The sequence below is a fragment of the Pseudocitrobacter sp. 73 genome, assembly GCF_008369545.1.
Taxonomy (GTDB): domain Bacteria; phylum Pseudomonadota; class Gammaproteobacteria; order Enterobacterales; family Enterobacteriaceae; genus Pseudocitrobacter; species Pseudocitrobacter vendiensis.
Genome location: NZ_VTZO01000003.1, coordinates 57,672 through 115,342 on the forward strand (window position 1 = coordinate 57,672; position 57,671 = coordinate 115,342).

Here is a 57,671-nt window from a genome sequence, read left to right on the forward strand (position 1 = left end):
AAGTTTCAATTTCTTCGCTGAGGTAAGCACTGTTAAGGCGTGAGTCTTGATCGAGATACTTTCATCGAGTTGAGTTTTGCTACTAACCGTACCGCTCCAGCGGTCCGACTGGAAGGTTCCCGGTAGCGACCGTCCGTACAAAAAGCGTCGCTCACTCACACCTTCACGTTCAATCTCTAGTACCCATAACTGGCTGACGGTTAAGTTGTCGTTATCTCCGAATAGGTCATATAACCTGGGGTCCGTAAGTAACGTGTACAATGTGCTGTTCATAAACTCTCCTTGTCACTGCGCATAAGTAAAGTAGAGGTGGAGACAACGTATTTATGGGCAATGTTTCTTCCGATTGCAGAGGAGCATATCTTGCTTAAGCCTGGATAAATTGCCCTGAATATAGTGCGATCAAATCCGAGTGAAACACCACTTTGAAATGGTGTCTATTATCTGGCTCGCAATTCTGTTTCCTGGCTTCAGACTCAGCCCTCAGACTCAGCCCTCTCTGCCAAAGAGGTGGGATTCCCGGTATACTACTTTTTCGCCTTTATATTTATTTACAGATGGTAGATATGGGCGGTTCAATCAACAAATGTCTGGAAATACCCGCTAATGACTCATAAACAAATCAGTGAAGGCTCCGCGATATCAGGTTTTGAGGCTGTACCTGGCAAGCCTGTCCACAGCCAGACATTCTCCATCGCGCCGATGCTCGACTGGACCGACAGACACTGCCGCTACTTCCTGCGCCAGTTGTCGCGCCACACGCTGCTGTACACGGAAATGGTCACCACCGGAGCGATTATTCACGGTAAGGGCGACTACCTGGCCTACAGCGAAGAAGAGCACCCGGTCGCATTGCAGCTTGGCGGTAGCGATCCGGCGGCGCTGGCGCAGTGCGCGAAACTGGCAGAAGAGCGTGGCTATGACGAGATTAACCTCAACGTCGGCTGCCCGTCCGATCGCGTACAGAACGGGATGTTCGGCGCCTGTCTGATGGGCAATGCCCAACTGGTCGCCGACTGCGTGAAAGCGATGCGCGATGTGGTATCCATTCCTGTGACGGTGAAAACGCGTATTGGCATCGACGACCAGGACAGCTACGAATTTCTCTGCGACTTTATCAATACCGTTGCCGGACGCGGCGAGTGCGAGATGTTCATCATCCATGCGCGCAAAGCCTGGCTTTCTGGTCTCAGTCCAAAAGAGAACCGTGAGATCCCGCCGCTGGACTACCCACGCGTGTATCAACTGAAGCGCGACTTCCCACACCTGACAATGTCGATCAACGGCGGCATTAAATCGCTGGAAGAGGCGAAAACCCATCTGGAACATATGGATGGCGTCATGGTCGGGCGTGAGGCGTACCAGAACCCCGGCATTCTGGCGACGGTTGATCGCGAAATCTTTGGCATCGAAGGTGCGGATGCGGACCCGGTTGCGGTGGTGCGTGCAATGTATCCCTACATCGAGCGTGAACTGAGTAACGGTACTTATCTGGGCCACGTGACTCGCCATATGCTGGGCCTGTTCCAGGGCATTCCGGGCGCGCGCCAGTGGCGTCGCTACCTGAGCGAGAATGCCCACAAAGCCGGAGCGGATATCAACGTGCTGGAGCACGCACTGAAGCTGGTTGCCGATAAGCGTTAAAATTTCACTAAAAACTGGTCAAATTCACCACGCCCGGCACGTAGTTGTCGGGCGTTTTTATTGATATTCAATAAGTTAATTTTGGCATGATTTTTGTAATAGCACAGACAGAGAATGACGATATCTTTGGGAGAGAGTCATGTTTGAGCTACTGTTCGTGATTGGATTTTTTGTGATGCTGCTGGTAACGGGCGTTTCACTACTGGGCATTATTGCCGCGCTTTTCGTCGCCACGGCGCTGATGTTTGTAGGCGGCTTATTCGCGCTGATGTTTAAATTGCTGCCCTGGTTACTGCTGGCGATTGCCGTGGTATGGGTGATTCGGGCGATTAAAACACCAAAAATTCCCGAGTATCGGAGCAATAACCGTTGGCGTTACTAAGGTATTGAGGGGTTCGTCACACAATAGAAATTTTGCATAAAACTGCATAGGTTTCGCGTAATAAATCTGTCAATATTGCGCCGTTAACGAATTCATCGAGCTGTACCCTACATACAGCCGAACTAAAAAAAGTAAGGGCTTCCCATGTGGAAGCCCTAAGCTTTTCTAGGGGATTAACAGGCTCGAACCCTGTGTCACCCGGCTCTCAAGAACCTCGTGCGCATGCTTCGCATCCATCAGCGCAAATTTCTGTTTCTCTGCCACATCCACTTTAATCACACCGCTGGCAATCAATGAGAACAGCTCATTGCTCGCTTCCTGCAGCTCTTCGCGCGTTGTCACGTAGCCGTACAGGGAAGGGCGGGTCACGTATAACGAACCTTTCTGGTTGAGAATTCCCAGGTTCACACCCGTGACTGGCCCGGAGGAATTGCCGAAGCTCACCATCAACCCGCGGCGTTGCAGGCAATCCAGCGACGCTTCCCAGGTATCCTTCCCGACCGAGTCATACACCACGCGTACTTTCTTACCGCCGGTAATCTCTTTCACGCGTTCGACGATATTCTCATCGCGATAGTTAATCACCTGCCATGCACCGGCTTCCAGCGCACGTTTACCTTTTTCCGCACTGCCGACGGTACCGATTAGTTTCGCGCCCAGCGCTTTCGCCCACTGGCAGGCAATCAGCCCTACGCCGCCCGCTGCGGCATGGAACAGGAACGGCTCGTCCGGTTGAATTTCATAGGTTTTGCGCAGCAGATAAAACACCGTCAGCCCTTTAAGGAACGAGGCCGCCGCCTGCTCAAAAGTGATGGCATCTGGCAAAATCGCCACCTTGTCTTCCGCCACGTTATGCACTGCGCTATAGGCTCCCAGCGCAGACTGCGCGTAAACCACCCGATCGCCGACGTTAACGTGTTTCACGTCGTTACCGATTTTCGTCACCACGCCCGCCGCTTCGGTACCCAGGCTGCTTGGTAGCGACGGCGGTGGATATAACCCGCTACGGATGTAGGTATCGATATAGTTAATGCCAATAGCCTTGTTCTCGACCTGCACTTCGTGGCTCGCCGGATCGACGGGGGTGAAGTCTACGGCCTTGAGTACTTCGGGTCCGCCATGCTTGTCAAATTCGATGCGTGTTGCCATGCTTCCTCCTGAACAATGTGGTAATCTTTCGACCCAATCTTTATCTCGGTAACTCCATTCACTATGGCAGCAAATAAACCCTTCAACAAACAACAGACTGAAGCTCGTGAGCGTGATCCTCAGGTCGCCGGGCTGAAAGTGCCGCCGCACTCGATTGAAGCGGAACAGTCGGTGTTGGGCGGTTTAATGCTGGATAACGAACGCTGGGACGACGTTGCCGAGCGTGTTGTCTCTGATGATTTCTATACCCGTCCGCACCGCCATATCTTCACTGAAATGGGGCGCTTACAGGAAACGGGCAGCCCGATCGACCTGATTACGCTCGCGGAATCGCTGGAGCGTCAGGGTCAGCTTGATAGCGTTGGCGGTTTTGCTTACCTGGCAGAGTTGTCAAAAAATACACCAAGTGCGGCGAATATCAGTGCTTATGCCGATATCGTCCGCGAACGTGCCGTTGTCCGTGAGATGATTTCGGTGGCGAATGAAATCGCCGAAGCGGGGTTTGATCCTCAGGGCCGTACCAGCGAAGACTTGCTCGATCTCGCGGAATCCCGCGTCTTTAAAATCGCGGAGAGCCGCGCGAATAAAGACGAGGGCCCGAAAAATATCGCCGATGTGCTGGACGCCACCGTTGCCCGTATTGAGCAACTTTTCCAGCAGCCGCACGATGGTGTGACAGGTGTAAATACAGGCTATGACGACCTCAATAAAAAAACCGCGGGGCTGCAACCGTCGGATTTGATTATCGTCGCCGCGCGTCCGTCGATGGGTAAAACGACATTTGCGATGAACCTCGTCGAAAATGCGGCGATGTTGCAGGATAAACCGGTGTTGATTTTCTCGCTGGAGATGCCATCAGAACAGATTATGATGCGTTCTCTGGCGTCACTGTCGCGCGTAGATCAAACCAAAATCCGTACCGGCCAGTTGGACGATGAAGACTGGGCACGAATTTCCGGCACGATGGGTATTCTGCTTGAGAAGCGTAACATCTACATCGATGACTCCTCGGGCCTGACGCCGACGGAAGTGCGCTCGCGTGCACGCCGTATCGCCCGCGAACACGGCGGTATTGGTCTTATCATGATCGACTACCTTCAGTTGATGCGCGTGCCGTCACTCTCCGATAACCGTACACTGGAAATCGCGGAAATCTCCCGCTCGCTCAAAGCGTTAGCAAAAGAATTACATGTGCCGGTGGTGGCGCTGTCGCAGCTTAACCGTTCACTGGAACAACGTGCCGATAAACGCCCGGTCAACTCCGACCTGCGTGAATCCGGCTCAATCGAACAGGATGCCGACTTAATCATGTTTATCTACCGTGATGAGGTTTATCACGAAAACAGTGACTTAAAAGGTATCGCCGAGATTATTATCGGTAAGCAGCGTAACGGCCCGATCGGTACCGTGCGTCTTACCTTTAACGGGCAATGGTCGCGTTTCGATAACTACGCGGGCCCGCAGTACGACGACGAATAACAAGATTGATTCAGGTAACTCAAGCAAACACTTTTCAAGGAACACAAATGCAAGCGGCAACTGTAGTGATTAACCGCCGCGCTCTGCGACACAATCTGCAACGTCTGCGTGAACTGGCGCCTGCCAGCAAACTGGTTGCGGTGGTGAAAGCGAACGCCTACGGACACGGTCTTCTGGAGACCGCGCGAACGCTCCCCGATGCCGACGCCTTTGGCGTTGCACGTCTGGAAGAGGCCCTGCGGTTGCGCGAGGGCGGCATTACGCAACCCATCTTACTGCTGGAAGGTTTTTTCAACGCCACCGATCTGCCGCTTATCGCTGAACAGCAACTGCATACCGCTGTGCATAATATGGAACAGCTGGAAGCGCTGGAAACCGCGAAACTGAGCCGCCCGGTGACGGTGTGGATGAAACTGGATACGGGCATGCATCGGCTGGGGATCCGCCCGGAAGAAGCGGATGCGTTTTATCAACGTCTGAGCCAGTGCGAGAACGTCAGCCAGCCAGTGAATATCGTGAGCCACTTTGCGCGTGCTGATGAGCCTGAATGCGGCGCGACCGAGAAACAGCTCGATATCTTCAACACTTTCTGTGAAGGCAAGCCGGGGAAACGCTCTATCGCCGCGTCTGGCGGCATTTTGCTGTGGCCGCAGTCGCATTTCGACTGGGCGCGTCCGGGCATCATCCTCTACGGCGTATCGCCGCTGGAACAAAAGCCCTGGGGGCCGGATTTCGGCTTCCAGCCGGTGATGTCGCTGACCTCCAGCCTGATTGCCGTGCGTGAGCATAAAGCGGGTGAGCCGGTTGGTTACGGCGGTACCTGGATCAGCGAGCGCGATACGCGACTGGGCGTAGTGGCGATGGGCTATGGCGATGGTTACCCGCGCGCTGCGCCGTCCGGCACCCCGGTGCTGGTTAATGGCCGTGAAGTGCCCATTGCGGGCCGCGTGGCGATGGATATGATCTGCGTTGACCTGGGGCCGGCAGCGCAGGATAAAGCAGGCGATCCGGTGGTAATGTGGGGTGAAGGGCTGCCCGTTGAACGCATCGCGGAAATCACAAAAGTGAGTGCTTACGAACTTATCACGCGTCTGACGTCGCGCGTGGCGATGAAGTATATTGATTGATTGTGTGGTGCCGGGTGGCGGCTGCGCCTTACCCGGCCTACTATTTGATAACATCCGGCGACAACATCCTCTCGACCTTCTCCCACTTCCGGTTTATTGTGTTATTACCTGCCTTCTGTAAACCTGGAGAACCACCTCGTGTTTCAAAAAGTTGACGCCTACGCTGGCGACCCTATTCTTTCGCTGATGGAGCGTTTCAAAGAGGATCCGCGCAGCGACAAAGTGAACCTCAGTATCGGCCTGTACTATAACGAAGAGGGCATCATCCCCCAGCTTCAGGCCGTTGCAGAGGCTGAAAAGCGCCTTGCTGCCCAGCCGCATAGCGCCTCGCTTTACCTGCCAATGGAAGGGCTGAATAGCTACCGTCAGGCCATTGCGCCGCTACTGTTTGGGGCCGATCATCCGGTGCTGGCGGAGAAACGCGTCGCCACCATTCAGACCCTGGGCGGTTCCGGTGCGCTGAAAGTAGGTGCGGATTTTCTCAAACGCTACTTCCCGGATTCCGGCGTCTGGGTCAGCGATCCGACCTGGGAAAACCACGTCGCCATTTTTGAGGGCGCGGGCTTTACGGTCAAAACCTATCCTTGGTTCGACGGTGAGACCAACGGCGTGCGTTTTGACGCGCTGCTGGAAACCCTCAACACGCTGCCTGCGCAAAGCATCGTGCTGCTGCATCCGTGCTGCCACAACCCAACCGGTGCGGACCTGACGAACAGTCAGTGGGATGCCGTGACGGAGGTGCTGAAGGCGCGTAACCTGATCCCGTTCCTGGATATTGCCTACCAGGGCTTTGGCGGCGGCATGGAGCAGGATGCCTATGCCATCCGCACGATTGCGGCTGCGGGCTTGCCGGTGCTGGTGAGCAACTCATTTTCAAAAATTTTCTCGTTATACGGTGAGCGTATCGGCGGTTTATCTGTGGTCTGCGAAGATGCCGACGCCGCAGGACGCGTGCTGGGGCAGTTGAAAGCGACGGTTCGTCGTAACTACTCAAGCCCGCCGACAACCGGTGCACAGATTGTGTCTACCGTATTGAATGACAACGCGCTGAAAGCCTCGTGGCTGGCGGAAGTGGAAGCGATGCGCACGCGTATTCTGGACATGCGCCAGGCGCTGGTGAAGGTACTGAAAGAAGCCATGCCGGACGGGAATTTTGACTACCTCCTCAAGCAACGCGGTATGTTCAGCTATACCGGTCTGAGTGCTGCACAGGTCGATCGTCTGCGTGAGGAGTTTGGCGTCTACCTGATTGCCAGCGGCCGTATGTGCGTTGCCGGGCTGAATTCCCGTAACGTGCATCGCGTCGCGCAGGCATTTGCGGCGGTTATGTAAGCAAGTGCTTACTCTTCATGCGGCATCACTGCCGCGTGAAGAGTTTCTCAATGTGAAAATGTGATCTCTTATCCTTTTTCCAGGATAAATCCTGGAAAATCCTTCCCTTCACTCCCTGTAACCGTTAAGGTCTTTCTAATTTTTTGAAGTATTACTCACTTTAAAACAAAAACAAGACGACGATTTAGGGAAAACTATGCGCAAGATCACACAGGCGCTGAGCGCCGTTTGTTTGTTGTTCGCGTTAAATAACACGGTTACTGCTCACGCTTCATCACCTTCTCCGCTCTATCCGGGTACGGATGTCGCTAAACTGGCCGAACAGGCACCCATCCACTGGGTATCAGTGGCACAAATTGAAAACAGCCTGATGAATCATCCACCGATGGCAGTGGGATTTGATATCGATGACACGGTGCTGTTTTCCAGCCCCGGCTTCTGGCGCGGGCAGAAAACCTGGTCTCCGGGCAGCGAAGCGTATCTGAAGAACCCTGCATTCTGGGAAAAAATGAACAACGGCTGGGATGAGTTCAGCATTCCGAAAGAAGTGGCCCGTTCACTGATCGCGATGCACGTGAAGCGCGGTGACAGCATCTATTTCGTTACCGGGCGTAGCGAAACCAAAACCGAAACGGTCTCCAAAACGTTGCAGGATTATTTCCTGATCCCGGCGACCAGCATGAATCCGGTCATTTTTGCCGGTGACAAACCGGGCCAGAATACCAAAACGCAGTGGCTGAAAGAGAAGGGCGTAAAGGTCTTCTACGGCGATTCGGATAACGATATCTCGGCGGCGCGTGAAGCCGGTGCCCGTGGTATCCGCGTGCTGCGCGCCTCAAACTCCACGTATCGACCGCTGCCGCAGGCGGGCAAGTACAATGAAGAAGTGATTGTTAATTCTGAGTACTAAACGCCCCCTGTAAATAAATGATGCTTTTTTAGTCAAAAATCAGTCGCCGGAAGGTTTCACCTTTCGGCGACTTGTTGCACACTGAGGTGATGACGTTTGGCACTCCGTGGCTCGTGAGACTAAGAGGTATAAAATGACCAGTTCGGATCTTTTGGTGTACTGCATGGCGAAGCGTGGCGCGGAGCAAAGCGTCCACAGCGACTGGAAAGCGACGCAGATTAAGGTTGCGGATGTGCTTTTCGCGATGGTCAAAGAGGTGGAAGAACGCCCGGCGGTGTCGTTGAAAACCAGCCCTGAGCTGGCAGAACTGCTGCGCCAGCAGCACAGCGATGTGCGTCCCAGCCGTCATCTCAATAAAGCACACTGGAGCACGGTTTACCTTGACGGCACCTTGCCGGACTCGCAAATTTACTATCTGGTGGATGCCTCGTATCAGCAGGCAATCACGCTACTGCCGGAACAAACCCGGCAGCAGCTAGTGAAATGACTACTTCAGCATCGGTTTAAGGAAGCGCGCCGTATGTGAGGCTTCGCATTCGGCGACGGTTTCTGGCGTGCCGGAGACGAGAATCTCCCCGCCGCCGCTGCCGCCTTCCGGGCCAAGGTCAACAATCCAGTCGGCGGTTTTGATCACATCAAGGTTGTGCTCAATGACCACGATGGTGTTGCCCTGGTCGCGCAACTGGTGCAGCACTTCCAGCAGTTGCTGAATATCCGCAAAGTGCAGGCCGGTGGTCGGCTCATCGAGAATGTACAGCGTCTGTCCGGTACCGCGTTTGGAGAGTTCACGCGCCAGTTTGACGCGCTGGGCTTCACCACCCGATAGCGTCGTCGCCGCCTGGCCGAGACGAATGTAGGTCAGGCCGACATCCATCAGGGTTTGCAGCTTGCGCGCCAGCGCCGGAACGGCATCGAAGAACTCACGTGCTTCTTCAATGGTCATATCCAGCACTTCGTGGATGGTTTTGCCTTTGTACTTAATCTCCAGCGTTTCGCGGTTATAGCGTTTGCCTTTGCACTGGTCACACGGCACGTAGATATCCGGCAGGAAGTGCATTTCGACTTTGATCACGCCATCGCCCTGACATGCTTCGCAGCGCCCGCCACGGACGTTAAAGCTGAAACGCCCCGGCGTATAGCCGCGCGCGCGTGATTCCGGCACGCCCGCAAACAACTCACGCACAGGCGTAAAGACGCCGGTGTAGGTTGCCGGGTTAGAGCGCGGCGTACGGCCAATTGGGCTTTGGTCGATGTCGATGACTTTGTCGAAGTGTTCAAGCCCCTGAACATCGCGATACGGCGCAGGTTCGGCGATAGTCGCGCCGTTAAGCTGGCGCTGAGCAATCGGGAACAAGGTGTCGTTAATCAGCGTTGATTTCCCGGAACCGGATACCCCGGTGATACAGGTGAACAGGCCGACGGGCAGCGTCAACGTGACATCTTTCAGGTTGTTGCCGCGCGCGCCGCTCAGTTTCAGCACTTTCGCAGGGTCCGCCGGTACGCGATTTTTCGGCACTTCGATTTTACGTTTGCCGCTCATGAACTGGCCGGTTAGCGACTCTGGCACTGCCATGATGTCGTCCAGCGTCCCTTCCGCGACAACCTGACCGCCGTGTACGCCCGCGCCAGGGCCGATATCGATAACGTGGTCAGCGGCACGAATCGCATCTTCGTCGTGTTCGACCACAATCACCGTGTTACCGAGGTTACGCAGGTGAATCAATGTGCCGAGCAGACGTTCGTTATCACGCTGATGCAGGCCGATGGACGGCTCATCCAGCACGTACATCACGCCGACTAACCCGGCGCCAATCTGGCTCGCCAGACGAATACGCTGAGCTTCACCGCCGGAGAGGGTTTCTGCCGAGCGGGAGAGCGTGAGGTAGTTCAGGCCAACGTTGACGAGGAACTTCAGGCGGTCACCAATCTCTTTCAGCACTTTTTCAGCGATTTTCGCGCGCTGGCCGGAAAGTTTCAGATTATTGAAGAAGTCCATCGCATGACCAATGCTCATGTCAGAGATGGTCGGCAACGGGGTATTTTCCACGTACACGTGACGTGCTTCGCGGCGCAGACGCGTGCCGTCGCAGCTGGCGCACGGACGGTTGCTGATGAATTTCGCCAGCTCTTCGCGCACCGCGCTGGATTCCGTCTCTTTGTAGCGGCGTTCCATATTGTGCAGCACGCCTTCAAACGGATGACGACGCACGGAGGTATCGCCCCGATCGTTCATGTATTTGAATTCGATGGATTCTTTACCGGAACCGTACAGCACCACTTTCTGCACTGACGCGTTCAGGCTGCCCCACGGCGCTTCAACGTCGAAATCATAATGCTCCGCCAGCGAGCGCAGCATCTGGAAATAGTAGAAATTACGGCGATCCCAACCGCGAATAGCGCCACCCGCCAGCGACAGTTCCGGGTTCTGAATGATGCGATCCGGGTCAAAATATTGCTGCACGCCCAGACCGTCACAGGTTGGGCACGCGCCCGCCGGGTTGTTGAACGAGAACAAACGCGGTTCCAGTTCGCTCATGCTGTAGCCGCAAATCGGGCAGGCGAAGTTGGCGGAGAAGAGCAGCTCATCCGCTTTCGGATCGTCCATATCAGAGACGATTGCGGTGCCGCCGGAAAGCTCCAGTGCAGTTTCAAACGACTCAGCCAGACGCTGCGCCAGGTCTTCGCGCACTTTGAAGCGGTCGATAACCACTTCAATGGTGTGTTTCTTTTGCAACTCCAGCGTCGGTGGATCGGACAGGTCGCACACTTCGCCATCGATACGCGCGCGGATATAGCCCTGGCTTGCCAGGTTTTCCAGCGTTTTGGTGTGCTCGCCTTTACGCTCTTTTATGATTGGCGCCAGCAGCATCAGGCGTTTGCCTTCCGGCTGCGTCAGCACGTTGTCGACCATCTGGCTGACGGTTTGCGCCGCCAGCGGCACGTCGTGATCGGGGCAACGCGGCTCGCCTACGCGAGCATAAAGCAGACGCAGGTAGTCGTGAATTTCGGTAATGGTCCCGACCGTGGAACGCGGGTTATGGGAGGTCGACTTCTGCTCAATAGAGATAGCAGGCGACAGCCCTTCAATATGATCGACATCCGGCTTCTCCATCAGCGACAGGAACTGGCGCGCATACGCAGAAAGCGATTCGACGTAGCGACGCTGCCCCTCGGCGTAGAGGGTGTCAAAAGCCAGTGAAGATTTGCCAGACCCCGACAGCCCGGTAACGACAATCAGTTTGTCGCGCGGGATGATGAGGTTGATATTTTTGAGATTGTGGGTGCGGGCGCCCCGAACTTCGATCTTATCCATTTACCTTTCCCGGTAGAGACTCGGCTTGCCAGATTTGCTTGAAGGACAAACGGCGGAAACGGCTAATTATGACACAACTCACCCTGAATGAATATACAGTAGTGGAATGTGCATTCCATTGTTGAGTGTAAGATATTCAACGTAAACGAGTTTAGTGGAATCACCGTCGCATGCTATCAAAACGCCTCTTTGAAATGCTACAATCGCGCGTTTACACTATTAAGAAACACATTCAGGAGAGACAATCATGGCCAGCAGAGGCGTAAACAAGGTGATTCTCGTCGGTAATCTGGGCCAGGACCCGGAAGTACGCTACATGCCGAATGGTGGCGCAGTTGCCAACATTACGCTGGCTACTTCCGAATCCTGGCGTGATAAAGCGACCGGTGAAATGAAAGAGCAAACTGAATGGCACCGTGTTGTGCTGTTCGGCAAACTCGCGGAAGTTGCGGGTGAATACCTGCGTAAAGGCTCTCAGGTTTATATTGAAGGCCAGCTGCGTACCCGTAAATGGACCGATCAGTCCGGCGTTGAAAAATACACCACCGAAGTGGTTGTCAACGTTGGCGGCACCATGCAGATGCTGGGTGGTCGTCAGGGCGGCGGCGCACCGGCAGGTGGTCAGGGTCAGCAGCAGGGCGGTTGGGGCCAGCCTCAGCAGCCACAGGGCGGCAACCAGTTCAGCGGCGGCGCGCAGTCTCGTCCGCAGCAGCAGGCTGCTCCGGCACCGTCTAACGAACCGCCAATGGACTTCGACGACGATATCCCGTTCTGATTTTCAGACATAAAAAAACCTGCGAAAGCAGGTTTTTTTATAAATAGGGTTTTATCAGGTCAACACCATCGGCCATTCTGGCGGTGTCTGGCTCATCACTTCCACCATCACCTCTTTGATGTTATTGCAGATAGTCGCAATATCCACCATCGTAATTCCCAACAACCCCGTTGCGAACCAGCAGGCAGAGGCCACGCCCAGCGCGCTACAAATCACCGCGAGACCCGCGTAATCCGCTTTGCGCAAGCGAATTTTCAGCGTACTGGCAAGGAACATCAGAATGGCGCTGAAAAGCGGCCAGCGTAACAGTACGACACCTGTAGAGATAGAAACCATGAGACCTTATCCTCAGAGATAAACGGTATGCCCTGACAGCGCGGCGTTCTCACGAAGGTGTAGTCCACTCTGGCTATCGACAGGCATTCACAAATGATATGAAACGCTGTTTTTGTTTCACTCTATAGTGTGAACTATATCACAATTGCTGCTTTATTCACCAGAGGTAAACGCGGCAAATTGCGCCATTTATCGCTGACAATAGTTACATAAGGAAAGGGCTCTGTTTTACCTTTAGGCCGGATAAGCGCAAGCGCTATCCGGCGTGTTGTTCATGCGGAAAGACGGTGGCGATAGTCGCTCGGCGTGCGGTCGAATTCACGGCGGAAAACACGCGAGAAGGTTTGCTGGGAAACATAACCCAGATCCATGGCAATATCGAAAATCGGGCGCTGGGTATTACGCAACTCCTGCGCAGCCAATAGCAGGCGACGCTGACGAATGTAGTCACCCAGCGTTTGACGCATCTCGGTACGGAACATCCGTTGTAGATACCATTTCGAGTAGCCGGATTTTTTCGCCACGATATCAATATTCAGTGGTTGATCGATATGTTCATCTATCCATTCGATAAGCGTTTGAATAATTTCCCGATGGGACATAAGGCTCTCCCCGTTGTCTATTTTTGCTTCAACTTTTGTCTTGCTGGCGAGTATAATTCCTCAAGTTAACTTGAGGTAAAGCAGAAAATGGAAAAAAAACCAACGCGCATTAAAACGCTGCTTACACCGGGCGAAGTCGCCAGACGTACCGGGGTTGCCGTCTCCGCTTTGCACTTTTATGAAAGCAAAGGCCTCATCCGCAGCCAGCGCAACGCGGGCAACCAGCGGCGGTATAAACGTGACGTGCTGCGCTATGTAGCCATCATTAAAATCGCTCAGCGTCTGGGCATTCCGCTCGCCACGATCGGCGAGTCGCTGGGCGTGGTGCCCGAAGGGCATACATTGGGGCAAAAAGACTGGAAACGCCTGACCACCCAGTGGCGTCAGGAGCTGGATAAACGCATTCATTCGATGGAAGCGCTGCGCGATCAGCTTGATGGCTGTATCGGTTGCGGCTGTATGTCACTGCGTGACTGCCCGCTGCGTAACCCTGGTGACAAACTGGGGGAAGAAGGAACGGGCGCGCGCCTGCTGGAAGACGAATAAAAAACGAAAGCGCCACAACTGGGCGCTTTCGTATGTTCCGGTCTTTGTCTTTCGCTCTATCCCACTGGTTCATGGGAGGGTTTCCCCCGACATCAGCATCCCTCGGTCGAGCTACGGGTTGGAGGTTCCGGTTTGTGCTGACACTTTAAGTCTACCTCTCCTCCCCCTGTTCGCCAGTCAGATTGACGTTTTTTTCGCCGCAATTTTTACGGGGATCGCCGTCTGTTCCTATAGTTAATTTGAACAAACCTGCGGAGAAAATCATGTTAACCGTCCACCATCTGAATCAATCCCGCTCGCAGCGCGTGCTCTGGGCGCTGGAAGAGTTGAACCTGCCTTACCAGATTGTTCGCTATCAGCGCGGGGCTGATATGCTGGCTCCCGACACCCTGAAAAAAATCCATCCGCTGGGAAAATCGCCGATTGTCGAAGATAACGGGCACGTTATTGCTGAATCTGGCGCGATCCTCGAATATCTTCAGGAAATCGGCGATCCCGAAAACCGCTTTAAACCGCAGGAAATCGACCAAAAACTACAGTATCGCTTCTGGCTGCACTATGCCGAAGGCTCGTTGATGTCGCTCATGATGATCAAGCTGGTTTTGCAGATGCTGGGCAAATCCCCGGTGCCGTTGGGATTGCGCACGGTGGGGAAAGTGCTGGGAACGGGCGTCCAGAAAGCCTGGCTGAATAGGCAGATTGCCACGCATGCCGGGTTTATTGAGTCGCATCTGGCGAAAACGCCGTGGTTTGCGGGGGAGAGCCTGAGCATGGCGGACATTCAGATGAGTTTTCCGCTGTTTGCGCTGCTTTCTCGCGGTGGGATACCGTCTCTGCCCCATATCGCCGCATGGAAGGCGCGTGTGGAAGCACGTCCGGCCTGGCAACAGGCGATTGCGAAGGGCGGCCCCTTTTCACTTCCCGGTGAATAACGCCAGAGTTGCAACAAAAATGTTGTTAGATTGCGCATGAACGATAACGTTTGCGCATGAGTTGGCGATTTCTTCATCGTCATAAGCGAATTTTAGCGAAATGGCGTAAACATCAGTTGAAAATGGTGCCATAAAAACCAGATAATCGTTTGCCTTAAAATTCTGACGCCTTCTGCTGGCATTTTTGACGTTTTATGCTTAGTCAATTTGCCGCTGTCGTCCAGAAAATACCCATTCTGCATGTGCAGGGTGGCAGGTAACGCTCAACCGTATTGTATGCGCGGAGTTAAACGTTTGCTTTTTTGCGGCTCCCCTTTGCCGCGAGGTTTAAGCACAAGGAGATGACGTTTAACTGTCAGTGGATGCTCCACCACGTATGCGAACGAATGATAAAAATTTTCAGGGGATGTTTTCTATGTCTACGCCTTCAGCGCGTACCGGCGGTTCACTCGACGCCTGGTTTAAAATTTCTGCTCGTGGTAGCTCCGTTCGTCAGGAGATTGTCGCCGGTCTTACCACCTTCCTGGCGATGGTCTATTCCGTTATCGTCGTGCCGGGGATGTTGGGCAAAGCAGGCTTCCCGCCTGCGGCAGTCTTCGTGGCTACCTGTCTGGTGGCAGGCGTCGGCTCCATCGTGATGGGTCTGTGGGCTAACCTGCCGCTGGCCATTGGCTGCGCTATCTCGCTGACCGCATTCACTGCGTTCAGCCTGGTGCTGGGCCAACAAATCAGCATTCCGGTCGCGCTGGGCGCGGTGTTCCTGATGGGTGTTCTGTTTACCATTATTTCTGCGACGGGCATCCGTAGCTGGATTTTGCGCAATTTGCCGCAGGGAATCGCGCACGGCACCGGTATTGGTATCGGCCTGTTCCTGCTGCTGATTGCGGCAAACGGCGTCGGCCTGGTGATCAAGAACCCGCTGGATGGTCTGCCAGTTGCGCTGGGTCACTTTGCCAGCTTCCCGGTAATTATGTCGCTGGTCGGTCTGGCGATGATTATCGGACTCGAAAAACTAAAAGTGCCGGGCGGCATTCTGCTGACCATTATCGGGGTGTCGATTGTCGGCCTGATTTTTGATCCGAATGTGCACTTCTCCGGTTTCTTCGCCATGCCTTCTCTGAGCGATGACAATGGTAACTCGCTGATTGGCAGCCTGGATATCATGGGCGCACTGAACCCGATCGTGCTGCCTAGCGTACTGGCGTTGGTGATGACGGCGGTGTTCGATGCCACTGGCACTATTCGCGCCGTCGCCGGTCAGGCTAACCTGCTGGACAAAGACGGGCAGATTATCAACGGCGGCAAAGCGCTGACCACTGACTCCCTGAGCAGCGTGTTCTCCGCGTTTGTTGGCGCAGCGCCAGCGGCAGTGTACATCGAATCTGCAGCCGGTACGGCGGCGGGCGGCAAGACGGGCTTAACGGCGATCACCGTCGGCATCCTGTTCCTGTTGATTCTGTTCCTCTCTCCGCTCTCTTATCTGGTTCCGGCCTACGCCACCGCTCCGGCGCTGATGTACGTTGGCCTGCTGATGCTGAGCAACGTGGCACGTATTGACTTCAACGACTTTGTTGATGCGATGTCTGGCCTGATTACCGCTGTATTTATCGTGCTGACCTGCAACATTGTGACCGGCATTATGATCGGTTTCGCCACACTGGTGATTGGCCGCGTGGTGTCTGGTGAGTGGCGTAAGCTGAATATCGGCACTATCGTGATTGCGGTAGCGCTGGTGGCGTTTTATGCGGGCGGTTGGGCGATTTAATTCGTATTACTGCGGGCTTTGTAGGCCTGATAAGCGCAGCGCCATCAGGCTATTTACAGCGTGCGCCCTACAGTTCCTCTAAAGCGGCCTCACGGCCGCTTTTTTTACACCTTTACTACAGCAATTTCCTTGCCGCCGCGACAATATCATCGCGTGTGAGCCCATACCCCTGCTCCAGAAAATCCTGCGTTCCTACCTGGCCATAGCGCTCTTTCACGCCCACACGGCGCATCGGGACCGGGCAGGTTTCCACCAAAACTTCCGCCACCGCCGAGCCCAGCCCGTTATGAATGCTGTGGTTTTCGCAGGTGACAATTCGCCCGGTTTTCTCGGCATAGTTCTTCACCAGCATTCGGTCGATAGGCTTGAGCGTAAACATATCGATAACGGCGGCACTCACTCCTTCAGCAGAAAGCTTTTCCGCCGCTTCGAGCGCTTTCGCCACCATAATACCGTTGGCGATTAGCGTGATGTCATTGCCGTCGCGCAGAACGTTTCCTTTACCGATGGTGAATGTCGAGCCCTCCTGATAAACCGTGGGTGCCTGTTTACGGATGGTACGTACCCAGTAGAAACCTTCCAGGGTAGCGAGTTGGCGCAGAATATCTTTAAACATTGCTGCGTCGGTGACTTCCAGCACCACGGAGTGCGCCAGGCCGCGCACAATGCCCATATCTTCAAACGACATATGTGTGCCGCCGTTGTGACAGGCAGTGACGCCCGCATCAGAGGCGATCACTTTGACGTTATTGCGCTGATAATCCAACGACATAAATAACTGGTCAAAGCAGCGGCGACTGGCGAATGCGGTAAACGTGTGGACAAAGGGTTTCCGCCCGGTCAGCGCCAGCCCTGCGGCAGTGCCAATCACGTTGGCCTCCATGATCCCGCAGTTGATGACGTGTTGGGGAAATTCGCGCTGTACGCTATCCATCGCCATCGAACTCATCAGGTCTGCTTCCAGTGCAATAATCTCGCTGCCTGCCTTGACCTGTTCCGCGATAAACCCGGCGTAGACCTTACGCATTTCAACGGCGTCTTTTTCTCCCGCAGGTGCAACCTTAATCATACGCGGCCTCCAGTTGGCGAATAGATTCATTCAGCGCCTCTCGCATCTCATCATTCAGGCGCAGATGGTGGGTATTGCTCAGACTTTCCAGATAAGGCACACCTTGCCCTTTCACACTATCGAGGATCACGATGCGGGGACGATCATCGCCGCTGCGTACCGGGCGGGTGACGGCCTGAATCGCTGCAATATCGTCGCCTTTTACCGTTTGTACATCGAAACCGAAAGCGTTGAATTTTTCCGCAAGATCGAAGGGGGCGATAATGTCGTCCAGTTCGCCATCCAGTTGCTGCTTGTTCCAGTCGATAAATACCAGCAGGTTGTTCAGTTTATGGTGGGCGATAAACTGGAACGCTTCCCAGCATTGACCTTCGTTCAGCTCACCGTCGCCGACAATGCAAAACACGCGATTAGGACGGCTGGCGAGTTTATGCGACAGCGCCATGCCCGCCGCGATAGATATCCCCTGGCCGAGCGAGCCTGTAGTGGCATCCACGCCGCGCGTTTTGAGCCGGTCCGGGTGACTTGGCAGGCGCGTGCCGTTCTGGTTAAGCGTGGCCAGCTCCTCCATCGGGAAATAGCCTTTGATTGCCAGCGTGCTGTACAGCGCAGGGCCCGCATGACCTTTCGACAGGACAAAATAGTCGCGCTGCGGCCAGTCCGGGTCGGCGGGGTCGATGCGCATCACATCGCCATACAGCACCGCCAGCGTCTCCACCACCGACATGCTGCCGCCATAGTGACCAAAACCGAGCTGGGTTAAGGATTTCAGCGTGGCAACGCGAATATCGCGCGCCAGTCTTTTCAGTTCATCATGCATTATGATTTTGCTCCTGTGTCTTGCTGCTGCGCGTCGGGTTTACTTTTCACGATGTTGTAGACCACCAGTAGCGCGAACAGCGCCACGACCAGGCCGGTAATCGCCATCGGTGAGAGGTAGCGTGCCAGGTTACCCATGATGATGCCGACGACGCCGAAATCCGCGTCGGAGAAGGTGGTATTCGCGAAGCCAATCGCGCCAAGCACTGGCAACAGCAATACCGGGAGGAAGGTGATCAACAAGCCGTTGGCAAATGCGCCGATCATTGCGCCGCGTCGGCCTCCGGTGGCGTTACCAAACACGCCTGCGGTGGCGCCGGTGAAGAAGTGCGGTACAACGCCTGGCAGAATCAATACCAGTTTGAACTGCCCGAGCAGGAACAAACCAACCAACCCGCCGAGGAAGCTGAACAGGAAACCAATTAAAACCGCATTAGGCGCATAGGGATAGACGACCGGGCAATCCAGCGCCGGGCGGGCATTAGGCACCAGTTTTTCCGAGAAGCCGGTAAAGGCCGGCACGATTTCTGCGAGGATTAAGCGTACACCCTGTAAGATGATGAACACGCCCGCTGCAAAGGTGATGGCCTGAATGATGGAGTAAACCAGGTAGTTTTGTCCGCCGCTGAGCTGGGTTTCAACATATTCGCGTCCGGCACTGACGGCCAGAATCATGTAAATGATGATCATGGTGAGAGAAATCGAGATCGAACTGTCGCGCAGGAAGCTCAGATTTTTCGGCAGGTTCATCTCTTCAGTAGAGCGGGAACCCTTTCCGCACACGCTGCCAATCCAGCCAGAAAGCACATAACCCAGCGTGCCGAAGTGACCAAACGCGATATCGTCAGTACCGGTAATGCGCTTCATATAGCGTTGCGCCAGCGCCGGGAAGAAGGCCATCACCAGACCAAGAATCAGCGACCCGGTAAACACCAGACCAATGCCGTCGAAGCCCGCCACCGTCAAAATAACGCCGATCATGCACGCCATATAAAACGTATGGTGCCCGGTCAGGAAGATGTACTTCAGACGCGTGAAGCGGGCGACGATGATATTGGCTACCATGCCGAAGGCCATGATGAGCGCCGTTGATGCGCCATATTTTTCCAGCGCGATAGAGACGATCGCTTCGTTGTTAGGAATGATGCCCTGAATGTTGAATGCATGTTCGAACATACCGCCAAGTGGATTCAGTGAACCCACCAGTACGGATGCGCCGCCGCCCAGCACAATGAAGCCGAGAATGGTTTTGATGGTACCTTTTACTACATCAGAAAATGATTTTTTCTGTGCCACGAGGCCAATTAAGGCAATTAACCCGACCAGAACGGAAGGGACTTTAAGAATATCGACAACAAAATTTAGCGTTTCAAGGATAAACATATCCGCCTCGCTTTAATCAGGATTATTGTGCCGAGAAATAAGCGCTGAGCTTAGTTTCTAATTCATTAATATCGATAATATTGTTAATGACGACGAGCTGACTTTCCGGAACACTGGCGCTACTGGCAATATCTTTCGCCATCACAAAGAGATCGGCAGCGCCGGGTGTTGCCGAAGATAAATCTGAATGCTCGACTTCCGCCTCAATATTTAATTTCTTCAGTACTTTTTTGATATTCATTTCCACCATAAAACTACTGCCCAAACCGGAGCCACAAATTGCCATTATTTTCATGGTTGTTACCTTATTTTGAGTAGAGTACGGGCGCACGATGTCAGGAGAGATCGTGAGCATGTAAAACGGAGAAAAAATAAAATCAGAAACGGGAAATAATGGTTGTAATCTCCTCTAATGTTTTCGCCTGATGCAGCAATGCGAGATCGTCTTCGCTGGAAAAAAGCTCGGCAAGCGCAGAAATCATTTCAATATGGCTGTGCTTATCGGGGGCCGCGAGCATGATAATCACATCGACGGGATCAAACTCATCGGCGTCGAATGCCACGCCGTGCTGTAATTTCAGTAATGACAATCCCATTCCCCGAGCGCCTTCTTCCGGGCGGGCGTGCGGCATTGCAAGGCCGGGCGCCAGGACGTAATAGGGGCCTAATTTTTGATGCTGCTGGATTATCGCCGTCACGTAACCGGGTTCGATTACGCCCGATTCAAGCAGCGGCTGAGCGCAAATCTCCAGCGCCTGAGGCCAGTTTTCGACCTCACTTCTTAGTGCAATGGTGGTGTCATTCAGCCATTGGTTCAGCACATGGATTCTCCTGCAACGGGATGTGTGGAATGAGCAAACTTTATTCAACGGCGAAGTTGGTAACCGTGATGATTATCACAAAGATAGCGCTATCAAAATGTATCATTGGAAATTGTGATAGCGCTATCAAATCGAGGCGCATCAATTCACAGCAAAATTGTGGATTTCCGGCGTATACTGCCCAACATGTGAAGAAAAAATGATCGCTAACTCTCTAATAACATAGCGTTTACTCAGGAATTCAAATGTCGATAACCCGAAAACGACGCAGTACGGGAAAGGTTACCCTGGCCGACGTCGCCCAGCTGGCAGGGGTTGGCACGATGACCGTATCCCGGGCCCTGCGAACGCCCGAGGCGGTATCGGATAAGTTACGCGAGAAAATTGAAGCCGCCGTTCAGGAGCTTGGCTATGTGCCGAATCTGGCGGCCAGCGCGTTGGCTTCCGCCTCATCGTGGACGATCGCGATGGTCGTGCCGCATCTTAGCGAATTCGGCTGCTCAGAAATGTTTGCGGGTTTACAGCAGGTGCTGCAACCGGCTGGCTATCAAATCATGCTGGCGGAGTCTCAGCATCAGCCGGAGCAGGAAGAAAAACTGCTGGAAACCCTGCTGGCTTCCAATATCGCGGCGGCGGTACTGCTGAGCGTCGAACACAGTGAAAACGTGCGCAACTGGCTGCAAAATGCGTCGATTCCGGTGATGGAGATTGGCGCGGTGCGTGCCGATCCTATTGATATGAATATCGGCATTGACCATGCTGCTGCGATGTTTGAACTGACCGAAATGCTGATCACACGTGGTTATCAAAACATAGGCTTACTCTGCGCCAATCAGGAAAAATGGGTGTTTCAACAGCATCTGCAGGGGTGGTACAAGGCGATGTTGCGTCATCACCGTTCCCCGGATCGCGTCATTAACGCGGCGTCGTCGCCCACGTTTTCCACCGGTGCAGCGCAGCTTCCGGAATTTCTGCTGGCTTGGCCGGAACTGGACGCGCTGGTGTGTGAATCGGATGAGCTGGCCTGCGGTGTGCTGTATGAGTGTCAGCGTCGGCGTATTAAAGTGCCGGAAGATCTCGCGGTTGTTGGATTTGGCGACAGCGATGTGAGCCGGGTGTGTCAGCCACCCCTCACCACCATGGCTGTGCCGCATCGAAAAATTGGCGCGGATGCCGGAAAAGCGTTACTCGCGCGACTGAGCGACAACGACTGGAGCCCGAAAGCGACGATTACCTCAAGGTTGTGCCAGCGCGACAGCTGTTAATGATTTTTCGCATTTTTTTACCGGTCGATTTTTCATTTTAAGGATCGTCTCGTTTCCTTTTGCGTTACTCTGGTATGCGTATGATACAGAGGCATGACGCTTCATATTTTACGTTCCACATAATAAGACAACGCTGCAAACAGGGATCGCATGGAAATATTCTTCACCATACTCATCATGACCCTCGTGGTCTCGCTCTCCGGGGTTGTAACCCGTGTCTTGCCATTTCAGGTGCCGCTGCCGCTGATGCAGATCGCCATCGGTGCGCTGCTGGCGTGGCCGACCTTCGGCCTTCACGTGGAGTTCGACCCGGAGCTGTTCCTCGTTCTGTTTATTCCGCCGCTGCTGTTCGCCGATGGCTGGAAAACGCCGACCCGCGAGTTCCTTGAACACGGGCGCGAAATCCTCGGCCTGGCCCTTGCGCTGGTGCTGGTGACGGTGGTTGGTATTGGTTTCCTGATTTACTGGCTGGTGCCAGGGATCCCACTGGTGCCTGCGTTCGCGCTGGCGGCGGTGCTGTCGCCGACCGATGCGGTGGCGCTCTCCGGGATTGTTGGAGAAGGGCGCATTCCGAAGAAAATCATGGGCATCTTGCAGGGCGAAGCGTTGATGAACGATGCTTCTGGCCTGGTCTCGCTAAAATTTGCCGTGGCGGTTGCCATGGGCACGATGGTCTTTACCGTTGGCGGCGCGACGCTGGAATTTATGAAAGTGGCGATTGGCGGCATCCTGGCCGGTTTTGTGGTCAGCTGGCTGTATGGTCGCTCGCTGCGCTTCCTGAGCCGCTGGGGCGGCGATGAGCCGGCAACGCAAATCGTGCTGCTGTTCCTGCTGCCGTTCGCGTCTTATCTGATTGCGGAACACGTCGGCGTATCCGGTATCCTCGCGGCGGTGGCGGCGGGGATGACCATCACCCGTTCCGGCGTGATGCGTACCGCGCCGCTGGCAATGCGCCTGCGTGCCAACAGCACCTGGGCGATGCTGGAGTTCGTGTTTAACGGCATGGTGTTCCTGCTGTTGGGCCTGCAATTACCGGGCATTCTTGAGACCTCTCTGGTGGCTGCAGAAGCCGATCCGAACGTTGAAATCTGGATGCTGTTTACCGACATTCTGCTGATTTATGCGGCGCTGATGCTGGTGCGCTTTGGCTGGCTGTGGACGATGCAGCGCTTCAGCCAACGCTTCCTGAAGAAAAAACCGATGGAGTTCGGGAGCTGGTCAACGCGCGAGCTGGCCATTGCCTCCTTCGCCGGCGTGCGCGGGGCGATTACCCTTGCCGGTGTGCTCTCCATCCCGCTGCTGCTGCCCGATGGCAACGTCTTCCCGGCACGTTATGAACTGGTGTTCCTGTCGGCGGGCGTCATTCTCTTCTCACTGTTTGTTGGCGTGATTATGCTGCCGATTCTGCTGCGCCACGTTGAAGTTCGTGATCTGCCGCAGCAGCAAAAAGAGGAGCGCCTGGCCCGGTCCGCAACGGCGGAAGTGGCGATTGTCGCGATTCAGAAGATGGAAGAGCGACTGGCGGCAGATACCCAGGAGAACATCGATAACCAGTTGCTGACGGAAGTCAGTTCCCGCGTGATTGGTAACCTGCGTCGCCGCGCCGATGGGCGTAATGACGTCGAAACGTCAATGCTGGAAGAGCAACTGGAACGTCGTTTCCGCCTGGCGGCGCTGCGTTCTGAGCGCGGGGAATTGTATCACCTGCGTGCGACGCGGCAGATCAGTAACGAGACGTTGCAGAAATTGCTGCATGACCTTGATTTGCTGGAAGCGCTGTTGATTGAAGGTGAGTGATGCCCCTCACCCCGGCCCTCTCCCACAGGGAGAGGGAGACAACCGGCGCTGTTCTGTCATTTATCTGCGAGCGGTTCCCTCTCCCTGTGGGAGAGGGTTAGGGTGAGGGTTGCCTACTTCGGTAACCAAAACCCCTCGCAGCACTTCAGCCACGCCTGGGCGCTATGCGACAAATAAACGCCTTCGCGCCAGATCATCCCCAATTGCCAGTGGAGTTCGCTCTCAAGCGGCAGCCAGCGCAACGTTTTCGCATCCAGCCTTTCGCAAATCGGCTCCGGCAAAATCGCCACGCCGACACCCGCCTGGACCATCGCCGCGAGGAAATCCCATTGGCCGCTGCGCACCGCGATACGCGGCTTCACATTGTGCTGATTAAACAGATGCATCAACTGACGACTCAGTGCGAAATCTTCGTTATAGATAAGCAAAGGATGTGCTGCGAGCTGTTCGGGGGAAACCGATGTCTGTTCCAGCCACTCGCCGGAACGGGGAACCAGCACGCAAAGCGGGTGGCTGAATAGCGGCAACGTCGCAAGGCCGCTCTCTTCTTCCACCGGCAGCGCGGTCATGGCTAAATCAAGTTCGCCGTTCATCACCGCCTGCTGCACCGTCAGCCCGCCGAATTCGGACACCTTGAGTTCTACGCCGGGGTAGCGCTGGCGAAAAAGGCTGATGGGCCCGGCCATCATCATGCCGACCATTGGCGGGATGCCGAGGCGCAACTGGCCTTTGTTGAGGTGGTTGATATCGGTCAGTTCGGCTTCCAGTTGGCGGAATTCATCGAGGATCACCAGCCCGCGTTCAAATACGACTTGCCCGGTATCGGTGAGCAGCAATTTGCGTCCATCGCGGATAAGCAGGGTGCTGTTGAGTTCATCTTCCAGATTTTTCAGCATCTTGCTGATGGTAGGCTGCGTAACGAAGAGTTTCTCCGCCGCGCGGGTAAAGCTTTGCTGACGTACCACTTCAACGAAATAGCGCAGCGTTCTGATGTCCATGATTATGCCTCGAAACTATACCTGCGATGAGTTTAATTCATTTCTGCCATCCTCGTACGCTCACTATACTGTGCGTCTCTGATTTTTTCTGGACACTCCTTTCATGGCTGAGGCCTTAGGGCGCGTGATGCCCTCCGTTTTGCAACGTCTTCAGGTGCCGGTGCAGGTCATTCTGTACGCGGGGCTCTTTGTTTTTGCTGAATATCTGGTGAACTGGCTGAATCTGCCGCTGCCCGCCAACCTGGTGGGGATGGTGCTGATGCTGGCGCTGATTGTCTGCCATATTGTGCCGCTGAAGTGGGTGCGCGCGGGCTCGCGCTGGCTGCTGGCGGAAATGCTGCTCTTCTTCGTGCCCGCTGTGGTGGCGGTGGTGAATTATGCGCAACTGCTGATGGTCGATGGCTGGCGTATTTTCCTGGTGATTGCGCTCAGCACCATGATGGTGCTCGGAGCGACGGCGTGGGTGGTGGATAAAGTCTATCGTTACGAACTGAAGCGGATGCGTCATGAGTAACTTTCAACTGAGCGTGCTGTGTCTGGCGATTACGCTGGTGCTTTATTTCGCCAACAAACGACTCTATCGCCGCTTTCGCAAACTGCCGCTGATGCCTTTGGTGTTAACGCCAGTTCTGCTGGTGCTCATGCTGGTGTTCGGTCATATCTCCTATCAAAACTATATGGGTGAAGCGCACTGGCTGCTGTGGCTATTGGGCCCGGCGACCATCGCGTTTGCCGTACCGGTGTATGACAATCTGGCGATCATCAAGCGCCACTGGATGTCGCTGTCTGCCGGGGTGATTACCGCAACGGTGGTGGCGGTGACCAGTTCCGTATGGCTGGCGCGTCTGTTTACGTTGCCCGATGAAATTCAGCGCAGCCTGGCGGTGCGCTCGGTAACCACGCCGTTCGCGCTGGCGGCGGCCAAACCGCTCGGCGGACAGCCGGATCTGGTGGCGTTATTCGTAGTGGTGACCGGGGTATTCGGCATGGCGATTGGCGATGTGCTGTTTTTGCGCCTGTCTATTCAGGAAGGCATGGCGAAAGGCGCAGGATTTGGCGCTGCATCGCACGGCGCCGGAACCGCGCGCTCCTACGAGCTCGGCCCGCAGGAGGGCGTGGTAGCAAGCCTGGTGATGATGCTGTCAGGCGTGGTGATGGTGTTGGTCGCCCCGCTGGTGGGTTGGATGATGTTTTAAAATTAACGGTTCAACCGCCGAACAATACGCTCAACCTGCTGGCGGAATGTGACGGCAACCTGGGCAGGCGTCTGGCCGCCATGATCCATTTTTTCGCGCGCCGCGGTGAACTGATCCACCACCTGTAAATCCTCAATGTAAGGTGTCGCAACGGCGGTTGTGGGTAATGATTGTGCCTGGCGCAGCCCGGCAACGACCGGGTCGTTCGGATCAATCGTGCCATTGTCGGTCAATATTTTCTCTGCGGTTTTGCTTAACGGAATACCGCGCTCCAGCCCTAATGCTTCCACCGCCTGCGGGTCATTCAGCAGGAAGTTGATAAGCGTTGCGGCCTCTTTCGGATGACGGGTCGATTTCGACACGGAGAACATCTGCGCGGTTTTAAAATAGACACCAGAATCACGTGCTCCCGGCTGCATAACATAATCGCCCAGCACCAGTTTGGCCGGAGGTGTCATGTTATTGATATACATGCGAATAGAAATATTCCAGGTAAACGTACCGCCCCATTCGCCGGTGATCCACGGCTTCATCTCATAGAGATTGCCTTTGCCATAAGAGGACATCGTTTTTGGCCCTGGAATAACGTGATCGTCGCTGAGACGTTTCACAAAAGAAAAGGCCTCTTGCCACTGCGCGTCATTCCAGGTGAATTTTCCACTGGGGTCAAACATCGGTTTACTGTATTTCTGCATCATCCACGCGTTGAGTAGTAAAATAACATCCTGATCAACCATCGCATACGGATAATAGTTTTCCCCTAACGTGCTGCGAAAGGTTTTCCCCGCAGCAAAAAGTTCATCCCAGTTCTTTGGATACGTCAGCCCCGCTTTTTTCCAGGTGACATCGTTGTAATAAAATACCGGGGCATTCACCGAAATCGGCAGGCCATTAAGTTTACCTTTCACAGTGGTGGAATTGAGATCGCCCGGCGCGTATTGCGCTAAATCCAGCACATCTTTCAGCTTATTTAAATCGTAATAGCCTTCGCCATTCTTTGAAAAAATAATTAACCACGGCCAGTTGGTTTGCATGACATCCGGTTCGGTACCGCTCGCCATTTGCGTGGTTAAACGCGAAAGATGTCCATCCCAGCCGGTATATTCCGCCTTTACTTTGATATCGGGGTATTTTTGTTCAAACGCGGCGATAGCCTTTAACGTTGACTGATGACGGCTATTGCCACCCCACCAGGACATGCGTAATTCCACGGGCTGCGCCCAGGCGGTGGTGCAGGACATTAAAAGGGTTGCGATAACACCTGTAGCTATTTTATTCATTATCGACTCCGAAACAGAGAAGCAGGTGAGTAACAGCAAAATACTAACCAGAGGTCCTGGCGCGGCAGGTCGCCGCGCCGTGGTGATTAACGTTTGGTCAGGCGAGAAACGAGTTCAAACTCTTTAAAATTAACCGGGCGCTGCTGCTGCATCGAAATATTCCCGGCAATCCCGGTGAGAATGGACATCGCTCCGGCCCGGTGATCGGCGGCGCGTTGTAGCGGGTCGTTGCCCGGTACGCCGAACAGATCCGCCAGCATGGCATTATCGCCACCGCCGTGGCCGCCTTCGCCAAGGGTGAAATCCGCTTTCCACGGCTCGGCAAACATCGGGAAGACGGTGATATCACACAGCTCCAGGCTGCCCTCGTTCTCGCGTTTACCGCCCGCGTTGACGTAGGATTTCTCGATGATTTTCATCTCCAGACGCCCTTCGGTACCGTTGAACACCACGTTCAGCCCTTCCCACGGTAAGTAAGCGTTCAGGGAGTAGGTGAGCTGTACCTGGTTCTGGTATTTCACCAGCACTGACATCGTGTCTTCGATGGTGATGCCGTCGCTGAAGACGCTTTGGTCACGGAAATAGTTATCTTCATGTTCGGCGTCCAGATAAAGCGCTTTTAGCTGTGCGTTTTCCGCCATTTCCAGCGCAAACGGATCGTTCTTCGCTTCCGCGTAGCCATGCGTTCGTGGATAGAACTGCGTCACGCCGCGTTTTTCGGCGTTCTCTTTGCCGTAGAATTGCAGGCTGCCTTCGGCGTAAACGCGTTCCGGGTAGCTTGCCAGCCAGAAGTTCATCAGGTCGAAGTGATGGGTTGATTTATGCACCAGCAGGCCGCCGCTGTTGCGTTTTTCGCGGTGCCAGCGACGGAAATAGTCTGCCCCGTGTTCGGTGTTGAGCAGCCACTCGAAGTGCACTGATGTGACCTGACCAATCACGCCCTGCATCAGCAGTTCGCGCACCTTGCTATGATGCGGCGCATAACGATAGTTGAATGCCACGCGCACGGTATGGCCGGTTTCTTCGATGGCGTCCAGAATGCGCAGGGCGCGCTTTTCATCAATGGTCATCGGTTTTTCGGTGATCACATCACAACCCGCGTGCAGCGCCCGCACGATATAGTCGTCATGCGTGCGATCCATGGTGGTGACGATAATAATGTCCGGGCGGGTTTCACAGATCATCTCTTCAAACTGCGCGGCTTTCCAGGTGGAAACGGGCTCAGCGCCTTCTTTTTGTAGCAGCGTATTGGCGTAATTCATGCGCGTCTGATTGGTATCGCAAAAGGCCACCAGTTTGGCATTTCCGCGCCATTGACCGCCGATAGCTGAAATATATAAACCCGCACGTCCTCCCGTGCCGACCAGCGCATATTTTTTCATTGTGTCCTCGATTATGATAAACGACCAAATAATGGCAGGATGTCGCGATGAAACGTATTCCCCACCAGTTGATGGAACTGAATAGCACCTTTATCTGGCACTGGCCCTGGTTTGTTCAGGGCGTGCAGAGTGCGAAACAGCATGGTTTCACCGGGATAATCCTGCACCAACAGGAACTGCTTTCTATTCTGGCTACGCCCTCGCCATTGAGTCAGAAACTGAATGTCGAGAACCTTATTCATCAGCAAAATTACGCGCTGCTGTATTTAAAACGCGTTGACCGTTATCTGGCCGACAATAATTTATCCTTCTGGCTTCAGGGTGAAGCCGCGCCGACGGATGACATTATTAAGCGCAAATTTCCCGAGATGGCTTTCGATGAAAAAAGCGCGCCCGATTTCTGGCCGCAATTTTATGCGGCAATCATGCATCCGTTATTGCAGGCGTTGCCGCACCTGAGCGGTTTAATTCTCAGCCTGACAACGCCCGCGTTTCAGACTTCCGGCTGGCAGCGCAGCCTGCATTCCGTCTGGAGCCTGCTGCGCGGGCAGGGCAAAAAGCTGGTACTGCGCGACTTTATCGATGACAGCTGGCCGCGCCAGCAGCTCTCGAGCATTCTCGCGACCCTGCCGGGCGACGTGCGTGCCTCCATCAAAGCCACCGAGCTGGATTATCACCCCGGCTTCGCTAACCATCCCAATATCGCCACGCTTCCCGGCCACAATAAGTGGATCGAGTTTGACCTCTTCGGCACCGGCTACGGCTGGACGGCGCTGCCATGCTATCTCGCTGACGAAATCAGCGGCCGCCTGAGCTGGGCGCTGAGCGTGGCGGAAAATGAAGTTGAAGCGATTACTTCCCGCGTCAGCTGGCAGTGGTTGCCCGACAGCCGGGTGATGGACTCCGTCAACGCCATCAATCTGCTCGGCCTGTCGGCGGCGAATCAACCTCAGGAGGGCGCGCCCTCCACCTTTGAACGCTGGGCTGAACAGCAGCAGCTTCGTTTTCGTTCGTCGCAGGATAAAAAACGCCTCGCCACATTGCTGCACACCAGCTATGACTGGCTGTGCAAAACGCCTAACCTGCTGGGACGGCGTATGCACTATCAAAGCCAGATCCCCGAAAGCCTTTCTCAGGCGCAACAACTGCTGCACATGGACACCCGCAGCGCCAACTGGATGCAGGCGTACCAGCCGCTGATGCCCACCGATGACCCGGCGCTTGGCAATGAGCAGCGCGAGCTGATCGCCCTTGAGAAAGAGACCGCCTGCTTCCTCGCCGCCAACGCCGTACAGAGCCTGCGGGAACTGATGCCGCGCATCACTTGCCCGAACGATTCACTGGAACAACTGCTCGCCGCCTGGCGTAGCGCCGAAGTCTACGGCCAGATGTTTTCCCGCGTCGCCGCCAGCGTGACGCTGCTCACCTGGCACGATCATTACGGTAGCGAGCCTTCCGCCAGCGAAATGGCTGAACAGCAAAACGCGCTGCTGCGCTATGCCGATACGCTCGACCGCTGGCTGGAAACGCCGCCAGCGGGCAGTCCGCTGTTTTTGTCGATGTTGTTGAATCCTGAACGTCTGATCCGTTTCGCTTACAGCCTGTCGATGGGGTAAGAATAGGGAGCGGTCTGCGAAAAGTCGCCTGCGGGGAGAGGGAAGAACAGGGATGTGGGACGGAAGGGGTAAAAAGTGTGATAAGTGTGGCAGCTTGCGAAAAATCAATGTGATGCAGATCGTTTTTTAACGATCACAAAGCGTGATTTCAGTCACCCGACGCGGGCAGAAATGTGATCTGACGGTAGAGCACGTCCGGCAATAATAATTATCTCTACGAATAGATATAAAATAATAATAATCCAGCGAATAGATACTGATTTCAGATAATACGTTTTGTGACCGCTGGCGAATTAATTATCAAAACGGAACTCTACGCTGGTGGCGTTTTTCTGCTGTTAATGAAAACGGAAGCTTTTCTCAGGCATCGTGTCATGGAGACGGCGTAGCATGTTAACGTTCAATCAAAAATTAGTTCGGGATATTGATTTCCACATCAGGAAAATAAAAGACAACATTTATACTCCGCTTGCTGAATTAACTGTTTACGGTTTTATCACGCCGGAACCAGTGCCGTTTTCACAGCGACAGCAGGGTAAACCTTTCGAGTTCCGCATCGGGGAAAAATGGGGCAATTTATGGGACTGCGCGTGGGTTAATGTCCGTGGCGTGTTATCCCCTACAGATTGCGCCAAAACCATGATCCTCTGCTTTGACTGCGGCGGTGAGGCGTTGATTGTCGATAATAACGGCGTACCGCTACGCGGGCTGACCAATGTGGATTCGACGTTCGAGCGTAGCCTCGGCATGCCGGGAAAAACGGTCTGGCGACTTCCGGCAGAGTATTACCGCTCTGGCGAAGTGAATATCTGGATCGAACTTGCCTGTAACGATCTCTTTGGTGCATCGACCGGCGGCGTGATGCGTCAGGCGCATCTTGCCCACTGCCGCGACGATCTGCGCGATCTCTATTATGACGCCTGGATATTGTTCGATTTGCTGAGCTGCCTGGATGCGAAATCACCGCGCTATAAAGCAGTACTGGTGTGTCTGAACGAAGCATTGAATGGACTGGGCGATTTCAATGAAGCGAGCGTTGCGCAGTGTCGGCAGGCGCTGGCAAAAGAGTTGAATAAGCAGGGCGGCGATCCTTCTCTCACCGTCACCGGCGTGGGCCACGCGCATATCGATCTCGCCTGGTTGTGGCCGATTCGGGAAACCAAACGCAAGGGCGCGCGCACCTTTGCCACCGCGCTAGACCTGATGTCGCACTACGCCGACTATATTTTTGGCGCCAGTCAGCCGCAACTTTTTCAGTGGATCAAAGACGATCATCCCGAGCTTTATCAGCGGGTGAAACAGCATGTTCAGCAGGGACGTTTTGAAATTCAGGGTGATATGTGGGTGGAAGCAGACACCAACGTTCCGTCTGGCGAATCGCTGGTGCGGCAATTTCTCTATGGTCGCCAGTTCTTCCGCGAAGAATTCTCGCAAACCACGCGTATGCTCTGGCTGCCGGATGTGTTTGGCTATAACGCCAACCTGCCACAAATTATGCGCAAAAGCGGCGTCGATTACTTTATGACGCAAAAGCTCTCCTGGAACGAACACAATAAATTTCCGCATCATACCTTTACCTGGCAGGGTATCGATGGCAGTAGCGTACTGACGCACATGTTGCCGGAAGAGACTTACAACGGGCCCGCCGCGCCGCGCAGCATCCGCCGCATTGAAGAGGAGTATCGCGAGGCAGGCGTGTGCGATAGCGCGCTGATGCTGTTTGGCATCGGCGACGGTGGTGGCGGGCCGGGGCCGGAACATCTGGAACGTTTGCAGCGTATACGCAATCTCAGCGGTATTTCGCCGGTGAAGCAGGGCAAAGCGGTCGATTTTTTCCGCCATATCGAAAAAACGCAGCCGCGTTATCCACGATATAAAGGCGAGCTTTATCTGGAGAAACATCAGGGCACGCTGACCTCGCAGGCCAACAATAAGCGCTTTAACCGAAAAATAGAGAACGCGCTGCGCGAACTGGAGTTTGTCGCCAGCCGCCAGTGGCTCTGTTGTCAGTCGGTCTATCCGACCGACGCGCTGCGCGCCCTGTGGCAGGAGACGCTGCTTTATCAGTTCCACGATATTTTACCGGGTTCCTCCATTAAGCGGGTTTATGATGAGTCCTGCGCGCGCTATCAGGTGATGCTTACGCAGGCACAAACTCTGATACAGCGCTATCTCGATGAATTCACTAGCACTTTGGCCATTCCGCCAGGAAAAACGGTGGTGCATAATACCGTGGGATTTACCCGTGAAGCCTGGCTGGCGCAGCCGGACGGTTACCATCATGTGACGCTACCCGCATTCGGTTACGCGGTGCTGGGGGATGCGCAGGTCATACCGCCCATTTTGGCTACGCCGGATCATCTGGAGAACGCGTTGATCAGCGTGGATTTTAACGATCAGGGGCACATTGTGGCCTTTTTCGATAAACAGGCTCAGCGTCCGGTACTGCAACCCGGCAGCATCGGCAACCGGCTGGCGGTTTACGACGATATTTGTGCCGACTGCTGGGATATCAACATCACCTATCGCGACCGCCAGCCACAGGCGTTTACGCTGGTATCAAGCGCGGCGTATCAGGATGGGCCGCACGCGGTGGTCGAGCAGCATTATCGCTACGGTCAGTCGCAGCTGTGCCAGAAAATCAGCCTGCTGCCAGGAAGCAAGCGCCTCACTTTTGAAACGCACATAGCGTGGCATGAAGATCTGAAAATGCTCCGCACATCATTTGTGACAGCGACGCCGAGCGATGACGTGAGCTGCGATATTCAGTTCGGTAAAATTCGCCGTCGGGCGTTGACCAATAACGTCTACGATGCCGCTCAGTTTGAGATTTGCGCCCACAAGTGGATCGACTACTCACAGCGGGATTACGGCGTGGCGCTGCTTAACGACGGCAAATACGGTCATTACGCCAAAGACGGTGTGCTGGATCTCAATCTGCTGCGTTCGCAAAATCATCCTGGCGTGGGGGCCGATCGCGGAGAACATACATTCTCCTACGCGCTGTTCCCGCACACCGGCGATGAAATTGAAGGGCTGGTGAATCGCGAGGCCATGCTGTTCAACAACCCGGTGCGAATCAGCGTGAGCGAAGGGCGAACAGCGGAAAAAACCGTGGCGTTGCCTGGCAGCTTTATTCACTGCGACTCGCCGCATATTTGCATCGAAACGGTGAAAAAAACCGAGCAGGGCGATCGGCTGGCCGTGCGTTTGTATGAGTTTGACGGCGTTCACGCTGCCACAACCATCACGCTGAATGCGCATATGGGCCACTGCTGCCTGAGCAATCTGATGGAAGAGGATGAAGAACCGCTAACGTTGAGCGACGGCTGCGTGAGCCTGACCTTTACGCCATTTGAAATCAAAACGTTGCTGATTGACGTAGCATAATAATAAAGCCCGGTCAGCATGCTGGCCGGGCTGGCTGTCAGCGACGCATCGCCGCTTTTTTCAGAATACGTTCTGCGCGCATTAAGAACTCATCGGCGGCCTCATTGGCCGTTTTTTTACCGTAGTCCATATTTTGCCGTCCTGAACTCCACAGCGCCTGAATTTGCTCGTCTTCCATCCACGAGGTGGCGACCGACTCGGACTGCAATTTCTTCGCCATCGCCATACCCGCCACGGAAGGATTATCGTTCGTTAAGGTGCCGTTATCCGTCAGTGTTTTTACTGCGGCCTGGCTGATCGGAATGCCATTTTCCAGCTTAATGAACTCAACCGCCTGCGGATCGTTAAGCAGGAAATTCAGCAACATTGCTGCTTCTTTCGGATGCTGGGTATTTTTACCGATCGCATAGGTGAGCGAGACTTTAAAATAGGCGCTGGCGTTGGTGGCGCCCGGCGCCATGATCCAATTTCCCGGCTCCAGTTTGGCAGGCGGCGCGACTTTATGCGTGTAATACTGAATGACTACGTTCCAGGTATAGGCACCGGCCCACTGCCCCTGCTGCCAGTAGCGGGTGTCGGTAAAATCTTGCTTGCCATAGGAGGCGAGCATTTTGGGCCCCGGAATAACGTGATCGGCAACCAACCGCTGGGCGAAACGGAAGGCTTCGCGCCACTGTTCCTGATTCCAGGAGAAGCTTTTGCCGTCGGCGGTAAACATCGGCAGATTATATTTCTGCGACATATAGCAGTTGGTCATCAGGAAAATATCCTGATCGTTGGCAATTAACGGATAATAATCATCCCCCAGTTTCTCTTTAAACGTTTTCCCGGAGGCAAACAGCTCGTCCCAGTTTGTGGGATATGCCAGTCCGGCTTTTTTCCAGGTTTCATTATTAAAATAAAAACCCGGCACATTAAGGGAAATGGGAAGCGCAGTGAGCTTGCCTTTTACGGTCGTCGACTGCAAATCACTGGTGGGGAACTGGCTTAAATCCAGCGTATCGCTCACCTTGTTGAGGTCGTAAAAGCCTTCGCCGGTACGCGAGAAAATCGGCAGCCACGGCCAGTTTATCTGCATCACGTCCGGCTCTTTGTTGCCGGAGATTTGTGTCGTCATACGTGCCAGATAGCCATCCCATCCCGTGTACTCGGCGTTAACCTCAATCCACGGGTAACGCTTTTCAAAGGCATCGATGGCCCTGAGCATCACATCATGGCGCGTCTTACCTCCCCACCACGACATGCGTAATTTCACTTCTTGCTGTTGGGCAAAACTTTGTGCTGCCGGAATTAAACAGCAACTACAGAGCAGACTGGCCAGTAATATTTTCTTCATCATAGGCGTTCCTGTAATAACAGGGCTAATGAGATATTATTTGACCTCAGCTTATTAATTGCTCAAATATTATCTGCGTCCTGAATGGTTGATAAATAATGTGTCAGGACAGAATAGAAATAACTGCAGGAGAAGAGATGCTCTTTTAATGCGTTATTTTTAATATAAGCGAAGGGGATGACATTATTAAGAATTAGATCACAAATTCCCCGGCCAGAAAGCCGGGGAAAAGGGAACATTAATGCGCACGACCCTGCTCGACGCCGAGGCCGGTTTGTGAACGGATAAACTGGGCGCGGAACTGCTCGCGCTCAAGGTTACCCTCAGCAGAGTTGTCGGTTGCCGAGAAGAACCAAATTCCCAGGAATGCCACGGTGATGGAGAACAGCGCCGGGTATTCATACGGGAAGATGGCTTTTTCGTGGCCGAGGATCTGTACCCAAATGGTTGGGCCGAGAATCATCAGCACCACTGCTGTCAGCAGGCCTAACCAGCCGCCCATCATCGCGCCACGGGTGGTCAGTTTAGACCAGTACATGGAGAGCAGGATGATTGGGAAGTTGCAGCTGGCGGCAATCGCAAACGCCAGGCCAACCATGAAGGCGATATTCTGGTTTTCAAACAGCACGCCCAGCACGATAGCAATCACGCCCAGCACCAGTACGGTGATTTTTGATACGCGCAGCTCTTCACGCTCGGTGGCGCCTTTACGGAAGACGTTAGCGTAAAGGTCGTGCGACACCGCCGAAGCGCCTGCCAGCGTCAGCCCGGCGACGACCGCCAGAATGGTGGCGAAGGCCACTGCGGAAATAAAGCCGAGGAACAGGTTTCCACCGACCGCATTTGCCAGGTGAACCGCCGCCATGTTATTACCGCCAATCAGCGCGCCTGCCGCATCTTTATAGACTGGGTTTGCCCCCACCAGCATGATTGCGCCAAAGCCGATGATAAAGGTCAGGATGTAGAAGTAACCCATAAAGCCGGTAGCGTAGAACACGCTTTTACGCGCTTCGCGGGCATCGCTGACCGTGAAGAAGCGCATCAGAATATGCGGTAGCCCCGCCGTACCGAACATCAGACCAAGGCCCAACGACAACGCGGAAATCGGATCTTTCACCAGCCCGCCAGGGCTCATGATGGCTTCACCTTTCGGATGCACGGCCATTGCTTCGGTGAACAGGTTATTGAAGCTGAAGCCCACGTGTTTCATCACCATAAAGGCCATAAAACTCGCGCCAAACAGCAGCAGCACGGCTTTGATAATCTGTACCCACGTGGTGGCGAGCATACCGCCAAACAGCACGTACATCATCATCAGCACGCCAACCAGCACCACCGCGATGTGATAGTTCAGGCCAAACAGCAGCTCAATCAGTTTGCCCGCGCCGACCATCTGCGCAATGAGGTACAGCGCGACGACCACCAGCGAACCACAAGCAGAGAGAATACGAATGGGTCCCTGCTTCAGGCGATAGGAGGCCACGTCGGCAAAGGTATAGCGGCCCAGGTTACGCAGGCGCTCGGCAATCAGGAACAGAATGATGGGCCAGCCCACCAGGAAGCCGAGAGAGTAAATCAGCCCGTCATAACCGGAGGTAAAGACCAGTGCGGAGATCCCGAGGAATGAGGCGGCAGACATATAATCGCCCGCAATCGCCAGCCCGTTCTGGAAACCGGTAATGTTGCCGCCAGCGGTGTAGTAGTCATTACGCGAACGTACGCGTTTAGAGGCCCAGTAGGTAATACCGAGCGTAAACACGACGAAAATTAAAAACATGATAATCGCCTGCCAGTTGGTTGGCTGGCGTTGTACGGCACCGCTGATAGCATCGGCTGCGTTAGCGGCGAAGGGTAGTGTGGCGGCAAGCGCCGTCAGGACTCGCTTCATGATGCTTTTACCTCGTGCAGTACCGCATTGTTAAGACGATCGAATTCGCCATTTGCGCGCCAGATATAAATACCGGTCAGGACGAAGGAGATAAGAATCACACCCACGCCAATAGGAATACCTCGGGTGACGCTGGTACCCGCGTGCAGCGGGGTGCCCAGCCAGCCAGGCGCAAATGCAATCAAAAGGATAAAGCTGATATAAACCACCAGCATGATAATCGACAGAATGGTGGCAAACCGTTGCCGTTTTTCGACTAACTCCCTGAAACGCGCACTGTCTTCTATCCGCTGATAAATGGTGTCATTCATCACAGAATCTCCAGAGGTAGGGTTGGGATGTTTTAATTCCCTCTCCCTTGAGGGAGAGGGTTAGGGTGAGGGGGAAAGGTGCCCATGACGGCCCTCACCCCGACCCTCTCCCACGGGGAGAGGGAGAAAGGCTAAGTTATGAAGGCATAGTAATCGCCTGCTTCTCTTCGAGCAGTTTATCCACCACGCCCGGATCGGCGAGCGTCGAGGTGTCGCCGAGGTTACTGGTATCGCCCGCGGCTATCTTGCGCAGAATGCGGCGCATGATCTTGCCCGAACGCGTTTTGGGTAATGAATCTGTCCAGTGCAGCACGTCCGGCGTCGCCAGCGGGCCAATCTCTTTACGCACCCAGTTACGCACTTCGGTGTACAGCGCCGGCGTCGGCTCTTCACCATGATTCAGCGTGACATAAGCGTAAATCGCCTGGCCTTTGATATTGTGCGGAATGCCGACCACTGCCGCTTCCGCGACTTTCGGATGCGATACCAGCGCCGATTCAATTTCCGCCGTACCCAGACGGTGACCGGAAACATTCAGCACGTCATCGACGCGCCCCGTTATCCAGTAATAGCCATCTTCGTCGCGACGTGCGCCGTCACCGCTGAAATACATATTTTTGAAGGTGGAGAAGTAGGTCTGCTCAAAGCGCTCGTGATCGCCGAAAAGCGTGCGAGCCTGGCCTGGCCAGGAGTCGGTGATCACCAGGTTGCCTTCGGTCGCGCCTTCCTGCGGATTCCCTTCGTTATCCACCAGTGCAGGCTGTACACCGAAGAACGGGCGGCTGGCAGAACCGGCTTTCAGTTCAGTCGCGCCCGGCAGCGGGGTGATCATGAAGCCACCGGTCTCGGTCTGCCACCAGGTGTCGATCACCGGGCATTTCTCTTTGCCGATTTTCTTCCAGTACCACTCCCACGCTTCCGGGTTAATCGGCTCGCCAACGGAACCGAGAATGTGCAGGGAAGAGCGGTCGGTACCTTCAATCGCCTTATCGCCTTCCGCCATCAGGGCGCGGATCGCCGTTGGCGCGGTGTAGAGAATGTTAACTTTGTGTTTATCGACAACCTGGCACATACGCGCCGGGGTTGGTGAGTTCGGCACGCCTTCAAACATCAGCGTAGTCGCGCCGCAGGCCAGCGGGCCGTAAAGCAGGTAGCTGTGACCGGTGACCCAGCCCACATCCGCGGTACACCAGTAGATGTCGCCCGGATGATAATCAAACGCATATTTGAAGGTGGTGGCCGCATAAACCAGGTAACCCCCGGTGGTGTGCAGCACGCCTTTCGGTTTGCCGGTTGAACCGGAGGTGTAGAGAATAAACAGCGGATCTTCGGCATTCATCTCTTCCGGTTGGTGCTGGTCGTCAGCTTTTTCAATCAGGTCGTTCCACCATAAGTCGCGGCCTTCATGCCAGTCGATATTGCCGCCGGTGCGCTTAAGCACGACCACGTTTTCGATGGTCTTGACGTTCGGGTTTTTCAACGCGTCATCGACGTTTTTCTTCAGTGGGATCCCGCGCCCGGCACGCACGCCTTCGTCAGCGGTGATAACCAGACGTGAGCTGGAATCGATAATACGTCCGGCTACCGCTTCCGGTGAGAAGCCGCCGAAGATAACCGAATGCACCGCGCCAATACGGGCGCAGGCCAGCATCGCGACTGCGGCTTCTGGCACCATCGGCATATAAATAGCGACCACATCGCCTTTCTTAATGCCCAGTGAAAGCAGAACGTTAGCGAAGCGGCAGACGTCGCGATGCAGTTCTTTATAGGTAATATTTTTGCTCTGGCTGGCATCGTCGCCTTCCCAGATGATGGCGGTCTGATCGCCGCGCTCTTGCAGGTGTCTGTCCAGGCAGTTCGCCGCCAGGTTCAGGGTGCCATCTTCATACCATTTAATGGAGATGTTGCCCGGCGCAAACGAGGTGTTTTTGACCTTTGTATAAGGCTTAATCCAGTCGAGAATTTTGCCTTCTTCTCCCCAGAATGCATCAGGGTCGGAGATAGAGAGCTGATATCTCTGCTGGTATTGCTCCGGGTTGATCAGGCAACGATCTGCAATGTTCGCAGGAATGGTGTGTTTATGTATTTGGCTCATGCTTTTTTTCTCCTTGTAAGATGTTAATAATATGTCGCCAAAAAGTTAATTGTAGGGGTATTGCGAGCTTTGTTTACTATTTGGGCGGCAGATCACGCATTATTAGAATTGTTCAAATAATGTGCATTTGATTCTTTGAAGGAGAATAATTGCCATGAGTTATTTATGAAAATTATGAGAAAAAATTATTATTTATAACAAAAACTTATAATAGCTCATTGGTAGAAATTAATGAGAATATGCAGAATTTGAGTGAAAAGCCCTGTTCTTAAAGGGTTGCGCGACATACCGTCCAGATGATACTGATACTGCGCGTTAAAAAACCCCATAAACAAACGCAACACAAATCATCCCTTTCAAGTAGATGCCATTCCTTTTTGGAATGGTAGCTTTCATTGAGGAAGTCTGTTGTTATGAAAAAAACGAGAATCAGCCTCGCCTGGCAGATTTTGATTGCCCTTATTCTGGGCATTCTGCTGGGTAGTTACCTGCATTATCAAAGTGATAGCCGCGAATGGCTTATCGCGAATCTCTTATCACCGGCGGGTGATATCTTTATCCACCTGATTAAAATGATCGTCGTACCGATTGTTATTTCCACATTAATTGTGGGGATAGCGGGCGTGGGCGACGCTAAACAGTTGGGCCGAATTGGCGCAAAAACCATTATCTATTTCGAAGTGATCACTACGGTGGCGATTATCCTCGGGATTACGCTTGCCAATGTGTTCCAGCCGGGGGCGGGCATTGATATGTCGCAACTGGCGACGGTGGATATTTCGAAATACCAAAGCACCACGGCGGATGTACAAAGTCATGCGCACGGCCTGATGGGCACGATTCTTTCGCTGGTGCCGACTAATATCATCGCGTCGATGGCGAAAGGCGACATGCTGCCGATCATCTTCTTCTCGGTGCTGTTTGGTCTTGGCCTTTCCTCGCTGCCTGCGACGCACCGCGAACCGCTGGTTACCGTTTTCCGCTCCATCTCTGAAACCATGTTTAAAGTCACCCACATGGTGATGCGTTATGCGCCGGTCGGTGTCTTTGCGCTGATCTCGGTGACAGTCGCCAACTTTGGTTTTGCTTCTCTGTGGCCTTTGGCGAAACTGGTGATTCTGGTTTATGCCGCGATCCTGTTCTTCGCGCTGGTGGTGCTGGGCGCGGTTGCGCGCATCTGTAAACTGAGCATCTGGACCCTGATTCTTATTCTGAAAGATGAGTTGATTCTGGCGTACTCCACCGCCAGTTCTGAGAGCGTGCTGCCGCGTATTATTGAGAAGATGGAAGCCTACGGTGCGCCGCCGGCGATCACCAGTTTTGTGGTTCCGACCGGCTATTCCTTCAACCTTGATGGTTCAACGCTGTATCAGAGCATCGCGGCTATCTTCATCGCGCAGCTGTATGGCATTGACCTCTCCATCTGGCAGGAAATCATTCTGGTGCTGACCCTGATGGTGACCTCGAAAGGGATTGCTGGCGTACCGGGTGTTTCGTTCGTGGTCCTGCTGGCGACGCTGGGAAGCGTAGGTATTCCGCTGGAAGGCCTTGCGTTTATTGCCGGTGTTGACCGTATCCTCGACATGGCGCGTACCGCGCTGAACGTGGTGGGTAATGCCCTGGCAGTGCTGGTTATTGCCAAATGGGAACACAAATTTGACCGCAAAAAAGCGCTGGCGTATGAACGCGATGTGCTGGGTAAATTTGATAAGAAAGCGAATATGTAACGTTCGGCAATAAAAAAATGGGGATGATTTTCATCCCCATTTTTGTTGGTTTGCCCCTCACCCTAACCCTCTCCCAGAGGGAGAGGGAACCGATGGTGTACGTACTTAAATACAGCGCCGGTTTTTCACCCTCTCCCGTTGGGAGAGGGCCGGGGTGAGGGGGCGTTTCGTTATTAACCCAACGCGCTTTCGCGCAGACGGGCTTTCAGCTTGTCGTATTCCTGAATCACATACTGCTCTGCCGCCTGTTGGTCCGCAATTGGCTCAACATTGACCGCGCAGTACTTGTACTCCGGCGTCTTGGTAATCGGGCTTAAGTTTTCACTCACCAGCTCATTACACGCGCCAATCCACCACTGGTAGGTCATATACACCGCGCCTTTGTTCGGGCGATCGCTCACCTGAGCACGGGTAATGATTTTCCCTTTACGTGAATTGACCCACACCAGCGCTTCATCTTCAATGCCGAGACGTGCCGCATCAGCCGTGTTGATTTGCGCGTAGCCTGGTTCATCCGCCAGTGCTGCCAGCGCCGCACAGTTACCGGTCATTGAACGGCAGGAGTAGTGGCCCACTTCACGGACCGTGGAGAGCACCATCGGGTACTCGTCGGTCAGTTTGTCGATAGGCGCAACCCAGTCGCAGGTGAAGAACTGCGCCAGACCGTTCGGCGTGTCGAACTTCTCTTTGAAGAGATACGACGTCCCCTGGTCGGCGTCAGATTCATCGCGGCACGGCCACATGACATATCCCAGTTCGCCCATTTTTTCATAGGTCGCACCGAGGAAGTCCGGGCAAAGATGACGCAACTCATCCCAGATTTCCTGGGTGTTGTTGTAGTGCATCGGATAGCCCATGCGGGTAGCGATTTCACTGATAATCTGCCAGTCGGTTTTCAGGTCCCATTTCGGCTCAACGGCCTTGAAGAAACGCTGGAAGCCACGGTCAGCCGCGGTGTAAACCCCTTCGTGCTCACCCCAGGAGGTGGACGGCAGAATGACGTCAGCCGCCGAGGCGGTTTTAGTCATAAAGATGTCCTGCACAATCACCAGTTCCAGTTCGTCGAACGCTTTACGTACAGCAGAGAGCTCGGCGTCAGTCTGGAGGGGATCTTCACCCATAATGTAGGCGGCACGCACTTCACCATGCGCAACGCGGTGCGGCAGCTCACTGATACGATAACCGGTGTGTTCCGGCAGGCTGTCAACGCCCCAGGCCTTCGCGAATTTCTCGCGGTTTTCCGGGAACTTGACGTACTGATAGCCCGGATAGGTATCCGGCAGTGCGCCCATGTCGCACGCGCCCTGTACGTTGTTCTGACCACGAACCGGGTTTACGCCGACGCTTGGCTTGCCAAGGTTACCGGTCAGCATCGCCAGGCTGGTCAGAGAACGCACGGTTTCCACACCCTGATAGAACTGAGTCACGCCCATGCCCCACAGGATCGCCGCGCTTTTCGCTGAAGCATACATACGGGCGCACTGGCGAATTTCCTGCGCGCTCACGCCGGTAATGTCCTCGACAGACTCCGGCGTATAGCCTTCAACAATTTTACGGTACTCTTCGAAGCCCTCGGTACGGCCTGCGACGAACGCCTGGTCATACAGATTTTCTTCGATAATGACATGCCCGATAGCATTGAGCAGCGCGATATTCGAGCCGTTTTTCAATGCGATGTGCATATCAGCAATGCGCGCGGTTTCAATTTTGCGCGGATCGCAGACAATAATTTTTGCCCCATTGCGTTTGGCGTTAATCACGTGATTCGCCACAATCGGGTGTGAATCTGCCGGGTTATACCCGAAGATGAACACGAGGTCCGTGTTATCAATTTCTGTGATGGCATTACTCATTGCGCCATTACCGACCGACTGGTGCAGACCTGCAACCGATGGGCCGTGTCAGACACGTGCGCAGCAATCGACGTTATTGGTACCAATAACGGCGCGCGCAAATTTTTGCATCACATAGTTGGTTTCATTCCCGGTACCACGCGAGGAGCCGGTCGTTTGAATGGCGTCTGGGCCATATTTTGCTTTGATCGCGCTCAGGCGGTCAGCAACGTAATTCAGGGCTTCGTCCCAGGAGACGGCTTCCAGCTTGCCGCCGCGCTGGCGACGGATCATTGGGCTTTTCAGGCGCGGAGTCAGGATCTGGGTATCATTAATAAAATCCCAGCCGTAATAACCCTTCAGGCACAGTGTGCCCTGGTTGGTTTTCCCCATCGCCGCTTCAGCCTTAACGACTTTCCCGTTATCGACCACCAGGTTAATTTTGCAACCTGAGGCGCAATACGGGCAAACCGTGACGACTTTTTTCATCGGTCTTGCTCCAGTTTCAATCAGCGCGGACGCGCATAACGACCTTATTATGCAGGTTCTATGCCATGTTTTTATTGTGGGTATCCACGGATATTACGGGGATTTTTTAGACAAAACCCTGACGAAAAACAGTCTGTCGTCAGTTTTGACGTGTCGAAAGGAAGCCGCGTGACGGGGCACGCGGCGAGAGGGTTACTTTTGATTGATGGCCTGATAGCCGCCGCCCAGCGATTTAATGAGCTGAATGTTCTCAATGACCCGATGGGTGTCGAGCATCATTAGCGACATTTGCTCCGCCAGTACCGGAAGCTGGGCTTCGGTTGCCTGCAAGCGACTGCCGAGGCCCTGCTTGTATGCAGCCTGTGCGGCGGCCTGGGTATAACGCGCGGCGTCAACACGTTCAGTTTGCATGACGCGCTGGTCGTTGAGGGTTTGCAGGCGCGAGCCGTTAATCGCCACATCGCGTACCGCGTTGAGCACCGACTGGTTGTAACGCTCAATCAGCATGTTGCTGCTGGCGCGTGTACTCGCCAGATTGGCGTTTAGCCTTCCACCGTCAAACAGCGGTAAGCGCAGGCCAGGGATGAAGTTGATCTGCTTGCTCGGGCTTTTGAACATATCTTCAAGATGAATCGCGTCGAAGCCGAAGAAGGCTTTGATATCAAAACTCGGATAGAAGAGTGCACGTGCGGCATCAACCTGGCTTAACGATGCCTGAACATACCAGCGCATGGCCTGAAGGTCAGGGCGGCGAGCGAGCAGTTCATAAGAGAGCGACGATGGCAGCCCGGTGTCAACCTGCGGTAGCGCCTCCGGTTTGATGTCCGGCATATCCGTTGCGCCGATGATGGCGCGCAGCGATTCCCGCGTCTCTTTGATTTGCCCCTTCACGGCGGCGATCTGTTTTTCCACCGCCAGCAATTGCGAGCGTGCGCCGTGCCACGGCACTTTCGCCTCCAGACCCTGATTGACTTTGCTCTGGTGCGCTTTCACTGCGTAATCAATCACATCGTGAGTCTGCTCAAGTAAATCAAGCATCTGGTAGTTAGCCTGCTGGCTGTAGTAAAGCTGAGCAACACCGGTGGTCAATGACAGTTCGACAGCAGCGGTTTCCGCTAACGCCGCATTCTTCGCGCCAATGGCGGCTTCGACGGCGGAACGATGCGCGCCCCACAAATCGAGATCAAACCCGGCGACCACGCCGACGGTCGCTTCCGTATAGTACGGACCGTCCATGCCTAAACGCGGTGCGTCCATGGCGTAGGGGCTGAGGAAGCCGCTGGCCGAAACACGTTGGCGGTTCAACATTCCCAGCGCCGCCATTTGCAGGCGTGAGCCCGCCTCCAGCAGTTCAGCCTGCGACTGCGCTTTCTCTTCGTGCTGTTTCGCTTCGGCCAGCGTATGTGATCCGGCGAGGGTTTTAGCGATCAGCGCATCCAGTTGCGGATCGTTAAACGACTTCCACCATTGCGCCTGCGGCCAGCCCTGGCTTGCCAGGTGAATGTCGTCAGCGAGTTTGATTTGCTCGGGAGCTATCTGCGGGGTCGGTGTACCGTCTTTGCGGATCAACGCGCAGCCAGAGAGCAGCGTGGTGGTGCAGAGCAGGCTGCAAATCAGCAAGCGGGAAAAATGTCGGGTCATTGTGGCATAGCTCCTTGCGCCCGCGCGGCCTCTACGGACGGCGGGTTGCTCCAGTCGGGTAAAAGAGAGATGTGCTGCGCGATGGGGTTGTTGCGTGCAGCCGGGCTCAATGTGGGCGTGATGCTGCTGTTCTGCGTAAGACCGCTGGCGTAGGCGTCCAGCGCGTCAGCAAACGCAGCAGCGTGTTCTGCATCGGGTTGCTTATCCCATGCGTGGAGCATTTCACGCCCCTGGCGGATAACCGCATCGCTGTGGCTCACCAACTGTTCACGTACATCGGCAGGAAGATGACGTTCCAGCGCGACGCGCTCGCACATCTCTTCGCTGGCATTAAACGCCGCGTGGCAGCCGATGCGCAGTTGCAGATATCCACTCAGGGCCGCACCACCCTGGGTATATGGCAGGCGGATGGCTTTGGCGAGCATCGACAGTGCACCTGCCAGCTTCTGTGGCAATGCGCGGGCTTCGCTTTCAGGCCAGATAAAGGTGTAAATTACCGCCGACACCGCGGTGCCAATCAGAATACCGATGGCGCGGTCGCGGATCTCTACCAGGTCATAGGTTGGGCCAAATACGTTCTCAAGCGTTGCCAGTGCAAAGGTGACCACCATTTGCGTGCCGATATAAGACGAGCGCTCTGAACTGGTGGCTATCCACGAACCGATAAGAAAAATTGGAGCCAGCACGCAAAGGAGCTCCACAATGTTGTCGAGCCACGGCATAACCAGCAGAGTAAACAGCAGTGCCAGCACCGCGCCCAGGAACGCGCCACCAAAGCGCAGGCCCATTTTCTGATAAGAGGACCCGATGCTGGGGTTGGCGACGATCACGCAGGTGAGCATACAGGTATGAATGCCTTCCCAATCGACACCGGAATAAAAGACGTAGCAAATCATACACGCCAGCAGTGTTTTCAGTGCGTAGCGGATGTAGGTTGGGTTAGTCCAGGCATCGGCAGCCATTGAAGGCGCTTTTGCAGCAGGCGCAGGCGGGGTACTCGGGTCCATTTCGCCAAGTTGAATCAGCGCCTGGCAAACGCCGCTAAGACCGCAACGCTGCGCGGCGGTGCGCTGTTCTTCCGTGAGGTGCCAGCTTGTGCGCCAGGGTTCGCCAGCGCGAATCGCGGCGCTCAGTGAGCGCATTGCTGCGGTCAGCTCAGGCATGAGGTTTTGCACTGCCGCGTCGCTTGCCCAGGCGAGGGCATCAAAGCGGTTTAGTGTGGTGCGCAGATAAGTGACGGTTGCCACGCAGCTTTGCCACCATGCGCAGTGGTTTTTCCACTCGGTGTCATCTGCCATGCAGAATACGTTGAGTTTTTGCAGCGCCAGCGCGTCGCGCTCAAGCTGCTTTTCGCTCGCGGGCATAACCGGCTGCGTTAAGTGAAGAATGGCCTCATCAAGCTGACTGGATAGCCCGCTGCGCATCTGGCCAATCGCCCGCGCCGGAAACCACAGCACGCCCATCAGCACCATCAGCAGCGTCGGGTAAAGCCCGACCACGATGCACCACAACGTCAGGCGCAGCACGATTTCCGGGTAATCGAGCATCCCCGGAAAGGTTTGCCCATAAATCGCCACAATCGCCACGGCGAAGAACACCAGCCCCAGCTTGTGGGTACGCATCAGGAACATGCAGCCAATGAGAATCAGGCTGGCAATCACCATGCGTACCAGCGGATAGCCGTAGGACCATTTATAGATCAGGAACAGGCTGCCGATTTCCAGCACCGTGGCGACCACGAAAAGGATCGCCACGAATTTGGTGTAAAAGGCATTGGACTGAATGCCGTAGAACAGTACTGCCAGCGAGATGGCGACAAAGGGGATTTCGAAGGTCATGGAGATGAGCACAACCAGCAGACAACCCGCCCAGAGCTGCATTGTCTGCGGGAAGCGGCCTGGACGCTGCTCGCGGAGCTCTTCGTGGAGGAAGCCCAGCAGTTTGGCCATCGGCAGCGGCAGATAATCAAGCGCCTTCATCATTGCGGCTCAAGGTTAGCAACCGCCGACGCGCCGATGCGGAACATCTCTGCATCCGGATTCTCGACCAGAATTTTCACCGGGAAACGTTGGGCGACGCGGACCCAGTTAATGGAGCGGGAAACGCGTGGCAGTCCACCGAGTACCATGCCGCCATCGTCCGGCATTACGCCGTAGCCAATGGAGTCGACCTTTCCGGCAAAGGTTTTGCCCGAATCGCTCATCAGACGCAGCGTGGCGGGGGTGCCGCTGTGTATATTCTTCAACTCGGTTTCGCGGAAGTTGGCGATAACGTACCAGTGGTTGGTGTCGATCAGGGTAAAGACCGGCTTCATGGCGGATGCGAACTGACCAACCGTGGTTTTTAGCGCCACGACGCGACCGTCAAACGGCGCGCGAACGGTCGCCATTTCCAGATGCAACTCGGTTAAGGCGATGTCAGCCTGTACCACATCACGCTGAGCTTGCAGCGCATCAACGCCGCTTACCGCGCTGGCCGCTTGTTTCGCCTGTTCCAGAATGGCGTTGAGATCGGCTTCTGCGGCGCGCTGTGCGGTGCGTGCACGGTCAACGTCTTCGGCGGAGACAAAACCCTGCGCCAACAGAGGTTCGGTACGATTCAGCGTTTTGGTGGCCTGTGCGGCAGCAGCGCGCGCCTTGGCGACGGTAGCTTCTACAGAGTCGGCACCGTGCTGTTGGGCGTCAACGCTGCGCCGCATCAGCATGATTTGTTTGTCGAGCGCTTCCAGCGACGCTTTGGCTTTCGCGAGGTTTGCTTCATATGTCCGTGGATCGATGCGCATCAGCACATCACCCTGCTTGACCATCTGATTATCGTGTACCGCCATATCGACAATACGACCGCTGACCTCCGGCACGACATCAATGGTGTCGGCATAAACATAGGCGTCGTTAGTGGAGGGCGCGCTATCCAGGCGCCAGATGACATAACCCATAACGACGATAGCCACCAGAACCAGGATAAGGGCAGGAGACTTTTTATTGGTCGGTTTTTTAGGCGTACTTTCCATGTGTGCGTCTCAATAGAAATTAAAAGAAGGCCAGCCATAACAGCATGGAGAAAAGGGCGAATAGCGCGGTATAGACCAGCCCTGGGTAGCCCAGATGCGGCGTGCTGTTCGTGCGAATAAGGGTGCGGCGGACGATAAGTGTCAAAATGACACCGCCAATGATGCAAAAAAGCCAGCCAGGGTAATAAGCGCCAACCACCGGTATCGCCGGTGAAAAGGTGCAGCCCGACAGCAGAAACAGGGGAAGCAGGAAGAGCTTGCCTGAAAAAGAAAAAAACCTGTCCATGTTTTATTTTCCTGAAGAATAAATGTGGCTAATAATATTCCTGTAAATGTTGAATAAAACCGTCGCCCGGTTCGAACTGAAAAGTATAATCAGAGTGGTGGCGGGAAAATTGATTTAACTTGCGGAATTGACTATCCGATTTGTGAATTATAAACGTGCCCCGACCTGTGCAGGGCACGTTTATCACTTTTGCTTAATGATTAATTAGGCGTGACAATATTTGTCCACAGCTCAAATTTATCCATGCAAGAAATGACTTCATTTAATTTATTCGCATTGCCAATAATTTTCACCTTCTTCGCTTTCACCAGATCGGCCATTTTCGCCTGACCGACCAGCACGTCGTGCAGATCGCTGCGGCTCATGTAGAAAGAAGCGTCCACTTTCGGTTGCAGCGTTTTACGATAGTTCAACACGCTGTTTTCCAGCGATACGTTCATATTATCGTTATTGGAGAAATTAAAGTTCAGGCTAATGTTTTTGCCTGCGGCCTTGTCGCTGTCCAGACGTACCGCCAGATAATCCAGCAGCATCTCGACGGTCATGCCCTTGATCGTGTCGGAAGACTCTGTGCTGGCGTGTTCGAATTTCCTCACGCCTTCACGCAGCTCTTTCGCGCCGGTCAGATAGAAACCGCGCCAGGTGGCGGACTCTGCCTGATAGCCGAGCTGTTCGAAGGTATCTGCTTGCAGGTTTTTCGCGACCTGATCGCCCGGATCGGCTGCAATCACCTGTTTCAGCAGTTCGGATGCCCAACGGTAGTCGCCCTGGTTGTAGGCTTCACGTGCGAGGTTGATAGCATGTGCGGAGCCGCCCAGCGCTTTGACATAGCGTTTACCCATATCGACCTGACCATACGGATTCAGGTTGGCCGGGTTACCGTCGTAGTAGCCGAGGTAGAAGTTATACACCGCGCGGGCGTTATGGCTGACGGAGCCATAGTAGCCACGGCTGGCCCAGTTTTTATCCAGCGTTTCCGGCAGATGAATCATATTGCCGATTTCATTCATGGTGTAACCCTGATTCGCTAAATGCAGCGTCTGGTCATGAATGTACTTGATGGTATCGCGATATTTACCGATATAGTCATTGATGTGCTGATTTCCCCACACCGGCCAGGTGTGTGGCATAAACAGCACTTCAGCCTGAGAACCCCACTTATCCAGCGTTTCGTTCAGGTAACTGGTCCACTTCGCGGTATCACGGGTTTTCGCGCCGCGCAGAGTATAGAAGTTATGCAGCGTGTGGGTGCTGTTTTCCGCTGTACACAGGGCTTTCAGCGCCGGAATATAGAGGTGCATTTCTGACGGCGCTTCGCTGCCCGGGGCCATCAGGAATTCGAAATCCAGCCCGTCGATATTCAGTTTTTGACCGGTTTTGGTAATGATACGGGTTGGGGCGATGATTGTCGGGTCGCCGGTGGTGAGCGTAACGCCAAGACCGTTGCCGATATTGCCCTGCGCGTTATGTGGCAGCAGCAGACCGTAGGAGTAAAGCGCGCGGCGGCTCATGATATTGCCTGCCAGCACGTTTTCGCTGATCGCCTCTTCCATAAAGCCTTCCGGGGCAATGATTTGCACTTTCCCCGCTTTCACATCCGCTTCGCTGACAAGACCTTTCACGCCGCCATAGTGATCGGCGTGGCTGTGGGTATAAATCACGGCCACAATCGGTTTTTGTGGGCGATGCTTGAAGTAGAGGTCAAGGCTGGCTTTCGCTGCGTTCGGCGTTACCAGTGGGTCGATGACGATGATGCCCGTATCGCCTTCAATGAAGGTGATGTTGGAGATATCCTGACTGCGTACCTGATACATACGATCGGTGACTTTGAACAGCCCGGAGATACCGTTGACCTGCGACTGACGCCACAGGCTGGGGTTGATGGTATCTGGCGCTGGCGCATTGATATCAAATTGGTAATCCAGTGCGCGGTAATAGACTTTGCCATCTGGCGTCGTTAATTTTCCTTCATTTAATAGCGGAGCAATAAATCCGCGCTGCGCGTCTTCAAAATCCTGGCGATCGTTAAAGGGAAGGGATTTTATATAGTTCTGATTAATTTGCTGGGTGTATTTTGACGCAGCTTTTGCCTCTTCTTTGGCGTAGGCTATATTGACCATCATGCTACTGGCAGCGGTTAATGCAAGAACAATTCTGCTCAGGCGGAAAAACCGTGAGTTATTCATATAAATCTCCATTTTTCATTTGTCCCGTAAATATATGATCTATGCAAAATATGTCGTTTAAATCAGCGGGTATCATAATTTGAAAGTGAAGAGTTTAATAATAAGAAGTGTGAGCAGAATAAACCATTTTATTAGGCATTTGTGCTGAAGAGGGAAAAATAGACAGTTTTATTTTTTATGTAAATGATATGATTTATTTCATTCTTTTATTATATATACGGTGATATCGTTGGCACAGCGGGACAGTACGCTACTGTGCCAACGGTTTACTCATGGGCAATGAGCGCTGGACTACGGCAGATTTCGAAAAAAATGGCGATGTGCCAGTATCGCTGCGCCCTGTGCGCCGTTGAAGTCAGAGGATGAGGCTGCGATAAAACGCACAGCACCATGTGGCAATGGGCGGCGCAGATACTTTTGAGTCATCGCAATCAGCGTTTCATATGGGAATGCGGGCATATCCATCACACCACCGCCCAGAATCACAGCATCGGGATCGAATAGATTAATGCTGGTAGCAATGGCTCTGGCAGCGCTTTCCAGCAAACTCTGGACGAAAGGAACGTTTCCCGCATGGACGAACAGATCACTCAGAGCATAATTTCGGGGCTGCTGCTCGTACCAGCGTCTGAGTGCCAGCCCTGAGCATATCGTTTCCAGACATCCAGGGTTACCGCAGGCGCAATGGCGGGTCATATCCCCCAGAGGGATATGACCCAACTCACCCGCCACCCCGTGTGCACCTGTCCACGGCGCGCCGTTCATCCACACTGCGAACCCCATCCCCGTACCGAGATAGGCCGCCAGAACCAGTTGCTGCGTGAGGTGGTTTTCTTCTACATCCCACGAGAGTTGCAGGTTAACGTCGCGGGAAAACTCAACCGGACAATTCAGCGTATTTTCGAGCTTATCGGCGAGATCATCTAAATCAGCCGCTGTTAACGGCAGGTTAGGCGTAGAAATAATAGTGCGTTTATCTTTACTGACCAGCGCCGGAAATCCCATCACCAGGCCATGACAGCGAGCGTTAAAGCGCCTGAGTTGCTCGTTAATCATTTCGCCGATACCCGACACCAGGCCGGGAGCTATGGCTTCTGCGGTTCGCTTTTTTTCGCAGTGTAGTGTTTCGCCTTCCACTGTCCGCAGACAAAAGCGGATATGTGTTGCCCCCATATCCACGCCAGCTACAACGCTATGCTGTTTTTGCATGAGGCTGTACCTCGCTTTTTGCAGCCAAAATCTGCGCAGCCATGATTCTCCATGCTTCGCCGATAGTTTCCGCATGATTAAACAGACCGGAAGTACCGACGATAAAGACATCCGCCCCTGCAGCCATCAGTTTTTCGTAAGTTGCCTGGTTACAGGATCCGTCCACCTCAATTTCGTACTCCAGACCCTCTCGTTCACGCCATGCCTTCAGTTCAGCAATTTTATTAAGCATTTCAGGAATGAACGGTTGTCCGGCAAACCCGGGATCGACGGTCATGACGGTAATTTTATCTGCCTTGTGGATATAGTATTTCATGGCCTCTACTGGCGTTTCTGGATTAAGAATCAGCCCCACTTTCATGCCATGATGGCGGACTTCATCAATCAGGCGAAATGCCTGACCGTTGATAGTTTCCGGATGTAGAGTGATAAAATCCGCCCCTGCATGCGCCAGTTGAGTAATATAATCCTGCGGTCGCGTCACCATCAGATGGCAGTCGAGTGGTTTACTCGCCAGTTTTTTTACCTGGCTTACGAAGAATGGCGACAGCGTCAGATTCGGCACAAAGTGGCCGTCCATAATATCAATATGGAAGTAATCGGCATGGCTGTCGATAAATTCGATCTGTTCTTTAAACTTCAGCAGATCCATACACATTAACGAAGGGGAGATTTTCATTTTCAATTCCTTACTTACTGATAAGACGGTCAAGAGCGACAGCCGCAATAATTAATCCACCCATCACCACCAGTTGGTAATAGGTTTGTACCTGCAAAATATTCAGACCGTTGTTGATGGTGCCGATGATCAGCCCGCCAATCACCACAGAGAAAATGCGCCCCTTGCCGCCGAAGAAACTGGTGCCGCCAATGATGGCGCTGGCAATGGCATAGGTTTCAAAACCCATACCGGCAAGCGGTTCTGCGGCACCGAGTCGTGCAGTTGAGACGACACCTGCCAGACCTGCACAAACACCGGAGATGATAAACACCACCAGGATGTGGAATTTCACGTCAATCCCGGAATAGAACGCCGAGTTTTTGTTGCCGCCCAGTGCGTAGATGTTGCGCCCGAGCCGCATACGCGTTGTCAGAAACCAGAGGATGACCGCGACAATTAACGAGAAAATAACGGGAACCGGTATCCCAATTACGCTGGCGGCAAAGAAGTTCACGAAGTCAAACGAGAAGCCGTAAACTGAGTTGGCATCGGAGATCACAAGCGTAATCCCTCGAAAAATTGCGTTAGTGCCAAGGGTGATAATGAACGGATGTAGCCCTGTCCAGTTGACCAGACAGCCGTTAATCGCCCCCAGCGCGCCGCCAACCAGTACACCACCAATCAACGCCGCGAGGAACGGATCAACACCCGCTAACATGAGTTTGGCGGTCACCATACCGGAAAGCGCCAGGATCGCGCCAACCGAGAGGTCGATGCCGGCGACCAGGATAGCGAAGAACTCTCCCATCCCTATTAGTACCGTCACGGAACTTTGAACAAAAATCTGGGTAATGTTATTGGTGGTCAGAAAATATTCTGACGACAGTGAACCGAAGATGGCGACGATGATCGCGAGGATAAAAAATGTACCGTATTTATCCCAGAACAGCGCAAAGTTGAACGGTTTCTTTTCGCTCGCTTCGCTTTTTACTCTTGTGGTAATGCCCATGCCATAATCTCCTCTTCGCTCATGTCATCGCGATTAGTCAGGATTTTCGTCAGTCGTCCTTCGCAGAACACGGCGATGCGGTCGCAGACGGTGATAATTTCAGGTAATTCAGATGACACCATCAGGATGACTTTTCCGTCCTCCGCCAGTTGGCGCATCACTTTGTAAATTTCGGCTTTCGCGCCAACGTCAATGCCGCGGGTAGGTTCATCGAAAATAATCACTTCCGGGCGACAGCACAGCCATTTGGAGATCAGCACTTTCTGCTGGTTACCTCCGGAGAGTTCAGTAATGTTCTGGTTTACCGAATGGCATTTCAGTGCCAGCAGTTCGCGCTGGGCTTCAGCGGTATGTTGCTCGTCTACTTCATGAAATAAGCCCATCGCGCCTTTATAGCCGCCGTCTTTAAGGCTGCGGCTGATAGCCATGTTCTGAGCGATAGAAAAGTTGGGGAAAAAGCCGTTATCCCGTCGGCTTTCAGTGATGTAAGCCATCCCTTTTTTCACGGCATCCAGTGGTGAACGTGGAGAGATATCTTTACCGTTAAGACGAATTTCGCCACCTGCCCGTTTATCAACGCCAAACAGGCAATTCATCAGTTCAGTACGTCCGGAACCGACCAGCCCGGCGAAGCCTAATATTTCTCCCCGGCTGACGCTAAATGAAATATCCCGGACCCTTTTTTTGTCACGGCTGGTAACGTTGCGCACCTCGAAAACCGTATTGCCTGCAAGGTCGCTGACGTTTTCCTTCATCGCGTTAAAACGGTTTTGCAGTTCGCGGCCTACCATCAGACGGACGATATCGTCATTTGACACATCGCTCACCATGCCGCTGCAAACGCTGCTCCCGTCTTTCATCACCGTATAGCGGTCGCAAATGCGGCGAATTTCCGCCAGCTTATGCGAGATATAGACGATGGCCGTACCCTCTTTACGCAACTGATTCATGATCAGAAACAGATAGTCCACCTCTTTATTGGTGAGTGAGGAGGTGGGTTCATCCATGATGATGACTTTGGCGTCGAGCATCAGCGTCTTGGCGATTTCTAACATCTGTTTGTGGCTGATAGATAAGTTCGCCACTTTCTCATCTAAATCAACTTTCAGACCTACTCGCAATAACATCATGGCGGCGCGTATGCGCATTTCTCGCCAGTCAATAATATTGACGCCGCATATTTTTTTCGTCAGATGGCGACCGATATATAAGTTTTCCAGTACGGTTAATTCATCAATCACACTGAGTTCTTGATAAATGATCCCTATGCCGAGTTGTGCTGCTAATTTATGATCCAGTTTGTTATAGTTAATGTTATTAATGGTAATTGTGCCTTTGGTCGGCTCATGTATTCCCGATAACACTTTCATTAGCGTGGATTTACCCGCGCCATTCTCGCCTAATAACGCATGTATTTCATAAGGGTAAACCGTTAAATCAACCGATTTTAATGCGTGAACCGGACCAAAGGACTTGCCGATCCCCGCCATCGATATATATGGCGTGACCATAAATAACCTCTCTGCACTAAATATCGTGTTATTGCCTGATGGCGCTGCGCTTATCAGGCCTATGTTCAGGTTATTTTGTAGGCCGGATAAGATGCTTTAGCATCGCCATCCGGCATATTTCCAGACTTATTTGGTGACCAAAATTGAATCGACCAGTTTAAATTCCGGTGCTTTATCCAGCGGGATAACCTTGCCGGATTTCTCGGCATCAACCATCAACTTCAGACCCGTTGCGCCGATATCCGCCGGGTTCTGGGCAACCGTCGCGGTCATTTGTCCGGCTTCCACCATTTTTCGGGCTTCCGGAATTCCATCTGTACCGACGACCAACACTTTGCCCGTTTTTCCGGCGTTTGCGACTGCCTGAGCAACGCCCATTGCCATCGTGTCATTTGCGCAATAGATCGCTTTAATGTTCGGATTACGTTGCAACACGTTGGTGGCGACATCCAGTGCTTTAATGCGGTCCCATTCGGCAGGCTGACTGGCGACTAGTTTGATCTTGCTTGCTTTTTTGAAGGCTTCAGTGGCGCCATTACGACGCGCTTCACCCGAGGCGTTACCGGCCTTTCCCTCAATGATTGCGACTTCACCACCTTCAGCACCCAATTTGTCAATAATGAACGACGCGCCTTTCGCCCCGACAGCAACGTTATCGGTGGTCACAAAACCTTCCACATTGCCGCCTGCTTTTTTTAGATTATCCATGTCGATTTTTTCATCGAGATTGACCAGATAAATGCCTTTTTTCCATGCGCGAGCGACAGGCATGACAAGGTTCACCGAGGATAAAGGCGCAAAGGCGATGCCTTTGTAATTTTTATTACTGAGATCTTCGAATAACTGCAATTGGGATTGAAAATCGCCTTCTGAGGGAGAAGCAAAAATATCGACGCTGACGCCCAGCGTTTTTGCTTCATCCTCGATCCCTTTTTTCATATCCACCCAAAATGGATTAGAGAGAGTTTTCAAAACGACAGCATATTCGGCGGCAGCAAAAGCGCTGGTTGACAACATTAAGCCCACGAGTGTGCCACTGAAACATTTCAGATACTTATTCATAATAATGTTCTCACGGTAAGGGGGAGAGGTAATTCCTCAATAGCGGAATTACCTTCTTATTATTTCAGCGCGCCTGGTGAAAAGAAATCAACAATTGCGCCAGTTTTTTGCATGTTAATATTGGCTTGTTCAATGTTGAGCTGGGCAACAGAGACAAAAAAAGCGTCCAGCAAAGTTAGTTGTAATATTCTTGCCGAGGCATTACGACCTAATAACGGCGTTTCCGGGGCTGGTGAGCAAATAATATAATCGGCCAGTTTCGCTATCGGTGAATGATAGCTATGCGTTATACAAATAATCTTTGCCCCGTTCTTTTTGGCTAGTTCTACAGCAGCTTTTACATCACTGGTTCGCCCGGAATGGGTCACTACCAGCACCACATCTCCTTCCTGCAACAACGAAGCGGACATCATCATGATGTGAGCGTCAGGGTAGGCCTGGCAGCGTACTCCGATGCGCAAAAATTTGTGCTGTACGTCAGCACAGATTGCATTAGACCCGCCAGCACCGTACAAATCCCGCTGTCTGGCCTGATAGAAGAAGCGAGCGGCACGGTGGATTTCATCAACATTGACGATCGACTGACCTTCCATAATAGTGCGTAAGGTGATGTTAAATACCTTATTCACCACATCCTGCGGCGCTTCATCAAAAGCCAACTCGGAAGGTAACACTTGTTCTGACAGAGAAAAATAATCTTCTAACGCACTGCGCAAGTTGCGAAAGCCGCTGAACCCCAACAGCTTAGATACCTTAACTATCATCGCTTCAGATACCGCCAGAGCTTCTGCGACATCTTTAATTGCGGGTGCACAACTCAGGTTACCGGGTTTGAGTAACCACTCCACGATGCGGCTTTCGTTTTCTGTCATTCCTTCCTGCTTCATTCGCAGGTAAGGCGCTAACCCGATACCGTTTGGAAGCGCTGAAGCAAACTCTGACTGGCTCATTACGTTCTCTTGTCCTTGAAATGAAGACGCCACTATATCACCACAGCAAGAACAGAAAAGATGCTGTCGACTTCACAAAAAAATAAAATTTATAAAGTTTGATTTATTGTGAAAAGAAGTGCCTGACTCAGAACGTCACCTATTTTAACCTTATTAAAAACAGTGTGTTATTGGTTTGGCTTGTTTCCAGGTGATGAATGTTGTTGGTTGGAGTCTATCTTTTGCATTATTGCGCTGGCGGATGTAACTCTGTAAAACAGGTCTGGAAGGCGGATTTTATCGATTATGGGTGTTTTAAATTCATTTACATCACAAATGATTTTTATTTGTGAAGTGTTGCGAGTGTGGAGAAAATGGATGAAAAAGATTGCATTTGGCTGTGATCATGTTGGTTTCATTTTAAAACATGAAGTTGTGGCACATTTAGTTGAGCATGGTATTGAAGTTATTGATAAAGGCACATGGTCGTCAGAGCGTACTGATTATCCGCATTACGCCAGTCAAGTCGCACTGGCCGTTGCTGGCGGAGAAGTTGATGGCGGGATTTTGATTTGTGGTACTGGTGTCGGTATCTCGATAGCGGCGAACAAGTTTGCCGGGATTCGCGCGGTCGTCTGTAGCGAACCTTATTCCGCACAACTTTCGCGACAGCATAACGACACCAACGTACTGGCCTTTGGTTCACGAGTGGTTGGCCTCGAACTGGCAAAAATGATTGTGGATGCGTGGCTGGGCGCGCAATACGAAGGCGGTCGTCACCAACAACGTGTAGAGGCAATTGCGGCAATAGAGCAGCGAAGCAATTGAGATTCATCCACTACTTGCATGGATGAGTAATGACTAATGTGGATGAAGTTTCTTTCTGAGAATGGCTAATGAAACGCTATCCGCTATTTCTGTTATTTATCCAGCTCACGCTGGCTATCGTTCCTGCACATGCTGATGTGATTGATGATGCAATAGGCAACATCCAGCAAGCGATTAACGATGCTTACAATCCATCCAGTGACCGCGCCAGCGATGACGACGATCGCGACTACGACGACGGGCGCTATCGCGGTGATAACAGCCGCCAGCAATATGACGATCGCCGTCGCCAACTGGAAGATCGACGCAGGCAACTTGATGACCGCCAGCGCCAGCTTGACCAGGAACGTCGG

General features: G+C 53.6%; 49 protein-coding genes (2 of these 49 cut by a window edge). 20 read left to right on the forward strand and 29 right to left on the reverse strand.

All coding sequences use genetic code 11. The features are described from left to right. A protein-coding gene (locus tag F0Q32_RS02185) for a VPA1262 family protein (RefSeq protein ID WP_149461780.1) crosses the window boundary here: on the reverse strand, positions 1-273 show its 5' end (the start). The gene continues 3,042 nt to the left of window position 1, outside the view; the window shows 273 of its 3,315 coding nt (coding positions 1-273); it begins with the start codon at positions 271-273; its stop codon lies off the left edge, out of view. A gap of 333 nt (positions 274-606) precedes the next feature. On the opposite strand from F0Q32_RS02185, the gene dusA reads away from it, so the two are divergent. Both dusA and pspG read left to right on the forward strand, forming a co-directional pair. Continuing rightward, positions 607-1,644 carry a tRNA dihydrouridine(20/20a) synthase DusA gene (gene dusA, locus F0Q32_RS02190; RefSeq protein WP_255475129.1) on the forward strand — a complete coding sequence of 346 codons (1,038 nt, stop codon included), beginning with the start codon at positions 607-609 and terminating at the stop codon, positions 1,642-1,644. Positions 1,645-1,783: 139 nt separating this feature from the next. Continuing rightward, positions 1,784-2,026 carry an envelope stress response protein PspG gene (gene pspG, locus F0Q32_RS02195; protein WP_149461781.1) on the forward strand — a complete coding sequence of 81 codons (243 nt, stop codon included), beginning with the start codon at positions 1,784-1,786 and terminating at the stop codon, positions 2,024-2,026. Between the two features lie 165 nt (positions 2,027-2,191). Here pspG and F0Q32_RS02200 read toward each other — a convergent pair whose 3' ends face one another. Further along, the gene (locus F0Q32_RS02200) at positions 2,192-3,175 is read right to left on the reverse strand and encodes a quinone oxidoreductase (protein ID WP_149461782.1); all 984 of its coding nucleotides are present in this window, start codon (positions 3,173-3,175) and stop codon (positions 2,192-2,194) included. A gap of 63 nt (positions 3,176-3,238) precedes the next feature. Between F0Q32_RS02200 and dnaB the strand changes: the two genes are divergently transcribed. The 5 genes from dnaB to F0Q32_RS02225 all read left to right on the forward strand — a co-directional run bounded on the left by dnaB (position 3,239) and on the right by F0Q32_RS02225 (position 8,510). Then, positions 3,239-4,654 (forward strand): replicative DNA helicase, encoded by a 1,416-nt coding sequence (gene dnaB / locus F0Q32_RS02205; RefSeq protein WP_108476017.1) that lies wholly within the window; start codon positions 3,239-3,241, stop codon positions 4,652-4,654. Between the two features lie 47 nt (positions 4,655-4,701). After that, positions 4,702-5,781, forward strand: a complete 1,080-nt coding sequence (gene alr, locus F0Q32_RS02210) for an alanine racemase (RefSeq protein ID WP_149461783.1) — start codon at positions 4,702-4,704, stop codon at positions 5,779-5,781. Between the two features lie 138 nt (positions 5,782-5,919). Further along, complete coding sequence (gene tyrB / locus F0Q32_RS02215; RefSeq protein ID WP_149461784.1) at positions 5,920-7,113, forward strand: aromatic amino acid transaminase; 1,194 nt, start codon at positions 5,920-5,922, stop codon at positions 7,111-7,113. Positions 7,114-7,309: 196 nt separating this feature from the next. Continuing rightward, the gene (aphA, locus tag F0Q32_RS02220) at positions 7,310-8,023 is read left to right on the forward strand and encodes an acid phosphatase AphA (protein ID WP_149461785.1); all 714 of its coding nucleotides are present in this window, start codon (positions 7,310-7,312) and stop codon (positions 8,021-8,023) included. A 133-nt stretch (positions 8,024-8,156) separates the two neighbouring features. Next, positions 8,157-8,510: an MmcQ/YjbR family DNA-binding protein gene (locus F0Q32_RS02225; protein ID WP_149461786.1), complete on the forward strand. Its 354-nt coding sequence runs from the start codon at positions 8,157-8,159 to the stop codon at positions 8,508-8,510. Here the strand turns inward: F0Q32_RS02225 and uvrA are convergent, their stop codons facing one another. Then, positions 8,511-11,336 (reverse strand): excinuclease ABC subunit UvrA, encoded by a 2,826-nt coding sequence (gene uvrA, locus F0Q32_RS02230; RefSeq protein ID WP_149461787.1) that lies wholly within the window; start codon positions 11,334-11,336, stop codon positions 8,511-8,513. It lies immediately after the preceding gene. Positions 11,337-11,583: 247 nt separating this feature from the next. On the opposite strand from uvrA, the gene ssb1 reads away from it, so the two are divergent. Beyond that, positions 11,584-12,111: a single-stranded DNA-binding protein SSB1 gene (gene ssb1 / locus F0Q32_RS02235; protein WP_149461788.1), complete on the forward strand. Its 528-nt coding sequence runs from the start codon at positions 11,584-11,586 to the stop codon at positions 12,109-12,111. A 54-nt stretch (positions 12,112-12,165) separates the two neighbouring features. On the opposite strand, the gene F0Q32_RS02240 is transcribed toward ssb1, so the two are convergent. Both F0Q32_RS02240 and soxS read right to left on the reverse strand, forming a co-directional pair. Next, on the reverse strand, positions 12,166-12,447 hold the full coding sequence (locus F0Q32_RS02240; protein WP_015966314.1) for a YjcB family protein: 282 nt from the start codon (positions 12,445-12,447) through the stop codon (positions 12,166-12,168). Between the two features lie 272 nt (positions 12,448-12,719). After that, on the reverse strand, positions 12,720-13,049 hold the full coding sequence (gene soxS, locus F0Q32_RS02245; RefSeq protein WP_149461789.1) for a superoxide response transcriptional regulator SoxS: 330 nt from the start codon (positions 13,047-13,049) through the stop codon (positions 12,720-12,722). An 87-nt stretch (positions 13,050-13,136) separates the two neighbouring features. Between soxS and soxR the strand changes: the two genes are divergently transcribed. From soxR to F0Q32_RS02265, 3 genes are all read left to right on the forward strand, one after another. Continuing rightward, entirely contained in the window at positions 13,137-13,595 is a 459-nt protein-coding gene (gene soxR / locus F0Q32_RS02250) for a redox-sensitive transcriptional activator SoxR (RefSeq protein WP_015966312.1), read from the forward strand. Between the two features lie 263 nt (positions 13,596-13,858). After that, positions 13,859-14,527, forward strand: coding sequence for a glutathione S-transferase family protein (locus F0Q32_RS02255; protein WP_149461790.1), 669 nt, complete (start codon positions 13,859-13,861; stop codon positions 14,525-14,527). A 415-nt stretch (positions 14,528-14,942) separates the two neighbouring features. Further along, positions 14,943-16,292, forward strand: a complete 1,350-nt coding sequence (locus tag F0Q32_RS02265) for an NCS2 family permease (RefSeq protein WP_149461791.1) — start codon at positions 14,943-14,945, stop codon at positions 16,290-16,292. Positions 16,293-16,407: 115 nt separating this feature from the next. Here the strand turns inward: F0Q32_RS02265 and F0Q32_RS02270 are convergent, their stop codons facing one another. From F0Q32_RS02270 to F0Q32_RS02290, 5 genes are all read right to left on the reverse strand, one after another. Beyond that, positions 16,408-17,361 (reverse strand): transketolase family protein, encoded by a 954-nt coding sequence (locus F0Q32_RS02270; protein ID WP_149461792.1) that lies wholly within the window; start codon positions 17,359-17,361, stop codon positions 16,408-16,410. Continuing rightward, the gene (locus F0Q32_RS02275) at positions 17,354-18,181 is read right to left on the reverse strand and encodes a transketolase (RefSeq protein WP_149461793.1); all 828 of its coding nucleotides are present in this window, start codon (positions 18,179-18,181) and stop codon (positions 17,354-17,356) included. Before F0Q32_RS02275 ends, F0Q32_RS02270 begins: the two co-directional genes overlap by 8 nt. Then, on the reverse strand, positions 18,181-19,563 hold the full coding sequence (locus tag F0Q32_RS02280; protein ID WP_149461794.1) for a PTS ascorbate transporter subunit IIC: 1,383 nt from the start codon (positions 19,561-19,563) through the stop codon (positions 18,181-18,183). The genes F0Q32_RS02275 and F0Q32_RS02280 overlap by 1 nt, the downstream gene beginning before the upstream one ends. Before the next feature lie 22 nt (positions 19,564-19,585). Further along, positions 19,586-19,858 carry a PTS sugar transporter subunit IIB gene (locus F0Q32_RS02285; RefSeq protein ID WP_015966306.1) on the reverse strand — a complete coding sequence of 91 codons (273 nt, stop codon included), beginning with the start codon at positions 19,856-19,858 and terminating at the stop codon, positions 19,586-19,588. A gap of 82 nt (positions 19,859-19,940) precedes the next feature. Further along, on the reverse strand, positions 19,941-20,384 hold the full coding sequence (locus F0Q32_RS02290) for a PTS sugar transporter subunit IIA (protein ID WP_149461795.1): 444 nt from the start codon (positions 20,382-20,384) through the stop codon (positions 19,941-19,943). Positions 20,385-20,629: 245 nt separating this feature from the next. On the opposite strand from F0Q32_RS02290, the gene F0Q32_RS02295 reads away from it, so the two are divergent. Further along, on the forward strand, positions 20,630-21,649 hold the full coding sequence (locus tag F0Q32_RS02295) for a LacI family DNA-binding transcriptional regulator (RefSeq protein WP_149461796.1): 1,020 nt from the start codon (positions 20,630-20,632) through the stop codon (positions 21,647-21,649). A 150-nt stretch (positions 21,650-21,799) separates the two neighbouring features. Then, the gene (locus F0Q32_RS02300) at positions 21,800-23,446 is read left to right on the forward strand and encodes a Na+/H+ antiporter (RefSeq protein WP_149461797.1); all 1,647 of its coding nucleotides are present in this window, start codon (positions 21,800-21,802) and stop codon (positions 23,444-23,446) included. Between the two features lie 113 nt (positions 23,447-23,559). Here F0Q32_RS02300 and F0Q32_RS02305 read toward each other — a convergent pair whose 3' ends face one another. Then, positions 23,560-24,444, reverse strand: coding sequence for a LysR family transcriptional regulator (locus F0Q32_RS02305; RefSeq protein ID WP_108476037.1), 885 nt, complete (start codon positions 24,442-24,444; stop codon positions 23,560-23,562). Positions 24,445-24,547: 103 nt separating this feature from the next. Here F0Q32_RS02305 and F0Q32_RS02310 point away from each other — a divergent pair, with 103 nt between their 5' ends. Further along, on the forward strand, positions 24,548-24,958 hold the full coding sequence (locus F0Q32_RS02310; RefSeq protein ID WP_015966301.1) for a CidA/LrgA family protein: 411 nt from the start codon (positions 24,548-24,550) through the stop codon (positions 24,956-24,958). Continuing rightward, a complete protein-coding gene (locus F0Q32_RS02315; RefSeq protein ID WP_149461798.1) occupies positions 24,951-25,640 on the forward strand; it encodes an LrgB family protein in 690 nt (229 codons plus the stop codon). Before F0Q32_RS02310 ends, F0Q32_RS02315 begins: the two co-directional genes overlap by 8 nt. 2 nt (positions 25,641-25,642) lie before the next feature. On the opposite strand, the gene F0Q32_RS02320 is transcribed toward F0Q32_RS02315, so the two are convergent. Then, positions 25,643-26,920: an ABC transporter substrate-binding protein gene (locus tag F0Q32_RS02320; protein WP_149461799.1), complete on the reverse strand. Its 1,278-nt coding sequence runs from the start codon at positions 26,918-26,920 to the stop codon at positions 25,643-25,645. Positions 26,921-27,006: 86 nt separating this feature from the next. Continuing rightward, on the reverse strand, positions 27,007-28,302 hold the full coding sequence (locus F0Q32_RS02325) for a Gfo/Idh/MocA family protein (protein ID WP_149461800.1): 1,296 nt from the start codon (positions 28,300-28,302) through the stop codon (positions 27,007-27,009). A gap of 47 nt (positions 28,303-28,349) precedes the next feature. Between F0Q32_RS02325 and F0Q32_RS02330 the strand changes: the two genes are divergently transcribed. After that, a complete protein-coding gene (locus tag F0Q32_RS02330) occupies positions 28,350-29,918 on the forward strand; it encodes a hypothetical protein (protein WP_149461801.1) in 1,569 nt (522 codons plus the stop codon). Between the two features lie 390 nt (positions 29,919-30,308). Continuing rightward, positions 30,309-33,308, forward strand: a complete 3,000-nt coding sequence (locus tag F0Q32_RS02335) for a glycoside hydrolase family 38 C-terminal domain-containing protein (protein ID WP_149461802.1) — start codon at positions 30,309-30,311, stop codon at positions 33,306-33,308. A gap of 37 nt (positions 33,309-33,345) precedes the next feature. On the opposite strand, the gene F0Q32_RS02340 is transcribed toward F0Q32_RS02335, so the two are convergent. From F0Q32_RS02340 to acs, 4 genes are all read right to left on the reverse strand, one after another. Next, positions 33,346-34,647 carry an ABC transporter substrate-binding protein gene (locus tag F0Q32_RS02340; RefSeq protein ID WP_255475130.1) on the reverse strand — a complete coding sequence of 434 codons (1,302 nt, stop codon included), beginning with the start codon at positions 34,645-34,647 and terminating at the stop codon, positions 33,346-33,348. A 235-nt stretch (positions 34,648-34,882) separates the two neighbouring features. Then, complete coding sequence (gene actP / locus F0Q32_RS02345) at positions 34,883-36,532, reverse strand: cation/acetate symporter ActP (RefSeq protein WP_149461803.1); 1,650 nt, start codon at positions 36,530-36,532, stop codon at positions 34,883-34,885. Beyond that, entirely contained in the window at positions 36,529-36,843 is a 315-nt protein-coding gene (locus tag F0Q32_RS02350; RefSeq protein ID WP_149461804.1) for a DUF485 domain-containing protein, read from the reverse strand. The genes actP and F0Q32_RS02350 overlap by 4 nt, the downstream gene beginning before the upstream one ends. 136 nt (positions 36,844-36,979) lie before the next feature. Beyond that, positions 36,980-38,938 carry an acetate--CoA ligase gene (acs, locus tag F0Q32_RS02355; RefSeq protein WP_149461805.1) on the reverse strand — a complete coding sequence of 653 codons (1,959 nt, stop codon included), beginning with the start codon at positions 38,936-38,938 and terminating at the stop codon, positions 36,980-36,982. A gap of 413 nt (positions 38,939-39,351) precedes the next feature. On the opposite strand from acs, the gene gltP reads away from it, so the two are divergent. Beyond that, positions 39,352-40,665, forward strand: a complete 1,314-nt coding sequence (gltP, locus tag F0Q32_RS02360) for a glutamate/aspartate:proton symporter GltP (protein WP_149461806.1) — start codon at positions 39,352-39,354, stop codon at positions 40,663-40,665. Positions 40,666-40,838: 173 nt separating this feature from the next. Here the strand turns inward: gltP and fdhF are convergent, their stop codons facing one another. The 12 genes from fdhF to alsR all read right to left on the reverse strand — a co-directional run bounded on the left by fdhF (position 40,839) and on the right by alsR (position 56,511). Next, positions 40,839-42,986, reverse strand: coding sequence for a formate dehydrogenase subunit alpha (gene fdhF, locus F0Q32_RS02365; RefSeq protein ID WP_108476055.1), 2,148 nt, complete (start codon positions 42,984-42,986; stop codon positions 40,839-40,841). Positions 42,987-43,178: 192 nt separating this feature from the next. Next, complete coding sequence (locus F0Q32_RS02370) at positions 43,179-44,627, reverse strand: MdtP family multidrug efflux transporter outer membrane subunit (RefSeq protein ID WP_149461807.1); 1,449 nt, start codon at positions 44,625-44,627, stop codon at positions 43,179-43,181. Then, positions 44,624-46,606 (reverse strand): multidrug efflux transporter permease subunit MdtO, encoded by a 1,983-nt coding sequence (mdtO, locus tag F0Q32_RS02375; protein WP_149461851.1) that lies wholly within the window; start codon positions 46,604-46,606, stop codon positions 44,624-44,626. Before mdtO ends, F0Q32_RS02370 begins: the two co-directional genes overlap by 4 nt. Then, positions 46,606-47,637, reverse strand: a complete 1,032-nt coding sequence (mdtN, locus tag F0Q32_RS02380) for a multidrug transporter subunit MdtN (RefSeq protein ID WP_149461808.1) — start codon at positions 47,635-47,637, stop codon at positions 46,606-46,608. The genes mdtO and mdtN overlap by 1 nt, the downstream gene beginning before the upstream one ends. Before the next feature lie 19 nt (positions 47,638-47,656). Beyond that, positions 47,657-47,923 (reverse strand): YtcA family lipoprotein, encoded by a 267-nt coding sequence (locus F0Q32_RS02385; RefSeq protein WP_149461809.1) that lies wholly within the window; start codon positions 47,921-47,923, stop codon positions 47,657-47,659. A gap of 200 nt (positions 47,924-48,123) precedes the next feature. After that, positions 48,124-50,109, reverse strand: coding sequence for an alkyl/aryl-sulfatase (locus F0Q32_RS02390; protein ID WP_149461810.1), 1,986 nt, complete (start codon positions 50,107-50,109; stop codon positions 48,124-48,126). Positions 50,110-50,400: 291 nt separating this feature from the next. Beyond that, positions 50,401-51,318 (reverse strand): allose kinase, encoded by a 918-nt coding sequence (gene alsK / locus F0Q32_RS02395; protein ID WP_149461811.1) that lies wholly within the window; start codon positions 51,316-51,318, stop codon positions 50,401-50,403. Further along, positions 51,302-51,997 (reverse strand): D-allulose-6-phosphate 3-epimerase, encoded by a 696-nt coding sequence (gene alsE, locus F0Q32_RS02400; protein ID WP_149461812.1) that lies wholly within the window; start codon positions 51,995-51,997, stop codon positions 51,302-51,304. The genes alsK and alsE overlap by 17 nt, the downstream gene beginning before the upstream one ends. Positions 51,998-52,007: 10 nt before the next feature. Next, entirely contained in the window at positions 52,008-52,988 is a 981-nt protein-coding gene (gene alsC / locus F0Q32_RS02405) for a D-allose ABC transporter permease (RefSeq protein ID WP_149461813.1), read from the reverse strand. Beyond that, the gene (gene alsA, locus F0Q32_RS02410) at positions 52,967-54,499 is read right to left on the reverse strand and encodes a D-allose ABC transporter ATP-binding protein AlsA (protein ID WP_149461814.1); all 1,533 of its coding nucleotides are present in this window, start codon (positions 54,497-54,499) and stop codon (positions 52,967-52,969) included. Before alsA ends, alsC begins: the two co-directional genes overlap by 22 nt. A 126-nt stretch (positions 54,500-54,625) precedes the next feature. Further along, a complete protein-coding gene (alsB, locus tag F0Q32_RS02415; protein WP_149461815.1) occupies positions 54,626-55,561 on the reverse strand; it encodes a D-allose transporter substrate-binding protein in 936 nt (311 codons plus the stop codon). Positions 55,562-55,620: 59 nt separating this feature from the next. After that, entirely contained in the window at positions 55,621-56,511 is an 891-nt protein-coding gene (alsR, locus tag F0Q32_RS02420; protein WP_149461816.1) for a D-allose utilization transcriptional regulator AlsR, read from the reverse strand. 357 nt (positions 56,512-56,868) lie between these two features. On the opposite strand from alsR, the gene rpiB reads away from it, so the two are divergent. Beyond that, on the forward strand, positions 56,869-57,318 hold the full coding sequence (gene rpiB / locus F0Q32_RS02425) for a bifunctional allose-6-phosphate isomerase/ribose-5-phosphate isomerase RpiB (protein WP_149461817.1): 450 nt from the start codon (positions 56,869-56,871) through the stop codon (positions 57,316-57,318). Between the two features lie 68 nt (positions 57,319-57,386). Then, positions 57,387-57,671, forward strand: the 5' portion of a protein-coding gene (gene yjdP, locus F0Q32_RS02430; RefSeq protein ID WP_149461818.1) for a DDRRRQL repeat protein YjdP. 48 nt of this gene lie beyond the right edge of the window; 285 of the gene's 333 nt are visible here — the first part of the coding sequence; its start codon is at positions 57,387-57,389; its stop codon lies off the right edge, out of view.

Coding starts and splice junctions, on each gene's coding strand:
- soxR (WP_015966312.1), top strand. CDS start 13,137: ATGGAAAAAAAACCAACGCGCATTAAAACGCTGCTTACACCGGGCGAA.
- F0Q32_RS02385 (WP_149461809.1), bottom strand. CDS start 47,923: ATGGACAGGTTTTTTTCTTTTTCAGGCAAGCTCTTCCTGCTTCCCCTG.
- F0Q32_RS02200 (WP_149461782.1), bottom strand. CDS start 3,175: ATGGCAACACGCATCGAATTTGACAAGCATGGCGGACCCGAAGTACTC.
- alsR (WP_149461816.1), bottom strand. CDS start 56,511: ATGAGCCAGTCAGAGTTTGCTTCAGCGCTTCCAAACGGTATCGGGTTA.
- dusA (WP_255475129.1), top strand. CDS start 607: ATGACTCATAAACAAATCAGTGAAGGCTCCGCGATATCAGGTTTTGAG.
- F0Q32_RS02280 (WP_149461794.1), bottom strand. CDS start 19,563: ATGTTTATCCTTGAAACGCTAAATTTTGTTGTCGATATTCTTAAAGTC.
- F0Q32_RS02270 (WP_149461792.1), bottom strand. CDS start 17,361: ATGATTAAGGTTGCACCTGCGGGAGAAAAAGACGCCGTTGAAATGCGT.
- F0Q32_RS02325 (WP_149461800.1), bottom strand. CDS start 28,302: ATGAAAAAATATGCGCTGGTCGGCACGGGAGGACGTGCGGGTTTATAT.
- F0Q32_RS02300 (WP_149461797.1), top strand. CDS start 21,800: ATGGAAATATTCTTCACCATACTCATCATGACCCTCGTGGTCTCGCTC.
- F0Q32_RS02390 (WP_149461810.1), bottom strand. CDS start 50,109: ATGAATAACTCACGGTTTTTCCGCCTGAGCAGAATTGTTCTTGCATTA.
- F0Q32_RS02285 (WP_015966306.1), bottom strand. CDS start 19,858: ATGAAAATAATGGCAATTTGTGGCTCCGGTTTGGGCAGTAGTTTTATG.
- actP (WP_149461803.1), bottom strand. CDS start 36,532: ATGAAGCGAGTCCTGACGGCGCTTGCCGCCACACTACCCTTCGCCGCT.
- alsE (WP_149461812.1), bottom strand. CDS start 51,997: ATGAAAATCTCCCCTTCGTTAATGTGTATGGATCTGCTGAAGTTTAAA.
- F0Q32_RS02295 (WP_149461796.1), top strand. CDS start 20,630: ATGTCGATAACCCGAAAACGACGCAGTACGGGAAAGGTTACCCTGGCC.
- gltP (WP_149461806.1), top strand. CDS start 39,352: ATGAAAAAAACGAGAATCAGCCTCGCCTGGCAGATTTTGATTGCCCTT.
- F0Q32_RS02255 (WP_149461790.1), top strand. CDS start 13,859: ATGTTAACCGTCCACCATCTGAATCAATCCCGCTCGCAGCGCGTGCTC.
- pspG (WP_149461781.1), top strand. CDS start 1,784: ATGTTTGAGCTACTGTTCGTGATTGGATTTTTTGTGATGCTGCTGGTA.
- mdtO (WP_149461851.1), bottom strand. CDS start 46,606: ATGAAGGCGCTTGATTATCTGCCGCTGCCGATGGCCAAACTGCTGGGC.
- F0Q32_RS02335 (WP_149461802.1), top strand. CDS start 30,309: ATGTTAACGTTCAATCAAAAATTAGTTCGGGATATTGATTTCCACATC.
- F0Q32_RS02350 (WP_149461804.1), bottom strand. CDS start 36,843: ATGAATGACACCATTTATCAGCGGATAGAAGACAGTGCGCGTTTCAGG.
- aphA (WP_149461785.1), top strand. CDS start 7,310: ATGCGCAAGATCACACAGGCGCTGAGCGCCGTTTGTTTGTTGTTCGCG.
- uvrA (WP_149461787.1), bottom strand. CDS start 11,336: ATGGATAAGATCGAAGTTCGGGGCGCCCGCACCCACAATCTCAAAAAT.
- mdtN (WP_149461808.1), bottom strand. CDS start 47,637: ATGGAAAGTACGCCTAAAAAACCGACCAATAAAAAGTCTCCTGCCCTT.
- dnaB (WP_108476017.1), top strand. CDS start 3,239: ATGGCAGCAAATAAACCCTTCAACAAACAACAGACTGAAGCTCGTGAG.
- soxS (WP_149461789.1), bottom strand. CDS start 13,049: ATGTCCCATCGGGAAATTATTCAAACGCTTATCGAATGGATAGATGAA.
- alsC (WP_149461813.1), bottom strand. CDS start 52,988: ATGGGCATTACCACAAGAGTAAAAAGCGAAGCGAGCGAAAAGAAACCG.
- F0Q32_RS02225 (WP_149461786.1), top strand. CDS start 8,157: ATGACCAGTTCGGATCTTTTGGTGTACTGCATGGCGAAGCGTGGCGCG.
- alsB (WP_149461815.1), bottom strand. CDS start 55,561: ATGAATAAGTATCTGAAATGTTTCAGTGGCACACTCGTGGGCTTAATG.
- F0Q32_RS02310 (WP_015966301.1), top strand. CDS start 24,548: ATGGCTGAGGCCTTAGGGCGCGTGATGCCCTCCGTTTTGCAACGTCTT.
- F0Q32_RS02330 (WP_149461801.1), top strand. CDS start 28,350: ATGAAACGTATTCCCCACCAGTTGATGGAACTGAATAGCACCTTTATC.
- F0Q32_RS02275 (WP_149461793.1), bottom strand. CDS start 18,181: ATGCATGATGAACTGAAAAGACTGGCGCGCGATATTCGCGTTGCCACG.
- acs (WP_149461805.1), bottom strand. CDS start 38,938: ATGAGCCAAATACATAAACACACCATTCCTGCGAACATTGCAGATCGT.
- F0Q32_RS02240 (WP_015966314.1), bottom strand. CDS start 12,447: ATGGTTTCTATCTCTACAGGTGTCGTACTGTTACGCTGGCCGCTTTTC.
- alsA (WP_149461814.1), bottom strand. CDS start 54,499: ATGGTCACGCCATATATATCGATGGCGGGGATCGGCAAGTCCTTTGGT.
- F0Q32_RS02340 (WP_255475130.1), bottom strand. CDS start 34,647: ATGATGAAGAAAATATTACTGGCCAGTCTGCTCTGTAGTTGCTGTTTA.
- alsK (WP_149461811.1), bottom strand. CDS start 51,318: ATGCAAAAACAGCATAGCGTTGTAGCTGGCGTGGATATGGGGGCAACA.
- alr (WP_149461783.1), top strand. CDS start 4,702: ATGCAAGCGGCAACTGTAGTGATTAACCGCCGCGCTCTGCGACACAAT.
- F0Q32_RS02305 (WP_108476037.1), bottom strand. CDS start 24,444: ATGGACATCAGAACGCTGCGCTATTTCGTTGAAGTGGTACGTCAGCAA.
- F0Q32_RS02320 (WP_149461799.1), bottom strand. CDS start 26,920: ATGAATAAAATAGCTACAGGTGTTATCGCAACCCTTTTAATGTCCTGC.
- F0Q32_RS02370 (WP_149461807.1), bottom strand. CDS start 44,627: ATGACCCGACATTTTTCCCGCTTGCTGATTTGCAGCCTGCTCTGCACC.
- F0Q32_RS02265 (WP_149461791.1), top strand. CDS start 14,943: ATGTCTACGCCTTCAGCGCGTACCGGCGGTTCACTCGACGCCTGGTTT.
- ssb1 (WP_149461788.1), top strand. CDS start 11,584: ATGGCCAGCAGAGGCGTAAACAAGGTGATTCTCGTCGGTAATCTGGGC.
- F0Q32_RS02315 (WP_149461798.1), top strand. CDS start 24,951: ATGAGTAACTTTCAACTGAGCGTGCTGTGTCTGGCGATTACGCTGGTG.
- rpiB (WP_149461817.1), top strand. CDS start 56,869: ATGAAAAAGATTGCATTTGGCTGTGATCATGTTGGTTTCATTTTAAAA.